The organism is Stenotrophomonas sp. 3(2025) (assembly GCF_052665395.1).
On the sequence record NZ_JBQOIF010000003.1, the window covers coordinates 171,707 to 229,256 of the forward strand.

Sequence of the window (57,550 nt, forward strand, 5' to 3'; positions counted from 1 at the left end):
ACCAGCTTCTTGATCGTTGCTTCGTCGGCGGTCTTGCCGGTGAATGCGTCCAGCGCCTCGGGGCGGCACTCGTGCGGACCATCGGACACCTTGGCCGGCAGGCTGCCGGCATCGGCAGTGGTGTTGCCACCGGCATGGCTGCAGGCGGCCAGCGGCAGGACGGCTGCAAGCAGCAACAGGGGGGATCGACGCATGGCAGTACTCCTGGGGGGTGTTCAGTAGCGGCAGTGTCGCCGAGCCCTGTGTCAGTGATGTCAACGCGGCCTGGATCCGCCCTCTCCGTTCATCCGCTTACCAGCGCCAGGGTCTCCCGTTCGCGCTGCTCTTCCCGCACCAGCCGCTGCAGCAGCAGGGCCAGGGTCACCACGTCCTGGTGGTTGTGGTCGGCCACCCGGCACAGATTCACCGCATCACCGCCACGCAGGTAACGCAGCCATGCGGCGGGGGCTTCCGAGCCGGGCAGGTCATCTTCGCGCACCACGCGCAGCAGTTGCCGCTCGATGGTGGACAGCTTGCAGTTCTCCCACGTACCGCGGTAACGGCGGCGGGTGGGATACAGCAGGTCGACATGGTCCAGCGCGGTGATGGGATCGGCCTGACGGGCCAGCCGATAGCGTGTCTTCAGCAGTGGGGCATCGTAGCTGCGGCCGTTGTAGCTGCAGAACACGGTATGCGGCTGCAGCCAGCTGGCGAAGGCGGCCAGCATCGCTTCCTCGGCAGCCATCGTCGACATCAGCAGCTGGCGGATGCGCAGCCCTTCACCACGCTGCGGGCACACATGCCAGTCGGCCGCGCCGATCATGAAGGCGCGGGTGCCGGTGCCGCCGGCCAGGCCGGTGGTCTCGGTATCGAAGAACAGCAGGTCGCGCGCAGCCACGTGCTCACCCTCGCGCTTGGCGAAGGCCAGCGACAGCGGCATGGCGGGAATCGGCTGCGGCAGCAGTGACTCGATCAGGAACAGGCCGGGCGCAATCTCGTTGCCGGGCAGTTGACGATCCTGCGCGCTGGCGCGTGCCGGCGCAGGGCCACCCCGCGAGCGCATGCCGAGCAGGCGATGCAGGCTGCCGACCTCGGGCCGTCGCAGTGTCGCCGGCGCAGGCGTGGCCATGCCGGTCGGCTTGTGGCGGATCTCCTGTTCCACCCAGGCAAACACCGAACGCTCGGCCGGTGGCTGCCGCGCATCGTTGGCGGCCATCAGTGCCGGCGGCGTCTGCTGCGTCGGCGCGGCAGGCGTGGCTGCTTTCGGGTCACCCGCCTGCTTGCGAAGCAGCCGCAGCTTGTCCAGGCTCAGGCTCACGGGGCGATCAGCTCCATCGGGTCGCGTGTGCTCACCACCACATCGGCCACCTGCTGGCAGGCCTGCGCATCGAACAGGTCGAGCACGCGCAGCGCCAGCGCACGCGGCGAGGTTTCATCCTGTTCCTGCGCGGCCAGCACCGGACCGACGCAGGCCGGGCAACCCGCCTTGCAGTCGCAGCGCTGTACCAGTTCGCGCGCGCGCTGCACCAGCTCGGCCTGGCGCTGCCACAGCGGCTCGCTCAGGCCGACGCCACCGGGGAAGTTGTCGTACAGGTATACGGTCGGCACGAATTCCTGCAGCAGTTCCACCGCGCCAGGCTCGCCATCGCTGCCCCGCAGCTGGCCGCGCCCGCTCTGGTCGGCAATCGCGATCCAGGTGCCATCGCCGTTGCCCACCGACTTCTGCAGGTCGCGCGCATCGGCCATCACCGCCACCGTGGCTACGATGTGCAGTGCATAGGCGGCGCCGAGGAACCCATCCAGCGCATCCTGCTTGCTGGCGAAGGCGCGCAGCAGCAGCGCCTGCGGCAGCTGCCACCACACTGCGGTGGTGTGCAGTTCCTGGTCGGGCAGGTTGACCGGGCCGTAGCCGATGTTCTCGTGGGTGTAGTAGCGGATCTTCTTGTAACCGGCCACGCGGCGCACCACGTGCACTTCGCCATGGTGCGAATCACCACGGCCGGCCACGCCGCCATCGAAACGGTCCAGCACCTTGAGCTTGGTGAAGTCGATGCTGTCGGTGTAGTAGTCCACGTGGGTGCGGGTGACGTAGGCCTTGCGGCCTTCCCAGTCCAGCGTTTCCACCTGGTAGGGCGTGGACTGCACCATGTGGATGGCGCCCTCGTACAGGGTCAGCGCGGCAGCGGAGTAGTCCACTTCGGCGATGATCTGCTGGCGGCCATCGCTGCGGTCGACCACCACGAAGTTGCCGTCGGCCACCGCGCGCAGGCTGACCGCGTTGGCCGGATAGCTGTCGGCGATCCACTCCCAGCGTTCGCCTTCGCGGTGGATGACCTCGGTTTCGGCCAGTGCTTCCAGGAACACTTCAGGATCGATCGGGCCGAAGCCATCGCCGACCCGGAACGGCAGTTCGAACGCCGCGCAGCGGATGTGATCGAACAGGATCAACGGCTGGTCGGGTGCGATGCGTGCGTGTTCCGGCGACGCCTCGGCGAAGAAGTCCGGATGGCGCACCACGTACTGGTCTAGCGGCTGCGAACTGGCCACCATCACCCCGAGTGCGGGCTGCTGGCGGCGTCCGGCGCGGCCGAAGCGCTGCCAGGTGGCAGCCACGCTGCCGGGGTAACCGTTGAGGATCACCACGTCCAGGCTGCCGATATCCACGCCCAGTTCCAACGCCGAGGTGCTGACGATGCCGTCGATGTTGCCGGCACGCATCGCACGCTCGGTCTCGCGGCGCTCGGTGGGCAGGTAGCCACCACGGTACGCGCGGATGCGCGGTGGCTTGCGCGGATCGTGATCGAAGATGTCCTTCAGGTACTTGGTCAGCACCTCCACCATCAGCCGGGTCTGCGCGAACACCAGCGTCTTCAGGCCGGACTTGATCGCGATGCGGGCGATGCGGTTGCTCTGCGAGCGCGCCGAGGCACGCAGGCCCAGGTCGGGGTTGATCACCGGCGGATTCCACAGCAGCACCTGCTTGGGCCCGCTGGGTGCACCGGATTCGGTGATGGCGGTGACCGGTGCTTCGATCAGCGCCTCGGCATGCGCCTGCGGGTTGCCGATGGTGGCCGAGCACAGGATGAACTGCGGTTGCACCCCGTAGAACGCGCAGATGCGCTTGAGCCGGCGCAGCACGTTGGTGACATGGCTGCCGAACACGCCGCGATAGGTGTGTACTTCGTCGATGACGATGTAGCGCAGGTTCTCGAAGAACTGCGCCCACTTGGTGTGATGCGGCAGGATCGCCTGGTGCAGCATGTCCGGGTTGGAGACCACGATGTCGCCATGCAGGCGGATCGCCTGCCGCGCGTCGCCGGGGGTGTCGCCGTCGAAGGTGAAGGCCTTCACCCCGAGGTCGCCGGCGCGGTTGAGCTCCAGCAGTTCGGCCACCTGGTCCTGTGCCAGTGCCTTGGTGGGGAACAGGTACAGCGCCTTGGCCTTGTCCTGCATGGCGGCGCTGACCACCGGCAGGGTGTAGCACAGCGACTTGCCGCTGGCGGTGGGGGTAACGATGGCGACGTGGTCGCCACGCTGGCTGGCCTCCCATGCCTCGGCCTGGTGGCTGTAGAGCTGCTCGATGCCGCGTGCCTTCAGCGCGGCGGCCAGCGCCGGTGGCACCGACGCGGGAATCGGCGCATAGCGGCCTTCGCGGCCGGGAATGGCGAAGCTGCCGGTGATGCGATCCTGGTAGCGGCGCTGCAGGCGTGCACTGAGCAGTGCGCCATCGCGCGCGGGCAGGCCATCGCGGGTGGCGAGCTGCTGCTCCGCATCGGCGGTGCGCTTGGCGAGTTCGTAGGCCATGGAAGATGGAGCCGGGACGTTTTTCGAGGGATCACATGGCACCACATCCACGTCTCAGGATGTGAGACATCGCGCGCGAAGGGCGTGAACCGTTCATTGCCACGGGTCGGGACGCCGCGCGATTTCCGCGCCGAGCGCCTTGCTGCGGCGGACGGACTGCACGATGCAGACCACAAGCCGTACCGTGTGCCAGCCCACCGCCAGCACTGCCAGCGGCTGCCAGGCAGATGCAACCGGCCAGCCCAGGTCCAGGCGCTGTGACAGCGGCACCGAGGCGGCGCCGAACATCAGCACGCACAGCAGCAGGCCCAGCCAAGCCAGATGCCAGAACCCTCCCGTTGGCGGATAGCGTCGTCGGTCGCTGGCCAGGCACCATGCCGTGCCCGCGCCCAGCACCCACCCATCGCAGGTGCGCACATCCAGCAACATCGAGCGCCCGCGGGAGAATGCCTCGGCGTGCTCCCATTCCTCCGGAAGCTGCACGCGCCGGTCATTGCCCAAGAGCCACACCTGTGATGCCTGGGCAGTGCGCCGGTACACGAGTAGACGGCCGCGGACCCGCAGGACGCGCTGCGCGGTCGCAGGGCCGTTGCGGCGTGGGCGGCCCAGCCAGGCCGCAAGACCGGCGATGGCAAGCAATGGCGTGGCGAGCAGGCCCGGGACGCCGGCGGCGGCCCATAGCGCCAGTGCGGCAATCACCAGCGGGGAAGGGCGCAGGCCGGGACCCCGTCGCATCGAAACTTCTTCCGGTGTCTCCATGCGCTCGCCACAGACCCGGCTGGTGGCTGCATCCGGCCGTGCAGCAGCGATATTGAAGCCATTGAGACGCACCACCACCGCCACGCGTTCGTCCAGCACCACGTCGGCTTGGTTGTCTTCCGAGAGGTATGGCCATGCCCGCCTTGGAACCAGCACGCGAACTCCACCCAGCAGGCCATCGCCAACCGGGAAGTTGTTCCAGCACGCCCCCCCGGTGAACGCCCCGTGCAGCCGCTTCACCTGGTCGTCGTGGACACAACCGGTCAGCGCGCGCAGCGGTGCCAGTGCGGAGTGTTCTTGAGCATCGAGCGTCCGCAGGGTGCTGCTCCGGCGCAGCGAGGCCAAGCCTGTGCGGACGCGTGATGCCCATTCGGCAACGGCCGCGAGGACCATCACCAACAGGACTGCCAGACCGATCAGCACGGCTGCGCGTGACATCATCAGGCAACCGGCTGCAGCGGTGGGACTGTGGAGGAAGCTGTCATGGCTGGCTGCCGTACACGGAATGACTCAGGATGCAGGCCCCGCCCTGGCGGGGGGAATGAAGTTCGTTGCAAACTCCGGCGCCCTGGCCGCGCATCGGTGATGCGGCACACTCCCTGAACGCCCTCGCCGTTTCCAACGAAATCTGAAGCCTGGATCCGTATCCTTGGTTGCTGGACGCAACCAACACGGTGGATGGCTGTGGCAAAACGGGCAACGCAGGGAGCACTTCTGGCCGGCATGCTGCTGGCGGGCATCGCGCACGCGCAGCAGACGACGCCGGCGGCCGTGCCCACGCCTGGTCCCGTACCGGCGCCCGCCGTGCCGCCCACCGTTGATGACACGCCCGTGGTCACCCCGCCTGCGCAGGGGAACGTCACCACGCTGGGCGAAGTGCGCGCGCTCAAGCCCGAAGACGACCAGCCGCTGGACCTGTACCGCTTCAAGAACCCGATGCGCGCGGAGAACAACCGCTTCAGCCGCGACTGGAGTGAGCCGCCGTCGCCCGAGCAGGTCAGCATGGGCGGTGGTTACATCATGATGGGCGTGGTCAAGGGCGTGATGGCCGCAGCCAAGGGCCTGAACAAGATCACCGGCGGCCCGGACCAGATCCAGTCGGCCATCGCCCGGCCGCCACCGGAACTGAGCGCCGAGCAGCAACGGCGCGCGCTGCAGTTCTGCGCGCAGCAGGACGGTTGCGGCGCGCCGCCGGAGAAGTAGGCGGTATCCTGCGGGCCTTCCCTTCGAGGCTGCCTGGATGCTGCTGCGTACCCTGTTCCTGCTTGCAACGCTGAGCCCGCTTGCCGCGTCCGCCAGCGACCTGACCGATGGCGGTTCGTGCCGCAATGGCGCGTTCCCTTCGGAACAATCGGGCTTTGCCCTGGCCAAGGTGGTGGGCACGCCGCGCCTGTACCTGCTGGGCGACATGGACGGCTGCCCGGCCAAGGGCGAACCCGCCTGCCGCCAGCGCAGCTACGTGGTGAGTGGCGACACGGTGGTGACCGGGCGTGATCTTGGCCGCTACCGCTGCGCGTTCTTCCCGAACAAGGTGGGTGGCAGCGCAGGCTGGGTGGATCGCAGCAAGCTGCAGGTGGTGCCGGTACCCGCGCCGACGCTGCAGGCCTGGTCGGGAGACTGGAAGGACAGTGACAACGGCCTGCGCATCCGCGTGCGTGACGGCCAGCTGCACGTGGAAGGCGATGCCTACTGGCCCTCGGCCAACCCGACGCCGGCAGAGCGCCCGGGCGGCCCGAACATCGGCGCGGTAAGCGCGCAGGCGGTGCCGCGTGGTGCCCAGGTCGACTTCGTGGAGGATACCTGCACGGTACGCGCGCAGCTGCTGGGCGACGTGCTGATCGTGGCCGACAACAGCGAGTGCGGCGGCATGAACGTGCGCTTCAACGGTGTGTATCGGCGCAAGTAAATCCACGCCATGCGTGGATGAAACGCGCGGACGGCCCGGCGCCAACCAAGGTGGGCATCTACCCTGCACGGCGTCAGTAGATCCACGCCATGCGTGGATCGTGTTCGCGAGCCAATCGGTGGGGACAGAGCCCTTTCGCACGCGAAAGGGATCCGACCCCGGGATCAGCGTCGGCGCTCCAGCCACCACAGCAGCGATGCGCACAGCACGAACGCCAGCCACCACGGCCAGCGCGGCCCCGGCACACGCTCGCTCGCCTGCGCGGTTGCCGGCGCCGCAGTGGCCAGCCGCTGCGTGGTCGCATCAGTCATCGCCTGCCGGTGCAGGGCAGGGGCCTGCTTCGGATCGAACACGTAGCGCCACTGCGTGCGGTCGCCGTGCTGCAGGCGCTGCCAACCGGCCTGGCGCGGCCACCAGCCCGCGCATCGTGCTGTGCCGGTGGTGCTGTCGACGATCAGCAGCACGTCATCGCCGCGTGCGTCGAAGGCCCTCAGCGGTGCCTGCACGCCGCACAGCGACTGCCGTTCGCCGGCCCAGGCCAGTGCCTGTGTCGACCATGGACCTTCGGACCCGGCCTGCGCGCGCGCGAGGGCGGCGAACACCGTGCTCCACAACTCGCCGTGGCGATCCTCGCGACCGGCCAGTACCCAGCGCCAGCTGTCCGTGATCGGCAGCAGCCCGATGCGCCCCTTGCCCACGGCGCGCCACCCACCGATGGGCTTGCCGTCGCGATCCTGCAGCAGGGGGCGGCTGTCGGCTGCCTGCAGCGCCAGGTATTCCAGCGCCGGCAGCGCCGCGGCGTGCGAGGCGCGGTCGGCGTCTTCGCCATCGGCGGTGGGCAGGGTGCCGGCGGCAAGCGGCCCCCGACGTGCCTGCAGCATCGTTGCGTCACCCTCGCCGGGCATCGCCGCAACCTGGCTGCCGGCATCGCCCTGCACGGGCAGGCCGAGATCGCGCAGGCGTTGCCGTGCGCTGGCTGATGGCGCGCCGGTACTGCGCACCAGCAGGCCCAGGCCATCGCGCAGGGCCTGACGCACGGTCGCCAGCTGAGCGGCACCGAGCGCGGCCAGGCTGCGTTCGTCGAGCAGCAGCAGATCGCTGCGCGCCAGCGTGGACGCGTCCAACGCCACGTTGCCGTCGCCCAGGCTGAGGCCTGCGCCGGTCTCGGCCTGCACCTGCACGCGGATGCCAGCATCGGTGGCCCAGCGGCGCAGGTACTTCAGTTCGGCGCCGGGGGCAGCCGAGCGCACCAGCAGGCGCAGCGGAGCGGCGGCCAGTGTCTGCTGCGGCACCGGCACGCTGTCGGCCACATGGCCCTGCGCATCCAGCAGGCGCAGCTGGAACACGCTGCGGCCTTCGGCGCGGGCGATGCCGCTGAGCTGTACACGGCCGTCCGCCGCCAGCGGTGCACGATCAACCACCGCACCGGCCGGGTCCAGCAGTTCGGCCTGCGCGCGGTCTACGCCGCGTGCCTGTGCGTGTACGTCGAAGCGCGCACCGGGAGCGGTGTCCACGGGCGGCTGCAGGGCGATCCACCCGTCGGCTGCAGGGGGTGCCTGCCAGCGCGTGTCGGCGGGCAGCACGGCATCGCGGTCACGCGCGGCCAGGCCGGCACCGACCAGTGTCACCGTGGAGGACGGATAGCGGCGCAGTGCGGTGGCCAGGTCCGGCACGCGCGCTGCACCGGCCATATCGGTTGCTTCCGGCAACAGTACCCGGGTGCCGCCGGTCGGCAGTGCAACGGTCTTTTCGGCCTCGGCGCCGATCACCACCAGGCCGGCCAGGGAACCGCGCTGTGAGGGCGGCAGCAGGCAGACGTACAGCAGCGCAGCAGTAGCCGCCTGCAGCGTGAGCACGGCGATCAGATGGCCGCGCCTCTGCGTGGGCGAATGCAGCTGGCGCGCACTGGCGACGAGCACGATCAGCGCCAGCGCCACTGCGATCCACACGTGCAATGCCGATGTGCTCATGGCTGTGCTTCCAGCGCGTCGAGGTAGCGCTGCCCCATGGCATCGGCCGCACGGCGTCGCATCACCTGCGGCAGTGGCCGCTGCAGTGCGCGCCACAGCTGCGCGCGCAGGCGCTGCCGGCACTCGGTGCAGCCGGGGTCGATGCGTAGTTGTTCGATGGCCGCAGCCAGGTCCAGTGCATCGGGCAGGAAGGCGTTGTTGCGCTGCTGCCAGGTGGCGAGCATGTCCAGATCGGGCGTGCCGTCCTCGTCGCCCAATCGCTGCCAGGCCTCGACGACGGCCGGATCGGGCGGCGTGCGCGCGGCCAGCGGCAGGTCGCGGCTGGCCAGCCCGGCACGGTCGCCGCTCAGGCGCCGGCTCTCGTCGATCGGCGGCAGCTCCGGGCCGACGCGGGCCAGGTAGATGCGCTCGGCCTGCTGCACCTGCTTGATGAACGCCAGCGCTTTGTAGGCAAACGGCAGGGCCTGCTCGGGGCGGCCCTGGCGCAGCTCGCCTTCGGCCGACCACATCTGGTCCAGCGCGGCCTTCAGGGTGGCGCGTGTCTGCGGGTCAAGCAGCGTCGCCGCCTCGGCGTGGTCGTGGGTATGCCCGTACTCGGACAGCACGTCGGTGGCGCTGCCGAACACCGGGGGCGTGTCATTGCCGCTGGCGGCGCCACCGTGGTCATGGCCGTGCTCGTCGTGTGCGCCTGCCTGCGCCTCGTGATCGTGGTCATGCTCGTCATCGTGTGCGTCCACCGTGGGCGTATCGCTGGTGGGCAGGTCGCTGGTCGGCGGTGGCTTCGGCGCGCCCTCGCTTTCCTCGCCCAGGAACTGGCCGTAGCGCAGGCGCAGGATGCGCTGGTCGACGCCGATCGCGTCGCTGCGCTTGACGAAGGCATCGGCGGCTACGCTCCGGCGTTCGCGGATCAACGCCTCGGCGTCGATGATGATCTGCCGCTGGCTGCGGAAGTACGCGGGCAGGGTCTTCTTGATGCGGCCTTCCAGCTCGGCACCGAGCACGGCCTCGGCGCTGGGCAGGCGCAGGATCACGCTGCTGCTGCGGCCGACCTGTGCTGCCGGCGCGTGGTTGTCGCGCACTTCCAGCTGGGCGATCACATCGTTGCCGGGCTGTGCGCCCAGCGCGGCCAGATCAAGGGTGTGGGCAAAGCGCCGTGCTTTCGCGTCGCCGCTGCCGCTGAGCGGCACGCTGCGGCGTACGAAGGTGATGTTCTCGCCGCTGCCCTGGGTGATGGTGATCGACAGCGTCGCCTGCGCGGAGACGCCATGATCGTCGCTGGCCTCGAAGCGCAGCGTCCACTGCCGTTGCCTGGGGGTGCCCAGCACCAGGCTGGTGGCAGGCTCGATCACGCGTACCGTCGGCGCACGGTCGGCGACCACGTCGAGCCGATGCAGGCGGGTTTCGGCCAGCGCCGGCTCGCTGACCACGCGATACAGCAGCGGGGTACGCGCCACGTCCTGCGCCTGCCATTCACCATTGCGCTCGCGCAACCGCAGGCGTCGACCATCGTGGAACTGCAGCCAGGCGCTGCTGGGTGCGCGGTCGAAGCGCAGTGACCAGGACAGGCGACTGTCGGCGGCGACCTTGGCGTCGAGTGCGTTCTGCGTACGCGTGGGTTGGCCGGTGTAGGCCGGTGCGTCGATGCGCAGTCGAGTGGACTGCAGGCGCAATGGACCGGCCTTGGCGCTGCTTTGCGGTGAGGCAGGCGCCGTGGGGCGCGGTGCGCCGCGGTGCGGCCAGCCCAGTGCCAGCACAGCGACGGCGAGACCGCCGATCCAGCACAGCGCCACTGCCCTGCGTGGCCAGCGTGGTCGCAGCTCGGGGAGGTTGCGTTCAAGCGCAGCCAGCACGTGCGTGCGCTGGCGCTGCTGCAATGGGTTGAGCGCAGCGCCATCGGCAAACAGCAGATCGGCGCTGTCTTCGCTGGCGCCACTGGCATCGAGCCTGCGCTGCACCCAGCGTCGGTCCAGCTGCCGGGCGCGCATCGTCGCGGCGGCCGCAATGATCAGCAGGGCCACGGTCGCCACGACGCAGGCGATATCGAAACCGGACACGCGCAGCGCGAGTGCCGCTGACGCCAGCGCCCACGGCAGGCCCAGCAGCAGAGTGATCGCCGCGCGGCGCCGACGTGCGCGCTGCCATGCTTGTTGCAGCGCCTTCATGGTGCAGCCCTGCGTCGCGCGCTGCTCGCCATCCAGCGCTCAAGCGCGAACAGCAGCACGATCACCAGCAGCAGCCACGCGGTGGGTTCGCGCAGGGGCGGCGTTGCGGCGGGCAGGGCCGCCTGGCGTGGTGCCTGATCCTGCGCATCACCCAGCTGCGGCGTTGATGGCGGTTGCAGGGCCTGCAGCAGGTCGCGCGGCAGGCCGTCATCGCGCAATGCACTGTTGCGGGCCACGTTCCATTCGCCGGGCAGATGCAGCAGGCGGCCCTGGCCGATGCGCTGCTGCCACAGCAGCGGTGCATTGTCTGCATCGCGTAGCAGTACGGGTGCACCCGCTGGCGGTTTCGCAGCGGTCAGCACCGTGCCGCCCTGCTGCAGCCAGCGCTGCCAGTTGCCAGGCAGCGCATCGGTGGCGGTCCAGACGCCGATCTCGCCGCGGGCAGGCAAGGCGTCGTCGGCCAGGGGGGCCGCCAATGGTTGCGTGCTCCACGCGCGCTGCAACGCGCCCAGCCATTGCAGCGCAGCGGCCGGTGCATCGCTGCGCGTACGCAGGCGTGGTGCCGGGGAAGCGTGTGGCGGCGCGGTGACGGCCAGCGCGTGTGGCTGCCACTGCACCTCGCGCGACAGCTGCAGGCGGGCACCATCAAGGCCGGGCAAGGGATCGGGTACGTGTACGGTCAGCGCGGTGCCGGCCGGCAACTGCGCGTCCAGCTCGCGCAGCAGGCTGGGCAGGGCAGCAGCGTCTGCCGGCGCGGGCTGGTCGATGGTGGGAAAGCCCGGCGCCAGCCAATGCCAGTTGCGCGCATTGGTGCTGCCGCGCAGCGCGGTCGCATCCAGGCCCGGTGCCACCACCGTCCACGCTGCTGGCACGGGCGCAGGACCGGTCAGCGCCGGGCGCGCCAGCAGCAGGGCCAGTGCGGCCAGCAACAGCAAGCGCACCAGCAACAGCGGCCAATCATCGAAGCGGATGCGCTGGCGCGGTCGCACCTGCGCGCGCAGCCAGCGCAGCGCAGCGAAATCCAGTGGCGTGTAGGGATGACGGCGGGCGAGGTGGATCAGCAGTGGCAGCAGCCATGCGGCCAGCGCCGCCAGGCCCAGCGGGAACAGCAGGCTCATGCGCCGCCCCTGCGGCCGAACAGCGCCTGCAGCGGCTGGTCCAGCGGCTGATCCAGCCAACCGGTCGCGCAGGCGATGCCACTGGCCTGCAGGCGCGACTGCAGCGCGGCGCGCGCCAGGGCGAAGCGCTGCAGGTAGTCGGCGCGGATCGCGGCGCCATCGCCGAGAAGTTCATCGCCCGTTTCCGGATCGCGGAAACGATGGCCTGCGTCGAAGGGGAAATCGCGCTCGTCGGCCGTCAGCACCTGCAGCAGCATCACCTCGCGGCGGGCGCTGGCCAACTGCTCCAGCAGCACGATGCCCGCGTCGTCGAAGCCATCGCCGATGGCCAGCAGCAGATCGCCGGGGCGCACGCGCTCCCACAGCGGTCGCAGCCGCTCTGCGGCCGGCCATGCGCCGCGCGCCTGCAGGGCATGCAGCTGCAGATGCACGCGGTCGCGCTGGCGCGCACCATGCGCGGCCGGCACCAGCTGCAGGCCGTCGCCGTTGATCGCCAGCAGGCCGAAGCGATCACCCTGCTGCAGCGCCAGCTCGACCACGCAGGCAGCCAGCTGCCGCATGTGATCCAGCCGGCTGCGTCCGGGCGCTGTACGGTCGGACTGGCCCGCCGAGGCCGTGGCATCGAGCAGCAGCCAGGCGGTGATCGGGCTGTCGCGCTCGGATTCGCGCACGAAGAAGCGGTCCGAGCGCGCATACAGCTTCCAGTCGATCTGGCGCAGTTCGTCACCGGGCTCGTAGGCGCGGTACTGGGCGAATTCCAGGCCGGCGCCGCGGCTGCGGCTGGCATGCTGGCCGATGCCGCTCGCACCGCTGGCCAGGCGTGGCCGCAGGCGCAGCGCACGCAGGCGCGCACGCAGGTCGGGTGGCAGCAGCAGCGGCGTGCCTGCGGTCACCAGTGGATCAACCCGGGAAGGGAACGGCCTGCAGCAGTGCGGCGACCACATCGTCGGCCCGCTTCTGCTCGGCTTCGGCGGCAAAGGACAGCAGCAGGCGATGGCGCATCACCGGTGCGGCCAGCGCCTGCACATCCTCGCGCGTGGCGGCAAAGCGTCCCTGCAGCAGGGCGCGCGCCTTGGCGGCCAGCACCAGCGACTGCCCGGCACGCGGACCTGCGCCCCATTTCACCCACTGGTTGATCGCTGCCGGTGCGCCATCGCCGGGGCGGCTGGCGCGGACCAGGCGGGTGATCCAGGCCAGCACATCGGGGCTGACATGCACCTGGCGCACCGCCGCCTGCAGCGCGATCACCGCTTCGGCATCCATCACCTTCGGCACGCTTTCCGTGGCACCGCCGGTGGTCTGTTCAAGGATCTGCCGCTCTTCTTCCTCGCTGGGGTAATCGACCAGCACATGCAGCAGGAAGCGGTCCAGCTGTGCTTCGGGCAAGGGGTAGGTACCGGCCTGTTCGATCGGATTCTGCGTGGCCAGCACGAAGAACGGCGCCGGCAACGTGTAGGTCGTGCCGGCGTAGCTGACCGTACGCTCCTGCATCGCTTCCAGCAGCGCCGCCTGGGTCTTGGGCGGGGTGCGGTTGAGCTCGTCGGCCAGCAGCAGGTTGGTGAAGATCGGGCCCTGCTGGAAGCGGAAATGGCGATGACCGGTGCCGTGGTCTTCTTCCAGCAGTTCGGTGCCCAGGATGTCGCTGGGCATCAGGTCCGGGGTGAACTGCACGCGCCGGAACTGCAGTTCCAGTGCCTGCCCCAGCGAGCGCACCAGCAGGGTCTTGCCCAGCCCCGGCGCGCCTTCCAGCAGGCAGTGGCCACCGGCCAGCAGGCCGATCAGCAGCTGCTCGACCACGGTGTGCTGGCCGACCACGGCGTGGGCCAGGGCGCTGCGCAGCGCGTGCAGGCGCGGCAGCAGGGAATCGAGGTCGGGGGAGGTCATGGGCGTGGTCCGTTCAATTGTTCAATGCGTACATCACGATGTTGACGCCGAAGCGGGTGTTGTCTTCGGCCAGGAAACGCTTGTTGCGCCAGTCGTAGTCCCACTCGCAGCCGTAGTCCTTGTTGCTGTAGAGCAGACCCAGCCGGCCATCGACCTCGATGCCTTTCAGGTAGTCGTGCACCAGGTCATCGCCCCAGCCGTTGAGCTCGAAGCTGGTCGCAGGCGGGCCGTCGGGGAAGCGGAAGAAGCTGCGGTACAGCGCGTGGCTGTTGGGCAGTTTCTGCAGCGCCTTCGGCCCGAACAGCCGGCCCATCTGCGCTTCGAACGAGGTGGCGAACAGGCCGTCGATATCGTGGTTGCAGTCGTCGACGAAGACGAAGCCACCATTGCGCACGTAGCGCACGAAGTTCTGCCGTTCGGCCGCGTTGAACTCGACCAGGGTGTGCCCGGCCAGGTAGCAGAACGGCGCTTCCAGCATGCGCGGGTCGGCCAACGCCACCACGCGTTCCTGCGGGTCCACCCGCAGGGAGGTGTAGTCGATCAGCGAGGTGATCAGGTTGGACGGCATGCGCGCGTCCACGTCCCAGTCGCCGGAGTCGTACTGCAGGCGGGTGAACCAGAAGTCGTAGCGCGAACTGCGCGGGCCTGCCTGCGCCCATGCCGGCAGCGCCGCCGCCGAAGCGGCAGCGGCCAACCAGCGCAGGCAGGCCCGCCGATCCATCAGACCGCGTCGGACAACGAGGTAAAGGTGAAATCGCGCAGCTTCATCGGCGGAATCATCATCACGAAGCTGGATTCGTCACCGGCCACGCGCACCGGCTTGCCCAGCTCTTCGATGTTGTTGAGCATGATCACCGGCGATTCGTTGAAGCGGAAGTTCTTCACCGGGTACTTGATCTGCCCGTTCTCGATGTAGAAGGTGCCATCGCGGGTCAGGCCGGTCAGCAGCACGGTCTGCGGATCGACCATGCGGATGTACCAGGTACGGGTGACCAGGATGCCCTTCTGGGTGCCGCGCACCAGTTCGGCGGTGCTCTTCTCGCCACCGCTCATCAGCAGGTTGCCGGGCGTGGCCTTGGCGGTCTTGCCCTGCTTCTGTGCCCAGAAGCGCGAGTAGTCGAGGTTGGCGACCTTGCCGTTCTCGATGATGGCGATGCGCTCACGCGGCATGCCCTCGTTGTCCCACGGCAGCACCGGCGCGTCCGGGTGCCACGGGTCGGCATGCATGTTCACGCGCGGATCGTAGACCTGCTCGCCCAGCTTGTTGCCACCGCCCTTCTTCGACAGGAAGCTGCGCCCTTCATCGGCCGAGCGTGCGCTGAAGAAGTTCATCATGAAGCTGATCAGGCCGGCGGCTGCTGCCGGCTCCAGGATCACCGTGTACTTGCCGGGTTCCAGTGCCTTGGCTTCCTGCGACTCGGTCGCCTTGCGCATGGCGATGCGGATGTCCTGGTCGGCCTTGAAGTCGGCAGCGTCCTTCAGGTTGCGACCCACCCAGCCCGAACCACGGCCGTCTTCGGTGCGCACGGTGCAGGTGTAGTCGAAGTTGGTGGTGCGCTGGTAGCCGAAGTTGCCGTTGCTGTTGGCCGTGGCGTAGAAACCCTGGCCGTCTTCGAGGAAGCCTGCAGCGATCAGCCCGTTGCCACGGCACGGCGCGATCGAATCGGCGGCGACCTTGGCGCGGAAGGCCGGATCGATGGCGGCGGTGGATTCGCTGAAGGTCGGGCTGGGGCGGTAGGTCTGCTTGCCGATGGCCGGCATGAACTCCGGGTTTTCCGGGGCCAGGCGGGCCAGGTCTTCGGCGCGACGCACCACGCGCTGCAGCGCCGCGTCGTCGAACTCGTTGATCGAGGCGGTACCCACGCGCTTGCCGAAGGCCACGGTGACGGCCAGTTCGGTGTTGTCGACGATGCCGCTGGTGGACACGTTGTTCAGGGCGAAACGGATGTTGCCGTTGATGGAACCGGCCAGTACGGCCGTGCACTCATCGGCCTTGGACAGGGCGATGACCTTGTCGAGGATGGCCTTGGCCTGGGCTTCGGTGAAGATACTCATGGTGTAAGGGCTCCTGACCGGTCAGCCGAGGCTGCGTGCGGTGTTGATGACGTTGATGCCGTTAAAGCGCGCGGTGGACGAACCGTGCGAGACCGCCGAGACCTGGCCGGGCTGGCCCTTGCCATCGAAGAACGAACCGCCCAGGCGGTAGTCGCGTTCATCGGCCACGGCGCTGCAGGCATTCCAGAATTCCGGCGTGCGGATCTGGTAGGCCACGTCTTCGAGCATGCGGGTGATCTTTCCGTTCTTGATCTCGTAGAACAGCTGGCCGCCGAACTGCGCGTTGTAGCGCTGCTGGTCGATCGAGAACGAACCATCCCCGATGATGTAGATGCCGTTCTCCACGTCCTTGATCATGTCCGACACGCTCAGCGGCGACTTGCCCGGCGCCATCGACACGTTGGCCATGCGCTGGAACTGCACGCTGGACCACGAGTCGGCATAGCAGCAGCCATCGGATTCGGTCTTGCCGAGGATGTGGGCCTGGTCGCGGATGGTCTGGTAGTCGACCAGCTTGCCGTTGCTGATCAGGTCCCAGCGCTTGCACTTCACGCCTTCATCGTCGTACGCCACGGCGCCGAGGCTGCCCGGCTGGGTCTTGTCGGCAAAGATGTTCACGTGCTCGCTGCCGTACTGGAAATGCTGCTCGCGCTTGTCCAGGGTGGCGAAGCTGGTGCCGGCGTAGTTGGCTTCGTAGCCGAGCACGCGGTCCAGTTCCAGCGGGTGGCCGATCGACTCGTGGATGGTCAGCCAGGTGTGCGACGGATCCAGGATCAGGTCGTACTTGCCGGGCTTCACCGACGGCGCCTTCAGCTTCTCCTGCGCCTGCTTGGCCGCCGCGATGGCATCTTCCTTCATGTCGTAGGACGAGCTGTAGTTGACCACGCCATTGGGCGTGAGCACCTTGCCGGCAGCTGCGCCATCGAGGTACTCGTAGCCCAGGCCCATCGGTGCGGACAGGCCTTCGCGGGTGCGGAACTTGCCGCTGGCCTTGTCGATGGCGGTGATCGTCATCGGTGCCCAGATGCGGTGCACGTCCTGGTCGATGTAGGAACCGTCGGTGGAGGCGAAGTACTTCTGCTCGTTCACCAGGAACAGCATCGAGTTGACGAAGCTGGCACCGGCGCCCATCGCCGCGGCGTTGACGTCCAGCAGCAGGTCGACCTTCTCTTTGATCGGCACCTCCATCGCGTTCTTGCGGATCGGCGTCTTCCAGCTGACCTCGCCCACGCCCGGCGCCTTGGCCAGCTGCACCGGCGCGGTCTGCACGCCCGCGTTGGCTTTGGCGATCGCTGCGGCCTGCTGCGCGGCACGGGCCACGTCGGCGGTGCTGAGCGCATTGGTGGCGGCAAAGCCCCAGGCGCCGTTGACGATCACGCGGATGCCCACACCGGTGGACTCGGTGTTGACCACGTTCTGCACCTTGTCTTCGCGGGTGATCACGAACTGCCGCAGGTAGCGGCCGATGCGCACGTCGCAGTAGGTGGCGCCGGCGCTGCGCGCGGCCTGCAGGGCGGCGTCGGCCAGGCGCTTCTTCAGCGCAGGGTCGAGGCTGGACTGCAGTTGCTCGGCGGCGATCGCCTTGCCGAAGAATGACGGCACGATCAGGCCGCCAGCGGTAAGCCCGGTCAGGGCCAGGAAGTCACGTCTGTGCAAGGCTGCTCTCCATGAAGGACGGGTGGCTCAAGCGCCGAGACTGCGCGCGGTGTTGATGATGTTGATGCCGTTGAAACGGGTGGTGGACGAACCGTGCGAGACCGCCGACACCTGGCCGGGCTGGCCCTTGCCGTCGAAGAACGAGCCGCCGAGGCGGAAGTCGCGTTCATCGCAGATGGCGGTGCAGGCGTTCCAGAACTCCGGCGTGCGGATCTGGTAGGCCGCATCCTCGACCATGCCGGTGATCTTTCCGTTCCTGATCTGGTAGTACAGCTGGCCGCCGAACTGCGCGTTGTAGCGCTGCTGGTCGATGGAATAGGAGCCACGGCCGTGGATGTAGATGCCGTTCTCCACGTCCTTGATCATGTCCTCCACGCTGAGCGGCGTCCTGCCCGGCGCCAGCGAGACGTTGGCCATGCGCTGGAACTGCACGCTGGACCACGAGTCGGCATAGCTGCAGCCATGCGAGGCATCGCGGCCGAGGATGTGCGCCTCATCGCGCGTCGCCTGGTAGTCGACCAGGATGCCGTCGCGCACCAGGTCCCAGCGCTGGGTCTTCACCCCTTCGTCGTCGTAGCCGACCGCGCCGAGGCTGCCCGGCTGGGTCTTGTCGGCGAAGAAGGTGACGATGTCGCTACCCCAGCGGAAACCGGCATCGCGCTTGTCCAGCGTGGCGAAGCTGGTGCCGGCGTAGTTGGCCTCGTAGCCGAGCACGCGGTCCAGTTCCAGCGGGTGGCCGACGTTCTCGTGGATGGTGAGGAACAGGTTGGACGGATCCAGCACCAGGTCGTACTTGCCGGGCTTCACCGAGGGCGCCTTCAGCTTCTCGCGCGCCTGGCGGGCGGCGGCGATGGCGTCCTCGACCGGGTCATAGGAATCACGGTACGCAGTGATGCCACCGGGCAGCTGCACCTTGCCGCGTGCATCGCCATCAAGGAACTCGTAGCCCATGCCCATCGGCGAGGACAGGCCGGCACGGGTGCGGAACTTGCCGCTGGCCTTGTCGATGGCAGTGGCGGTGAAAGGCAGCCAGATGCGATGGATGTCCTGGTCGATGAAAGAACCGTCGCTGGAGGCGAAGTACTTCTGCTCGTTGACCAGGAACAGGGTGGAATTGATGTAGTCGGCGCCCGCATTCAGCGCGGCGGCGTTGAGCGCCAGCAGCAGCTCGACCTTGTCCTGGATCGGCACTTCCATCGCATTGCGGCGGATGGGTGTCTGCCAACGCACCTCGCCGACCGCCGGGGTGGGCGCCAGCTGCACCGGGCGGGACTGGATGCTGGCATTAGCGCGGGCGATGGCGGTGGCCTGTTCGACCGCGGTGCGCACCGCCGCGTCGGTCTGCTGGTGGGTGGCGGCGAAACCCCAGGCCCCGTTGACGATCACCCGCACGCCCACACCGGACGATTCGCGGTTGGTCACGTTGCCGACCTGATGCTCGCGGGTGATCACCGACTGGTTGAGGTAGCGCCCGATGCGCACGTCGCAGTAGCTGGCCTTGGCCGAACGCGCGGCAGCGAGAGCGACCTCGGCCAGGCGCCGGCGCTTGACCGGGTCGACCGGGGCCAGCAACTGCTCGGCGGCGATCAGCCGCGAATGCGGCAGGGCCAGGCCCGCCAGGCCCAGAGCGGAAAATGCCAGGAACTCACGTCGTTGCACAGCGTCTCTCTCTTACTTCCGTGCGGCCGGCAAAGGACCGATCCGATCACGTCAACTCCTCGACTTTCGCCAGCGGCGGGCATTCGGGCAAGTGACTGCAGTCATGGTCGGGGAGGGTTTCGGCCGGGCTTGCAGCCCTGCACCTGCTGTAGTGCCGGCCGCTGGCCGGCAACCTCAGCAGCAACGTCAACAGCAACAGCGGGCTATCCGTGGGGGGCGGGGCGGTGTGGGGTGGCAGGACACGCCGTAAACCCGTCCATGGGGGCTCGATGGCGCCATCCATGGCGCCAACGGTCCTGCCACCCCACACCGCCCCACCTCTGACAGATCTCCGCGGCTGTTGGTAGGTGTCGACCTTGGTCGACACATCTGTCAGGTATCGAAATAAATCTGGGGTCAGATCCGTTTTCCGCAGGAAAACGGATCTGACCCCAAGAGCCGTTCCAGCAGATCGCGGAAAACTGTCGAAGGCGGGGTGGATCCGGTTGCGGGGGCGTGAGCGCCATGGATGGCGCGACCGAGCCTCCATGGACGGATTCACGGCGTCCCCCGCAACCGGATCCACCCCGCCGACCCACGGAATGCCGCCTTTTGACGTTGCTCTGGCTCCGGCCTCTGCAGGTGCAGGGCGCAGCCCTGCCGAGCAACACCCCCCTCGTGCACAATGAAGCCGACCCCGCCTGGACGCCGTCTCGATGTCGAGCAAGCCGTATTCAGAAGCCTGCGAACGCAACCGCGAACCGATCGCCGCTGCGCTCGACCCGTGGATGGGTGATCGCCACCGGGTGCTGGAGATCGGTAGCGGCACCGGCCAGCATGCCGCCTTCTTCGCCGAGCGCTGGCCATGGCTACGCTGGCAGCCCAGCGACCATCCGGATCATCTGCCCGGCATCGAGGCCTGGCGCGCGGAGGCGGCACTGCTGAACCTGCTGCCGCCGGTGGCGCTGCAGGTGGAACTGCCGCCAGCGCCCGGCCTGAGCCTGCCGCAGGGCAGCCTGTTCGACGCCGCATTCAGTGCCAACACGCTGCACATCATGGGCTGGGAGCATGTGCAGGCGCTGTTCACCGCGCTGCCACCGGTGCTGCGTCATGGCGCGCTGCTGGCGGTGTATGGACCGTTCAATTACGGAGGTCGCTACACCAGCGACAGCAATGCGCAGTTCGATGCGTGGCTGAAGGCACGTGATCCGCGCAGCGGCATCCGCGATAGCGAAGCGGTGCAGGCGCTGGCCGCCGACCACGGCTTTACCCGCCTGGGGGATGTGGCAATGCCGGCCAACAACCGCTTGCTGCTGTGGCGGCTGGGCTGAAGCATCGGTAGTGCCGGCCGCTGGCCGGCAACACATTGTCCGGGAAGGGCAGATGCCGGCCATCGGCCGGCACTACCGATTACGCCACCTGCACGATATGCAGCGCCTTCGGATTCCGCCACTGCGCCAGCAGCACCGCTTCGCGGGCCTTGGCCTTCTCGAAGTGCGCTTCCTTGACGTGGCCGAAGCCGCGGATGTGCTCGGGCACGCTGGCAATCTCCACCGCCAGTGCCAGGCGGTCGTCATCCAGACCGTCGATCAGCTGCTGCACGGTCGCTTCGTAATCGGTGATCAGCTGGCGCTCCATGCGACGCTCTTCGGTGCGGCCGAACACATCCAGGCGACCACCACGCAGGAACTTCAACTTGGCCAGCAGGCCGAAGGCCTTGAACATCCAAGGGCCGTATTCCTTTTTCAGCAGCCGGCCCTGCTCGTCCTTCTTCGCGAACAGTGGCGGGGCCAGATGGAAACGCAGCTGGTAGTCGCCCTCGAACTGCTGCTGCAGGCGCCGCTGGAAGTCGCCGCTGGTGTACAGGCGCGCCACTTCGTACTCGTCCTTGTACGCCATCAGCTTGAACAGGTAGCGGGCCACGGTTTCGGTCAACGCGGTGGAGCCGCCGATGCGCTCGGCTTCGGCCGCGCGTACGCGCTCGACCAGCGTGCGGTAGCGGTTGGCGTAGGCGGCATCCTGGTAGTCGGTCAGGAAGGCCGAGCGGCGCTCGATCATCTCGTCCAGCGAGCGCGACAGGCGCGCATCGTCCAGCGGCAGGAAGGCGACATCGCCACCGTGCGTCGGCAGCCCGCGCAGCTCGCGCTCGTCACCGGTGTTGCGCGGTGCGGTGGTAGCGCCCCACTCGTTGCCTTCCCATTCGCCCGGCGGCAGCGCATGCAGCGGGCCCGGCGTGTTCTCGGTGTCGGTGTGGCGGTTGCGCACCAGGCCGGCGGCCTGCTGCACGGCCTGCGGATCGACTGCGGCCAGGCGGCCCCAGGCGAAGGCCTGCTGGTTCATCGCCACGGCCGCGCCGTTGAGTTCGATGGCGCGCATCAGCGACTCGAACGACAGCGGCACCAGGCCCTGCTGCCAGGCGTAGCCGAGGATGAACAGGTTGGCGGCGATCGCATCGCCGAGCAGGGCGGTGGCCAGCTGGGTTGCGTCCAGCAGCAGCGGCTCCTCGCCACCCAGGGCCACGCGCACGCCGGCGACGATGTCGGCGGCGGGGAACTGCATGTCCGGGCGGGTGGTGAAGGTGCCCGGCATCGCTTCGTAGGTATTGAGCACCACCTGCGAACGGCCGGCGCGCACCTTCGACAGCGCCCAGTAGTCGTTGACCACCACCATGTCGCAGCCCAGCACCAGATCGGCTTCACCCGCGGCGATGCGCACCGCATGGATATCGTCCGGGCGGCGGGCGATGCGGATGTGCGTGGTCACCGCGCCACCCTTCTGCGCCAGGCCGGTCTGGTCGAGCACCGAGGCGCCCTTGCCTTCAAGGTGACCGGCCATGCCCAGCAGGGCGCCGATGGTCACCACGCCGGTACCGCCAACGCCGGTGATCAGGATGTTCCAGGGTTGCTCCAGGGTGCCGCGCACCACCGGTGCCGGCAGGTTGTCCAGCAGCGTGGAGGCATCGCGCTTGCTGCCCTTGCGCGGTTGCCCACCGTGCACGGTGACGAAGCTCGGGCAGAAGCCGTTGACGCAGGAATAGTCCTTGTTGCAGTTGGACTGGTCGATGTCGCGCTTGCGACCGAACTCGGTCTCCTTCGGCAGCACCGACACGCAGAAACTCTTCTTGCCGCAGTCGCCGCAGCCTTCGCAGACCAGCGAATTGATCATCACCCGCTTGGCCGGGTCTTCCAGCTTGCCGCGCTTGCGGCGGCGGCGCTTCTCGGTGGCGCAGGTCTGTTCGTAGATCAGGATCGAAACACCCTTCACTTCGCGCAGGCGCTTCTGCACCGCATCCAGCTCGCTGCGGTCGTGGAACTCTACGTCGCTGGGGAAATGCTCGCGCTGGCGCGTCCACTTGGCGATGTTGTCCGACAACACCATGATGGTGTGGATGCCCTCGGCACGCATCTGCTTTGCGATGTCCGGCACGCTCAACGGGCCGTCCACCGGCTGCCCGCCGGTCATCGCCACCGCGTCGTTGTAGAGGATCTTGTAGGTGATGTTGACGCCGGCGGCGATCGCCTGGCGGATGGCCAGCGAACCGCTATGGAAATAGGTGCCGTCGCCCAGGTTCTGGAACACATGCTGGGTGTCGGTGAAGGCGGCCTGCCCGGCCCACGTCACGCCTTCGCCACCCATGTGGGTGAAGGTGTCGGTGCTGCGGTCCATCCAGGTCACCATGTAATGGCAACCGATGCCGGCCAGCGCACGCGAACCGTCCGGCACGGTGGTGGAGGTGTTGTGCGGGCAGCCGGAGCAATAGTGCGGCACGCGCGGGAAGCTGGCGCGCGGCAGGGCAAGCTCGGCTTCCTTCTCCTGCATCCACTGCAGGCGCTGCTCGATGGAGTCGTTGTTGAAGAACTTCTGGATGCGGCGACCGATCACGCCGGCGATGGTGGCCGGGGTCAGTTCGCCGGTGGACGGCAGGATCCACTCGCCGGCCTCATCGTACTTGCCGACGATGGACGGTCGCTGGCCCCAGCTGGCCGGCCAGTTGAAGAACTGCTCCTTCATCTGGCGCTCGATGAAGGCTCGCTTCTCCTCCACCACGATGATGTCTTCCAGGCCCTGCGCAAAGCGCGCGATGCCTTCCGGTTCCAGCGGCCAGGTCATGCCGACCTTGTACACGCGGATGCCGATGTCGACGCAGGCCTGCTCGTCCAGGCCCAGGTATTCCAGGGCCTGCAGCACGTCCAGGTAGCTCTTGCCGGTGGTGACGATGCCCAGCCGCGCACGCGGCGCGTCCATCACCACCTTGTCGATGCCGTTGGCACGCGCGAAGGCCTGCGCGGCTTTCACCGCATAGCGGTGCAGGCGCATCTCCTGGTCCAGCGGCGGATCGGGCCAGCGGATGTTGAGGCCGCCGGCGGGCATGTCGAAGTCCTCCGGCAGCACGATGCGCCGGGCCAGCGGATCAACCTCGACCGAGGCCGACGATTCCACCGTCTCGGCGATCGTCTTGAAGCCGACCCAACGCCCGGTGTAACGGCTCATCGCCCAGCCGAGCAGGCCCATGTCGAGGATGTCCTGCACGCCGGCCGGGTTCAGCACCGGCATCATCGCGCTGACGAATTCGTCCTCGCTGCCATGCGGCAGCGTCGAGCTGCGGCAGGCATGGTCATCGGCGGCCAGTGCCAGCACACCGCCATGGCGCGACGTGCCGGCGGCGTTGGCGTGCTTGAACACGTCGCCGCAGCGGTCCACGCCCGGGCCCTTGCCGTACCACATGCCGAACACGCCCTGCACGTTGGCACCGGGGAACAGGTTGGTCTGCTGGGTACCCCACACCATGGTGGCGCCCAGGTCCTCGTTGAGGCCCGGGGTGAACTTCACCTTTGCCGTTTCCAGGTGCTTGCGCGCGCGCCACAGTTCCAGGTCGAAGCCGCCCAGCGGGCTGCCGCGATAGCCACTGATGAAGCCAGCGCTGTCGATGCCCGCAGCCTCGTCCCGCAGGCGCTGCATCAGCGGCAGCCGCACCAGCGCCTGCACGCCACTCAGGTAGATCCGCCCTTCGTTGCGGGTGTACTTGTGGTCGAGCGTGTAATCACGGTCGAGCAGGTCGGCGGAAGCGGGCGAGGTGAGTTGCGCGGTACTGGTCATGGCTGGCCTGTCAGGATCGGCTGGCACCGGCCGCGCAGGTGCACGCGGCGGGAAAGGCGCGAATTGTAACAGTGGGGGGCCAGGGCCCCCGGCACTCGCGCCGGGGCCGTGCTGGGGTTAGGATCGGGGAGAGAGAGGGAGGGTTGGTGTTTCAACCTTGGGGGAATTGGGATGTCAGTTGCAGGACAGTTCCTGGCCGGCATGTTGCTGGTTTCGGGAGCGGCCACTGTGTGGGCCGCGCCGGCATTGCCGGCACCGCAGGAGTTCTATTTCGACAGCGACGCCGCTGCCGCGCCGATCACGGTGGTGCAGGGTGAAGGCGAAGACCTGGTGGCACAGCTGCTGAAGCATCGTGAGCGTGGCCGCAAGGGGCTGGAAGCCACGGCGCAGCTGGCGTCGGTGGCCATCGCGCAGGGGCGCGCGGAACTGGGCGACAAGCTCTATCGCGAGGCACTGGCCGAGGCGCCGGTGCAGAGCGCGCTTGGCCGCAGCGTACGCTGGAACTATGGCTGGGACCTGTTGCGGCAGGGCCAGGCGCTGGCCGCGCTGGAACAGTGGCAGGCCGCTGCCAGCACCCTGCGCAGCAATCCGGGCTGGGTACCGCCGAGCTATGCGTTGGCGCTGTGGCGGGCCGGCCAGCAGCAGGAGGCGGTGAAGTGGTATGCCGCCGCCGTACGGACCGAGCCGGGGCAATGGCGCGACAGCAGTCATTACGCGCAGCTGTTGCCGCAATGGCGCGATGACGAACGCGCGACCTTGGCCGAAGTACAGCAGGCCTGGGCGGCCGCACCTCCAGCCTGGCCCTGACAGCGGCCGGCCGCTGGCGGCGTGCAAGGGGGCCTACAATGGTTGGCCCTTCGCTGCCATGAGCTCCGGATGCGCCAACGCGCTACCTTGCTGTTGTTCCTGTCGCTGCTGCTGCCAGGGGGACTGAATGCTCAGGACCGGTCCGTGCCGGACTGGCTGCAGCCGGTCGTCACCCGCATCGCCGCCCTGCAGGCCAGCGATGTCCCGGCCGAGCGCTGGCAGGGGGCCGAGTTGTCGCTGGCATTGGGCGTACAGGCCGACGGCCAGCGTCTGACCGATGCCGATGCACTCACGCCGGTTTTCCTGGACGCCTGGCAGGCCGCGCCAGCCCACCGCTTCCACCGCCACCGCCTGTTGCGGCTGTGCCAGGGCACGCTCACCTGCGGTGACCCCGTCGGTCGCAATCTTGGCTTGCCCACGGCTGCGCCCACAGGTGCCGGGCTGTTGCCGGCACTGCTGGAGGCGCAGCGTGCGGACGATCAGGACAACGGCGAGGGCGCGTGGCAGGCGGTGCAGGTGGCCTGGCGGTTGGAAGAAGTCGGCATGGCGACACAGCAGCTGCGGGCCGCCTCGGCACGGCAACCGTTCGGTGATGGGACGCGGCGGCTGCTGGCGATGCAGCTGCAGGCGCTGGCAGGGGTGTCGTTGTCCGACACGCCGCTGGAGGAGGCGGGCCGCAGCCCGCGGCAGATCGTCGAAGACGCCCTGCTGGGGTCGCTGGAGGAACGCACCTTGTGGGACTTCGCCGGCATTGCGCTGTGCGGGCGGGCACAGCACAGCGCAACGTGCAGGAGTCTGGCCACGCAGATGACAGCCAGTGGCGATCTGGGCCTGCAGGAACTGGCGCTGCGGCTGGCGCCCGCCGATCCTGATGCCCAGCGCGCACTTGACTGGCTGCAGTGGCAACAGCTGAGTGCGCGGCGGCGGGGGCTGCCCGCCGGCTACCTGCAGCGCGCCGCGCGCGAAGGCACGACGGCAGCCATCAGCCGCCTGTTGCAGGAAAACGGTCTGCCGCTGACCCCGCCCGCTGACTGGAGCCCAGACACCGCACCCTGACCGACAGGGAATCCACGCCCTGCGTGGATGGACGCGGTAGCGGCGACCCTTAGTCGTCCGCAGACACCGTGCGCCCCGACGCCCACTCCCGCAACGCCGCCACCTGCTCGGCCATCAGCACCGACAACGGCCGTGTCGTGCGGATCTCGCCCATCAGCAGCTCGGTATCCAGTGGCCGGCCTTCGGCATGCGCCGAATACAGCCCGGCCACGATCGCCTGCTCGATTTCCGCACCGGAAAACCCGTTGGCCGCTGCGGCCAGTGCCGGCAGCGCGAAGTCGTCGGCATTGAGCTGGCGCCGTCCCAGGTGCAGCCGCAGCAGTTCCACGCGCACATCGGCCGAGGGCAGGTCGACGAAGAAGATCTCGTCGAAGCGGCCCTTGCGCAGCAGCTCGGCCGGCAGCTCGTGCACCTGGTTGGCGGTGGCCACGATGAACACCGGCGCCCTGCGCTCGGCCATCCAGGTCAGCAGGTAGCCGAGCACGCGGCGCGACACGCCGCCATCCTCGGTGCCGGTGGCCAGGCCTTTTTCGATCTCATCCATCCACAGCACGCACGGCGCCAGCTGCTCGGCCGAGGCCAGCGCCTGGCGCAGGTTGGCTTCGGTCTCGCCGTGGTACTTGTTGTACAGCGCGCCCACGTCCAGGCGCAGCAGCGGCACGCCGAAGCCGGCGGCGGTGGCCTTGGCCAGCATCGACTTGCCGCAGCCCTGCACGCCCAGCAGCAGCATGCCGCGCGGCGGGTCCAGCCCGGCCGGTGCCGAGCCGGCAATGAAGGCGACGCGACGCTGGTTGATCCAGCGCTTGAGCCGGTTGGCGCCGGCCACATCGCCGAAGCGCGCGCTGTCATGCTCGAAGAACAGGTGGCCGCTGCGGTTGAGCAGCTCGAACTTCAGCCGTGCCAACTGTGGCAGGTCGTCGTCGCGCAGCGCGCCATCGGCATAGATCAGCTGCCGCGCGATGCGCCGCGCATCGACCAGGCTCAGGCCCTGCAGGTTCTTCAGGATCTTCTTGACCGCCTCGCTGTCCACTTCCACCCGGCGCCCGCCGTGTTCGCGTGCATAGGCGTCGGCTTCCTCGCGCAGCATCTTCAACAGTGCATTGGCGTCGGGCAGGCGCGGGTTGAAGCGCACCGCCAGCGCTTCCAGTTCGGCCGGCAGCTCCACCTTGGCGCCGATCAGCACCAGCACGTGCGGTTCACTGTGGCGGCGCTGGATCAGGTCGCGCAGGGCACGCTGGTGGCTGGCGTAGCCCAGGTAGGGGTGGAAATCGAGCAGCAGGTACACGCCGCGCTGGTCGGCCTGGCGGATCATCTGCAATGCGGCGCTGGCATCGGGCGGGCCGACCGGCTCGTCCTCGCGCTCCAGGTCGATGCGGCGCAGGCCTTCGGTGATCGACCAGCGGTGCAGGGCCCGCCAGACATGCATCAGCGTCTGCCGGAACAGCTCGACGATGCGACCCTCATCCTGGGTCTCGACCACGATCAACGGCGTGTTGGCGCGGATCAGTGCGCTCAGGTCCTGCAGTTCGCTCATGGCGGTTCGATCCTTCGGGGGCGCCACGATAGCAAAGGCCGGGGGCACTGGTTCAGCACGGCTCTACCTTCCGTCACCATCGGCGGTGTACGCTCGGGGCACGTACCCGGAAGCGAGGCTGGCATGAAGACGATCCTGGTGGCCGGTTCCAAGGGCGGGGTGGGCAAGACCACCATCGCCACCCACCTGGCCGCGTACGCGGCATTGCAAGGCAAGGCCACGGTGATCGCCGATGCCGACCCGCAGGGCTCCAGCACCCGCTGGGCACAGCGCCGGGCCGGGCTGGAAAGCGCGGTGCTGCCGATCGACGTGTACCGCAAGAAGCAATGGGCGCAGAAGCTGCCCGACGGTACCGATACCGTGGTGATCGATGCACCGGCCGGCGCGCTGGCCGACGATATCCCGCATTTCCTCGACGCTGCCGATGCCGTGGTGGTGCCGGTGCTGCCCTCGGCACTGGACATCGAAGCCATCGTCGGCTTCCTCAACAGCCTGGCCCAGGTACCGCGCGTGCACAGCCGCAAGCTGCCGGTCGGGCTGGTGCTGAACCGCACCAAGCCCTGGACCCAGACCTCGCAGCAGGCCCTGCAGATGCTGGCTGACTGGCCCTATCCGGTGGTCGCCCAGCTGCGCGACAGCCAGAGCTATGTGGTCATGACCGGCCTGGGCCGCAGTCTTTTCGATTACCGCTCCGCCCAGGTGCGCGAGCACCAGGCCGACTGGGAACCCCTGTTGTCCTGGCTGAAGCTGTAACAGCCGTAGGTCTCCATCCCTTCATTGGAATCCCGCAATGCGCGAACTGATCCTGCTCCGCCACGCCCATGCCGAACCGGCCACCACCGGCCAGGCCGACCTCGACCGGCCGTTGTCGCCGGTGGGGCTCGCTGAAGCCGAAGCCGCCGGCAAGTGGCTGAAGGAGAACAACCTGCTGCCGGACTGCGTGCTGTGTTCACCTTCGCGGCGGACCCGCGAAACCCTGGAAGCGGTGATGGCAGCCATCGGCTATGTCGAAAAGCGCCTGGAAGACCGCATCTACGAGGCCACCCCCGGCACCCTGGCCGCGCTGGTGGACGAGCGCCGTGACCTGGACCGGGTGCTGATCGTCGGCCACAACCCCGGGCTGGAGCAGCTGGTGGCGCTGATGACCGATGGCACCAGCAGTGATTACCGTGGCATGCCGCCGGGCGGCGTGGCCGTGCTCGGGTTCGCCCGCGAGGCGACGATCGAGCCGGGCGTGGCCAGCCTGAACGCCTTCTGGTGGCCGTGAGCCGATGAGGTTGGCGTTGCCGGGCCGCTGTCTGCTGCCAGTCGTTCTGGCGATCGGCCCGGCCTGGGCTGCCGCACCGCCACCGACCGCGCTGCCGGCGGTCGTGGCCGAACCGCCGCGTACGCTGCAGCTGGATGTGGTGCGCTCGCAGATCGGTTTCGAAGTCCGCACCCGCTTCGGCCAGCGCATCGAGGGCGTGTTCCCCCGTTTCGAGGGGCGTATCGAGGTGCTGTCCGATGGCCGCCACCAGGTCCATCTGAAGATGTTCACCCGCACCGTGGAGATTCCCGGCAAGGACCGCTATACCGGCTGGATGCGCGGCCCCGAGTTCTTCGATGCCGGCCGTTACCCGTTCGTGGAGTTCGACTCGCTGCCGTACTGGCCGGAGACGGTTGCCGAGGGCGGCGGTATCGACGGCCGGTTGACCCTGCGCGGGGTCAGCCATCCGGAGACGCTCAAGGTCGAGAAAGCGGAATGTGCCCGACCCGGCTATGATTGCGACGTCGTCAGCCGCGGTACCGTGCAACGAGGTCGGTATGGCATGGACAGCTGGCAGCTTGCCTTGAGTGACCGAGTGACTTTCGTATTGCGTGCGCGCCTCAGCGAGGCGCCGAAACCGTGAATCCCTTGCTGCGCGTATTGGCGCTGGCAACCGTGTTGCTGGGCAGCGGCTGCGCGTCGCTGTCGCATGCCCAGCGTGATCGCGCCGAGGCGATTGCCGTGCAGGCGCGCTCGACCCAGGTCGATTGCCAGCAGGCCGACCGCTGCGCGCTGGATTCGCCCCTGCGGGCACTGGCCGGCCGGGCGTTCAGCGAATCGACCCCGGACCAGCCGCGGCACTACGCCACCCTGCTGGACGAGGGCGAAGGTGCGCTGGTCGCGCGCCTGAACCTGCTGCGCAGCGCCACCCGCAGCATCGACCTGCAGACCTACATCTTCGACAAGGACGACAGCGCCCGCCTGGTCATCGACGAGCTGCTGGCGGCGTCGCGGCGCGGGGTGAAGGTGCGGCTGCTGATCGACCAGCTTTCGGCGATCTCCGATCTGCAGATCCTCGGCGCACTGGCCGGTGCCCACGAGAACTTCCAGCTGCGGGTCTACAACCCGACCTTCGGCAAGGCCCGTCTGAACTACTTCGACTATGCCGGCAGCGTGCTGTGCTGCTTCCGCCGCTTCAACCAGCGCATGCACAACAAGCTGCTGGTGGTTGACGATGCGATCGGCGTGGTCGGTGGGCGCAACTACCAGGACGACTATTACGACTGGGACCGCGAATACAACTTCCGCGACCGTGACGTGCTGATCGCCGGCCCCGAAGCACGCGCGATGGCGGCCAACTTCGATGCCTTCTGGCGCGCGCAGCGCAGCGTGCCGGCCGAGCGCCTGAACGATGTCGGCCGTACCCTGCTCAAGCAGGGCGTGCCGCTGCTGCCGCCGGCGCAGTTCCGCAGGCCCGAGCGGGTGGAGCGGGTCAGCGAGGAAGCCAACGACGTCGCCTTCGTCACCCGTTCGTTCGTGGATACCGCCCTGCCGGTCGCCTCGGTGCGCTATGTCGCCGATCTGCCGCGCAAGCACCGGCGTGAGCGCGCCGACGCCCCACTGGCCGGGCAGCATGTCACCGAGCCGCAGCTGGATGCACTGATCTCCAGTGCGCAGCACGAAGTGATCCTGCAGACGCCCTACCTGGTGCTGTCCAAGCCGGCACAGAAACTGTTCCGCGAGCTGCGCAAGCGCCAGCAGCCGCCGCGCGTGGTGGTATCCAGCAACAGCCTGGCCGCCACCGACAACCCGATCGTGTATGCGCTGTCCTACAAGTACAAGCGGCGCAACATGCGCGAGCTGGGCTTCAACATCTTCGAATTCAAGCCGTTCCCGCTGGATGCCCCGGTCGATTACCGCAACCTGCTGCCCGACCCGATCGCAGCGCCGGGCAGCGATACCGGCCGCAATCCGCTGCTCGGTGGCAGCGCGGCGGGCAGCAATGCCGGTGGCGGTAGTGGTGGTGATGATGCGGTGGCCGCTGCGGATGTGGACGACCGGCCGGCGCGGGTGATCCATCCGCGTACCGGCAGTGCGTATGAGAATGCCCGTGCGCGCCGGCGTGCTGCCGGCAGCGAAGTCGAGACCCGCCTGCTGCGTACCGAAACGCGCCCCTCGTTCCTGGGCAGCAAGGCGGTCAACAAGCCGCTGCCGGTCACCCGCAAGGGCGCGCGCATGGGCCTGCATGCCAAGTCGCTGGTGGTCGACCGGCGCATCGGCGTGGTCGGCACCCACAACTTCGATCCGCGCAGCGAGAACTACAACACCGAAGGCGCGGTGATCATCGACGATCCGGCCTTCGCCGAGCAGCTGGCCCAGAGCATCCTGCGCGATACCCACCCGCAGAACTCCTGGACGGTGGCGCCGCGTGCCAAGCCGCCGGTCCTGTCCGGCCTGAACTACAGCGTCGGCAAGGCCTCCGAGGCGCTGCCGATCCTCGACTTCTGGCCGTGGCGCTATGCCACCGACTACGAGTTCAAGCCCGGCCCGGACTGCCCGCAGCCACTGCCGCGGCAAAGCGCCGATTTCCACCGCTGCTATGTCGCGGTGGGCGACTTCCCCGAGGTCAATGTCGGGCCGAAGTGGCTGCTGGTGCGCATGCTGACCGCATTCGGCGCCGGCCTCGTTCCCATCCTCTGAAGGTAGCCGCATGACCCAGGTATTCCGCGAAGCCGTTTCCATCGAGCAGCTCAACGCACTCAGCCGCAATACCGCCATCGATACCCTCGGCATCGTCTTCAGCGCCGCTGGCGAGGACTGGCTGCAGGCGACCATGCCGGTGGATGAGCGCACCCGCCAGCCGTACGGCATCCTGCACGGTGGCGCCTCGGTGGTGCTGGCCGAAACCCTGGGCAGCAGCGCCGGCAACCTCTGCGTGGACACTGCCAAGCAGGTCTGCGTGGGCCTGGAGATCAACGCCAACCACGTCCGCGCCGTGCGTTCGGGTACGGTCACCGGCACCGCGCGCGCGGTGCACGTTGGCCGCAGCACCCAGCTGTGGGAAATCCGCATCGAGGACGAGCAGGGCCGGCTGGTCTGCATCTCGCGGCTGACCCTGGCCGTGGTGGCGGCTGGGCACGGTTGAGCCGTCGCGGCATGGGTGACGGCGGCGGAACCCAGCGTTCCCCGCCGATGGCCGCCGTCAATGAGACTTATGGCCGAATTCGGCTGGCAGCGATGGCAGCCCTCCGGTATCGTGCGCGGATGACTTCCCCCACTCCGGCCCCCCGCGGCGGCGTGGCGCGTGTGTGCCGTTACCTGTACCGCGTACCGCTGCTGTTGGTCCACATCACCGTGTTCCTGCCGCTGATCCTGATCGGCATGCTTCCGCCATGGGGCGAGCTGCGCGTGGGCGACGCTACCTTCGGCGCCAAGGTAGTGAACTGGTGGCAGGGCGGCTTGATGTGGATCTTCGGCTTCCGCCTGTCGCGCGTCGGCCAGCCGCTGCCGGGCGCAGTGCTGTTCGTGGCCAACCATGTCAGCTGGGTCGATATCTCCATCCTGCACAGCCAGCGCATGATGGGCTTTGTCGCCAAGCGCGAGATCGCCAGCTGGCCGGTGGTCGGTTGGCTTGCCGCGCGCGGCCAGACCATTTTCCACCAGCGTGGCAACACCGAATCGCTCGGTGGGGTGATGCAGGTGATGGCCGACCGCCTGCGCGCCGGCAAGGCGGTGGGCGTGTTCCCGGAAGGGCGTACCCGCGGCGGCCACGACGTTGGCCCGTTCCATGCGCGCATCTTCCAGGCCGCCGTCGAGACCGGCGTGCCGGTGCAGCCGGTGGCGCTGATCTACGGCGTGCGCGGGGATGCACAGACCATCGTGGCCTTCGGCCCGGGCGAGAGTTTCTTCGCCAATTTCCTGCGCCTGCTCGGTGAGCCGGCGCGGCATACCGAAGTGCATTTCCTGGAGCCGATCGGCACCCAGGACCTGGAAGGCCGTCGGCGCATCGCGGAAACTTCTCGCGCGCGCATCGTGGCGGCCATGAGCGGGGATTGAGGCGAGGGTGGCCGTGTCTCCGCCACCGACCCTCGACGCTGATGCGCCGATGCTCACCGCGTCCGACTATCAGCCGCCGCGCTGGCTGCGCAATCCGCACCTGCAGTCGATGCTCAGCTCCAGCCGCATGCGCCTGCAGCGCGGCCTGCTGCTGCTGGCCGCCACCGGCGCGGTCAGCGAGGAGCTGATCCTCGATGGTGGCGAAGGTGTGCGGCTGCAGGGTTGGCACAGCCATGTCGAAGGGCGCGAACCGCGCGGCATCGCCCTGCTGCTGCACGGCTGGGAAGGCAGCGCCGAATCCAGCTACATGCGCATGGCCGCTGCCCGCATGCTGGAGCAGGGGTTCGACGTGGTGCGGCTGAATTTCCGCGACCACGGCAACACCCATCACCTCAATCCCGGCATCTTCCACTCCAACCTCATCGACGAAGTGGTGCACGCCGCAGGCGATGTCGCCCAGCGCTGGCCCGATCTGCCGCTGGTTGCAGCCGGCTATTCGCTGGGTGGCAACTTCGTGCTGCGGCTGGCCCTGCGCGCGCCGGCCGCCGGTGTACCGCTGCAGCACGTGGCCGCGGTCTGCCCGGTGCTCGACCCCGGGCTGACCATGGAGAACATCGAGAACGGCCCGGCGATGTACGACTGGTATTTCCGCCGCAAGTGGGCCGGCTCGCTGCGGCGCAAGCGCGATCTGTTCCCCGAACTGAGCGACTGCGACGACCGTGTGCTGAACATGGACATCCGTTCGCTGACCGCCTGGCTGGTCGAGCGGCACACCACGTTCGGTTCGTTGCAGGCCTATTTCGATGGCTACTCCATCGCCGGCGACCGCCTGTCCACGCTGCAGGTACCTGCTGACATCCTGATGGCGCAGGACGATCCGGTGATCCCCTACGCGACCTTCCGCGACTGGCAGCTGCCGCAGCAGGCGCGGCTGGAAACCGCCTGCTGGGGTGGCCACTGCGGCTTCCTGGAAAACTGGCGCGGCGATGGGTTCTCCGAGCGCTGGGTCGCACAGCGCCTGCGGCGGGTCCTGCCGGGCTGAACCGGCACCGGCGCGCGGCCCGCTACAATGCGGGTTTGACCTTGAACCGGACGGCCATGCAAGACCAGATCCTCCAAGCGTTGCGCCAGAACGATGCCGGCCAGGCCGTGCAGCTGGCCCAGGCGTGGACCCGTGACGAACCCGGCAAGGCCGAGGCCCACCGCTGGCTGGCGCTTGCGCTGCAGCAGCAGGGCCAGGCCGAGGCCGCGATGGAGGCGTTGCAGCAGGCGCTGCAGCTGGCCCCCGATGATGCGCAGCTGCACCTGCAGCACGCCGGCCTGCTGCTGGCACTGCGCCAGTTCGACGGTGCCGATGAAGCCCTGTTGCGCACCACCGGGCTGGACCCCAACGCCTTCCCGGCTTACCTGATGCAGGCGCACCTGGCGGTGGGCCGCAATGATTTCGACGAGGCCCAGCGGCTGTCGACCCTGGCCTCGCGGCTGGAGCCGGACCATCCGGAACTGCTGACCATCGATGGCATGGTCGCGCTGCGCCGCGGCGACGCCGACCGTGCGCTGGCCCTGCTGTCGGCGGCCAGCCAGGCGCTGCCGGACGATACCCGCGTGCTGTACGCGCTGGGCTTTGCCTATCTGGGCAAGGACATGCTGGCGTTTGCCGAGCAGGCGTTCCGTCGCGTGCTGGCGTTGAACCCGAAGATGTCCTCGCTGCACGGCATGGTGGTGCAGCTGGCCTTGCGCCAGGGCAACGTGGAGGCCGCCGCCGAGGCAATGCAGCAGGCGCTGCAGGAGCCGGAGCTGGACGTGCCGCCGATGCGCCGCCTGGCCGGCGAACTGGCACTGCGCAGTGGCCAGCCGCTGCAGGCGCTGGAGCACCTGCTGCCGCTGCTGCAATCGCTGCAGGGTGATCGCCAGGTGCTGCAGCTGCTGCTGATGTCCTGGCAGCGCCTGGGCCGCGAAGATGAAGCCCGCACACGCCTGGATGACGCTCTGGAAAGCAATGACCAGCTGCATGACCTGTGGCTGGCACGACTGGCCGTGGAAGAGGTCGGCAGTGCCGGCGCCGTAGCCGTCGTGGAGCGCTGGATGGCAGCGATGCCCGGCCACCTGCCGGCGCTGGAAGCGCGCATGCGCCTGCATGACATGGCCGGCGAGCATGAGCAGGGCGAAGCCATCGCCGAGCGCATCACCACCCTGGAACCGGGCCGCGTCAGCGGTGAAAGCCGTCGCGTCGAGGGGCTGCTGCAGCGTGACCCGGCCGCCGCAGTGGAGCGCGTGCAGGCCCTGATTGCACAGGCACCGGAGGGGCATCGCGCTGATCTGCGGACCTGGCTGGGCGAGATCCAGGATCGCGCCGGACTGCCGGAAGAAGCGCTGCGCACGTGGATGGCGCTGCAGACCGACCAGGCTTCGCAGCGGCTGCCGTTGCCGCCGCAGGCCAAGGCACCGCCGAGCTGGCCGGAGATGGCCAGCATCGACGAAGCGACGCGCGACAGCGGCTCGGCGCCGATCTTCCTGTGGGGCGCCCCGGGTTCGGGCGTGGAACGGGTGGCAACCGGCCTGGCCGCTGCCAGCCCGGTGCTGCGCAGTGATCGCTACACCGCCACGCCACCGGACGATGCCTTCCAGAACTACAACACGCTGCAGGACCTGGCGTCGGGCGTGCTGAGCCCGGAACGGCTGGTCGAGCGTTGGCGCGAGCACCTGCCCGCCCGCGGCCTGGAAAGTGACACCGTGATCGACTGGCTGCTGTGGTGGGACAACGCGCTGTTGTGGGCATTGCGTCCGCAGCTGCCGCAGGGCCGCCTGCTGCTGGTGCTGCGCGATCCGCGCGACATGCTGCTGGACTGGATCGCCTATGGTGCCGCCGCTCCGCTGGCGATGACCTCGATGGCCGAAGCCAGCCAGTGGCTGGTGCGTTCGCTGACCCAGATCGCCGCGCTGCACGAGGAAGACCTTTATCCGCACGTGCTGCTGCGCATTGACGACATCGGCAACGATGCGCATGCGATGGCCGACCTGCTGGGCCGCGTGTTCGGGCGTCCGATGCCGCCGGCTGCACAGCTGGGTGCACCGCGCCTGCCTGCCGGCCACTGGCGCAGGTATCGCGACGTGATGGGCGCCGCGTTCGCCCAGCTCACCCCGGTCGCGGTGCGCTTGGGTTACCCGGAAGAGTGAGGAGCATCTGATGCAACTGAGCAGTCACAGCCTGGTCAACGGTGCGCCGATCGACCGTGAGTTCGCCGCCGGCGATGCCGCCGGCTTTGCCCCCGACCGCAACCCGCACCTGGCCTGGAGCGGCGTGCCCGATGGCACCCGCTCGTTCCTGCTGGTGTGCGTGGACCCGGACGTGCCAACGGTGCCGGAAACGGTCGGCCGCGATGACATGAGCGTGCCGCGCGATCAGCCGCGCGGCGATTTCGTGCACTGGGTGATGGCCGACATTCCGGCCTCGGTGCAGGAGATCGCCGCTGGCAGCTGCAGCGATGGTTTCGTGGTGAAGGGCAAGACCGCGCCGGCCGGCCCGGCCGGCAGCCGCCAGGGCCTGAATGATTTCACCGGCTGGTTCGCCGGCAATCCGGACATGGCCGGTGATTACCTCGGCTACGACGGCCCGTACCCGCCGTTCAACGACGAGCGCGTGCATCGCTATTTCTTCCGCGTGTTTGCGCTGGATGTGGCCACGCTGTCGTTGCCGGAACGCTTCACCGCCGCCGATGCGTACCGTGCCATGCACGGCCACGTACTGGCCGAAGCGGCGCTGCACGGCACCTACACGCTGAACCCGGCGTTGGCCTGATAGCAGCCTTCGGGTAGTGCCGGCCGCTGGCCGGCATCCGCTGTACGTGGCAGCCGGCCAGCGGCCGGCTCTACCCACCAGCGAAGAAGGGCGGCCAGTGGCCGCCCTCTTCATTTCGCTGGCAGCGGCGCGGGTTTGAACACCAGCACTTCGCCCTTGGCATTGCGCACGACCAATGCACCGGTGTCGTCCAACGCGAGGGTGGGTGCGGTATCGCGACCGTAAAACAGCGTTTCGGCTCGCCGTTCCTGCGCATCCGCCTTGGGATTGATGCACAGCGCGGTGGTCCGGATGCCGCTCTCCAGGATCAGCCGGTCGTCCTGCAGGTGGTAATGACTGCTGGCCTGGTTGCACAGGTTCAACTCGCTCATGTAGCCGGGCTGGAAGCGCAGCGTGTACGGCGCCCGGCCCCTGACGAACAACGCGTCGATACGCTTGCCCTGCGCGTCGGTGGCGCGCGTGAGCTGCCACGGATGGGCTTCAAGCTGGTCGGTGGTGGGTGTGCTGGCGGCAGATGCCGTGCTGCCAATGCTGATGGCCAGCCAGGCCAGTGTGAGCATGTACGTCCGTTTCATGCCGATCTCCCTGATGCATGTGGGTAGTGCCGGCCGCTGGCCGGCATGTTCCGCAGGTCGCCTGAGCTGTGTGCAGCCGCCGGCCAGCGGCCGGCCCTACCCACAACGAAGAAGGGCGACCTCGCGGTCGCCCTTCTGCATTACTTCTTCTCGATGGCCGACTCGACCACCATGTCCAGCACGTACGCCTGCGACGGCGCATCGGCCGGCGGGTTCTTCACTTCGTAGCGCTTCACGCGCACCACGTTGCGCACGCCGTCTTCGTGGGTGTAACCCTCGATGTTGCCGTAGAAGTTCTCGAACTTGCCCGGCTCGCCCTGCTTCAGGCCCTTGTCGTCGAACTTCACTTCGCGCACCTGCAGGCACTGGTAATCCGGGATCAGCGGGTGCGAGCACTTCTCGGTCTTCGCAGCCACTTCCAGGAACACGGTTTCGCCGGCGCCGCCATAGCGCGTTTCAGCGGTCGGTTCCGGGTTGAACACCAGCACCTCGCCCTTGGCGGTGGTCAGGGTCAGCACGCCGTTGGCGTCCTGTTCGGCCTTCAGTTCGCCCTGCAGACGGCTGGAGACGGCTTCGTCCAGCGCCATCAGCGCCTTGTCGGTGCAGGCCATCATGGTCGAGGCCATCGCGCTCACGCTCAGCTTGCCATCGGCCAGGGTGTAACCGCCGCCCATGCGGTTGCAGGTGTTGCTGACCGACAGGCGGCCATCAACGAAGTCCAGGGTGACCGGCTTGTCTTCGCGGGCGAACAGCGCATCGATGCGCTTGCCATCGGCCGCGGTGGCCTGCTGCAGCAGCCAGTGCTGGCTCTGCAGGCGCTGCGCATCCAGGTGTGCCAGCGCCTTCTGGTCGCCGGCCTTGGCCGCAGCCGGGGCCAGGTCGTCACCGCCGGTACCGGCCGGGGCAGGGGTCTGGCTGCAGGCGGCCAGCAGGGCCAGCGGGAGGAGCAGGGTGAGCTTGCGGTTCATGGTGATTCTCCTTGGGGAACCGAGGGGGAAACGGACCGGGACCGGCAACGGGGTTGCCGTGCCCCGGCGCTGTTCAGCTGCCGGATGGCAACCACAGCAGCAATGCAGCGCCCAGGGCGATGCGGTAAATCGCGAACGCCGTGAAGCGATGCGACTTGATGTAGCCCATCAACCACTTCACTACGACGAAGCCGGTGATGGCTGCGGCAAGGAAGGCGACGCCAACGTCGGTCCAGTTCTCGCTGCCCAGGTTCCCTTCCTTGGCCAGTTCCAGGAAGGTGTAGGCGCTGGCGGCGAACATGGTGGGAATGCCGACCAGGAACACGAACTCGGCAGCGGCCGCGCGGCGGCTCAGGCCCAGCAGCATGGCCAGGAAGATCGCCGAGGCTGAGCGCGAGGTACCGGGGAACACGCCGGCCACCACCTGCGCCAGGCCAACACCGATGGCCACCGTCCAGGTCACCTGGTCGCGATCGGGCAGGCGCGCGGTATAGGCCTCCACCAGCAGCATCCAGATGCCGCCGATGATCAACGCCCAAGCCACCGGGCTGACGGTTTCCGGCAGCGACCAGCCGGCCTTGCGCACCACCAGGCCGACTACTGCGGTTACCAGAAAGGCCGCGCCGAGCTTGAACACGTACTCGCGGTTCTCGCGCTGGCCGAAGCCGGTGGCCAGCTGCAGCAGGCGCTGGCGGAACACCAGCACCACGGCCAGGATCGCACCGGCCTGGATGATGATGTTGAAGAAGTCCGATCGCGCGCCCAGCCAGTGCTGGGCGATCAGCAGGTGGCCGGTGCTGGAGATCGGCAGGAATTCGGTCAAGCCTTCGAGGATGCCCAGCAGCAGGGCGGAGAGCAGGTCGGACATGGACGGTGCGGGCGCTGGCGGCGGAAGAAGCCCGAGAGAATAGACGATCCATGCCGCACCAAACGGGTGCGTGCGGTAATCCGCGCACCCATTTGGTGCATGTCCTTCCGCACCGCGCTGGGGCAGGTGCTTTGAAATCAACAACTTGTGAAGGCCGAAAAGTTGGCACGGTCGTTGCTGTACCTCAGCAGGCATTCATTCCCATCCGAGGTCGTACCGATGTCCGTGGAAAACGTTGAGAAGCTGATCAAGGACAACCAGATCGAGTTCGTCGATCTGCGTTTCGTCGACATGCGTGGCGTCGAGCAGCACGTCACCTTCCCGGTCAGCATCATCGAGCCGTCGCTGTTCGAAGAAGGCAAGATGTTCGATGGCAGCTCGATCGCCGGCTGGAAGGGCATCAACGAGTCGGACATGGTGCTGCTGCCCGATACCGCCAGCGCCTACGTCGACCCGTTCTATGCCGATCCGACCATCGTGATCAGCTGCGACATCCTCGACCCGGCCACCATGCAGCCGTACGGCCGCTGCCCGCGCGGCATCGCCAAGCGCGCCGAGGCCTACCTGAAGTCCTCGGGCATCGCCGAAACCGCGTTCTTCGGCCCGGAGCCGGAATTCTTCATCTTCGATTCGGTCCGTTTCGCCAATGAAATGGGCAACACCTTCTTCAAGGTCGATTCGGAAGAAGCGGCCTGGAACAGCGGCGCCAAGTACGACGGCGCCAACAGCGGCTACCGTCCGGGCGTGAAGGGCGGTTACTTCCCCGTGCCGCCGACCGACACCCTGCACGACCTGCGTGCGGAGATGTGCAAGACCCTGGAACAGGTCGGCATCGAAGTGGAAGTGCAGCACCACGAAGTGGCCACCGCCGGCCAGTGCGAGATCGGCACCAAGTTCAGCACCCTGGTGCAGAAGGCCGACGAACTGCTGCGGATGAAGTACGTCATCAAGAACGTCGCCCACCGCAACGGCAAGACCGTCACCTTCATGCCCAAGCCGATCGTCGGCGACAACGGCAGCGGCATGCACGTGCACCAGTCGCTGTCCAAGGGCGGCACCAACCTGTTCTCCGGCGACGGCTACGGCGGCCTGAGCCAGCTGGCGCTGTGGTACATCGGCGGCATCTTCAAGCATGCCAAGGCGATCAACGCCTTCGCCAACTCGGGCACCAACAGCTACAAGCGCCTGGTGCCGGGCTTTGAAGCTCCGGTGATGCTGGCCTACTCGGCGCGCAACCGTTCGGCCTCGTGCCGCATTCCGTGGGTGTCCAACCCGAAGGCGCGCCGCATCGAAATGCGCTTCCCCGATCCGATCCAGTCGGGCTACCTGACCTTCACCGCGCTGATGATGGCCGGCCTGGACGGCATCAAGAACCAGATCGACCCGGGCGCACCGAGCGACAAGGATCTGTACGACCTGCCGCCGGAAGAAGAGAAGCTGATCCCGCAGGTCTGCTCCTCGCTGGACCAGGCGCTGGAAGCGCTGGACAAGGACCGCGAGTTCCTCAAGGCCGGTGGCGTGATGAGCGATGACTTCATCGACGGCTACATCGCGCTGAAGATGCAGGAAGTGACCAAGTTCCGCGCGGCGACCCACCCGCTGGAATACCAGCTGTACTACGCCAGCTGACCGGCTGCGATGGCGGTGGGTAACCCCTCCCACCCGCCGCCATCGCATCCGTCTTTGCGGCTGGGGAGCCGCAGGGCGGGCTCCGGCCCGCCGTGGTAGAGCGGACCGTTGGTCCGCTGCATTGGAAACGCGGGTCCTTGGCCCGCAGATCCAGGGGCAAGAGAGAGACCGGACACGCGACATGGGCCGCCCTCCCTCCCGCGTCGGCCGTGCAAGGAGAGAGGCACGGCTGTCCCGGCCCGTTTCGTGTCCGGTGCAACAGCCACGGCCATCACCACGATGGCCCGTGGTTGCCTGATGCCATCGCGCGTTCGCGTGCTGGCCCCATCCACCATCGGGACATGCGCATGAAACTGATCTCCGCCATCATCCGACCGTTCAAGCTCGACGAGGTCCGCGAGGCCCTGTCCGATGCCGGCGTGTCGGGCATCACCGTGACCGAAGTGAAAGGCTTCGGCCGCCAGAAGGGTCACACCGAGCTGTATCGCGGTGCCGAGTACGTTGTCGACTTCCTGCCCAAGATCAAGATCGAAACCGTGGTCACCGACGAACGTGCCGACGCTGTGATCGAAGCGATCCAGTCGTCTGCAGGCACCGGCAAGATCGGCGACGGCAAGATCTTCGTGACCGCTGTCGAGCAGGTCATCCGCATCCGCACCGGCGAAATCGGCGCCGACGCGCTGTAAGCCCCCTTCCGGAGACTCCCCCATGAAGATGCGCCTTCTCACCGGGTGGCAAGCCCGGTTCCATCTGGTGTGCCTGCTGATGCTGTTCAGTGCGCTGGCCGCCGGTGTCTGGCCAGGCAGTGCACATGCCCAGGCCCAGGTCACGCCGCTGCAGAGCGAAGCCGTGGCCGTCGAGCCCTTGCAGGACCCGACGGCCGCTGCGCCTGCGGCTGCCGAAGCAGTGGCCGCGCCCGCCTATGACCACGGCGACGTCGCCTGGATGCTCACCTCCACCCTGCTGGTGCTGCTGATGGTGGTACCGGGCCTGGCCCTGTTCTACGGCGGGCTGGTGCGTTCGAAGAACGTGCTGTCGGTGCTCAGCCAGATCCTGGTGGTGTTCTCGCTGGTGCTGCTGCTGTGGGTGGCCTATGGCTATAGCGCAGTGTTCAGCGCCGGCAATCCGTTCTTCGGCTCGTTCACCGAATTCGCCTTCCTCAAGGGCTTCACCCCGGAGTCGGTGGGCAACACGCCGATCAAGGGCCTGCCGGACTACCTGTTCGTCGCCTTCCAGTCGACCTTCGCCGGCATCACCACCGCGCTGATCGTCGGTGCCTTCGCCGAGCGCATCAAGTTCCGCGCGGTGCTGCTGTTCTCGGCGCTGTGGTTCACCCTCAGCTACATCCCGATGGCGCACATCGTCTGGGGCGGCGGCTACCTCGGCGAACTGGGCGCGATCGATTTCGCCGGTGGCACCGTGGTGCACATCAACGCCGGCGTGGCCGGTCTGATGGCTGCATGGTTCGTCGGCAAGCGGCTGGGCTACGGGCAGACCGCGTTGAAGCCGCACAACGTGCCGTTCACCTATATCGGCGCGATGCTGCTGTGGGTCGGCTGGTTCGGCTTCAATGCCGGTTCCGCCGCTGCCGCCGACACGGTCGCCTCGCTGGCCTTCCTCAACACCGTGCTGGCCACCGCTGCTGCGGTGCTGGGCTGGACCCTGGTGGAAGCGATCAGCAAGGGCAAGCCGTCCGCACTGGGCGCGGCCTCGGGCGCGGTGGCAGGCCTGGTCGGCATCACCCCGGCATGCGGCACCGTCGGCCCGCTCGGCGCGATCGTCATCGGCCTGGTGGCCGGCGTGGTCTGCGTGTGGGGCGTGACCGGCCTCAAGCGCCTGCTGAAGGTGGACGACACCGCCGACGTGTTCGGTGTGCATGGCGTGGGTGGCATCGTCGGTGCGATCCTCACCGGTGTGTTCAGTGCGCAGTCGCTGGGCGGCACCAAGGCCGATCTGGATATTGGCCACCAGGTGTGGGTGCAGGTGGTCAGCGTCGGCCTCACCGTGCTGTGGTCGGCCGTGGTGACCGCAGCCATCCTGCTGCTGGTCAAGGTGGTGGTCGGCCTGCGGGTGACCGAGGAGGCCGAGCGTACCGGCCTGGATGTCACCTCGCATGGTGAATCGGCCTACGAGGCCTGATGCATCTACATGGTGGGTGCCGACCGTTGGTCGGCACTGCACCTGCTCTGGTAGTTGCCAAGCTTGCTTGGCACTGCTCCTGCGCTGGATTGCTCCTGCTCTGGTGGGTGCCGACCGTTGATCGGCACGGTCGGTGGCCCAGCCACGCATGGCGTGGCTCTACTCCCGCTCTGGTGGGTGCCGACCGTTGGTCGGCACGGCCGGTGGCCCAACCACGCATGGCGTGGCTCTACTCCTGCTCTGGTGGGTGCCGACCGTTGGTCGGCATGGTCGGTGGCCCAGCCACGCATGGCGTGGCTCTACTCCTGCTCTGGTGGGTGCCGACCGTTGGTCGGCATGGTCGGTGGCCCAGCCATGCATGGCGTGGCTCTACTCCTGCTCTGGTGGGTGCCGACCGTTGGTCGGCACGGTCGGTGGCACAGCCACGCATGGCGTGGCGCTACTGCATCGTCCGGGCTTATCGCGCACAATCGGGCCATGCACCCGATCCGCACTTCCCTGATGCTCTCGGCCTGCCTGCTGCTGGCCGCCTGTGCCTCCACGCCGCAGGAAACCCGCAACCCGCTTGCCACCTGGGTGCCGTCGCCGAACCAGAACGCGCGCACGCCGGTCATCATCGTCATCCACCACACCGAGCAGAAATCGGTGCAGCAGAGCCTGCACACGCTGCGTACCGCCAACAGCGGCGGGCCGGTCAGTGCGCACTATCTGATCGGCGCCGATGGCCATCGCTACCAGCTGGTGGCCGATGAACGCCGCGCCTGGCATGCCGGTTCCGGGCGCTGGGGCACCATCACCGACCTCAACTCCGCGTCCATCGGCATCGAACTGGACAACGACGGCCGTACGCCTTTCAGCCCCGCGCAGATCGAATCGCTGGTCGTGCTGCTGCGCGACCTCACTGAAAGGCTGAACATTCCGCCGCGGCAGGTGATCGGCCACGCCGACCTGGCACCGACGCGCAAGGAAGATCCCAGCCGCTTCTTCCCGTGGCAGCAGCTGGCGCAGGCCGGTTTCGGCGTGTGGCCGCGCGCTGCCGATGGGGCTGCGCCGGAAGGCTTCGATGCATGGGCCGCGCTGGCGCGCTTTGGTTATCCGCTGGACAACCGCGAGGCCGCCGTCGCCGCGTTCCACCGCCGTTTCCGTGGCAGCGACACCCTGCCGAAAGCCCTCGACGCCGAAGACGCGCGCATCCTGCATTCGCTGTTGCTGCAGACCCCGTAGCCGGCAGCGCCGGGCCATGCCCGGCGAGCGCACCGCGCGGGATCCGCTTCTCGCCGGGCATGGTCCGGCGCTACCCGCCTTCCATGCCCAGCGCTTCGCGAAGCGTGGCCACATGCGCGCGCCCAACCGGCAGCTCGCTGCCGTCACTCAACACCAGCCAGTAGCGACTGCCCGAGGCCGCATGCAGCGTGCGGACCTGGCGCAGGTTGACCAGGTAGGAACGGTGGCAGCGGACGAAATCCGCCGGCAGCACGCTGGCCAGCGCGGCCAGGGATTTGTCATGCAGTTCACTGCGGCCATCGCGCAGACGCACCTGGCTGTAGTCGCCGTCGGCGCGGATCCAGAGCACGTCCGCCAGTTCGACGGTCGCTGTGCCCTGCGCGCGCCAGATACCCAGATAACGCGCGCGACCGGCGCGGACACCCCCGGTGTCGAGCAGCCGTTCCAGCGCCTGGGCGAGGCGCTCGCGTGAGAAGGGCTTGGGCACGAAGTCGAGTACGCCGTGTTCGAATGCCTGCAATGCGCGCTCGCGGTGTGCCGACACCACCACGCACTGGTAGCGCCCGGCCACCGCGCGGCGCAGCAGTTCGAAGCCATCGTCGCCGCCAAGGTTGAGGTCCAGCAGCAGGCCGTCGTAGACACTGCGCTGCAATCGGTCTCCGGCCGCTTCCAGATCGGCCACCGCATCCAAACGCGCCCGTGCGCCGGCCAACTCGCCGCACATGCGCAGCAGGCGCTGTCGCACCAGGGGCTCGTCCTCGACGATCAGGATGCGCATGTCAGCTCGATCCGGCCGCACCAGCAGTCGCCGTCGATGCCCTGCACGAAGCTCCAGCCGTCGGGGCTGGCCGCCGCCAGGCTGGCCTCGATGTAACGGGTACCCGTGCCACGGCCGCGGTGCGGGGCCGAGCCTCGCGCACTGCGCAGTTCCAGTATCCAGCGCGCGTTGTCGCGCTGCACGTGCAGGCGGAAAGGGTGCCGTGCGCAGGCAACAGCGCCGGCATGGGTCAACGCGTTTTCCACCTGCGCATGCAGGATGCCGGGCGGCAGCGAAATCGCCGCATCCTCGCCATCGACCTCCAGCACCATGCGCTGGTCCAGGGCAAGGCCGACGATATCCAGGTGGCTACGGCACAAGGCCAACTCATCCTGCAGGGGAACGCTCTGGCGGCTGCTGCTGTCGCGCAGGCGGTCGAACTGATCGGCCAGCGACTCCACCAGGCGGCTGGCGCGCATCGGCGACTGCTCGATCAGTTCCTGCAGGCAGGTCAGCGTGTTCATCAGCCAGTGCGGCTGGATGCCCCGTTGCAGCAACTGCAACGAAAGTCGCGCGCGTTCTTCGCGCAGCCAGCCGTTGTGCCGGTCCAGCGCCTGCAACTGGGCGGCGTGGCGCAGCAGAAGGAACACCATCAGCACCGCCAGCAGCAGGAAGTAGGGGCCATCCAGGAAGGCACCGCGTGCGACCAGCAGCGCCAGCAGGCCTGCAGACAGCAACGCCAGGATCGGCCATCGGTCTTCCTGGTCGGCAGGCGCCCGCAACAGCACCCAGGTCGAAGCGAGCAGGCTCAACAGCAGCACCCCCGCAGAGCGGGTATCGAAACCGGGCAGCGCGATGGTGGCGACCGCGATCAGCGCCAGATAGCTGAAACAACCGGCTCTGGGCACGGCTACCTCGAAGCGACGCGCAAGATAGGCCGGCAGCAGCAGCGCCGCGATCACATGCAGGGCCAGCAGCGCGACCAGGCGAACGCCATGCCAGGGATAGGAGTAGCCCAGCAATGATCGCCACGCCTCGACCGCGGGCAGTGCCAGCCCCACCACACCCAGTGCCAGCAGCAGGCGCGCGCCGGGCGTGCGTGTCTGCCCACGCAGCACCGCCAGGAAATACAGACAGGCGGCTGCCAGCGCACCGGTGGCGAAGGCCGCGATCAGCCATGGCAGGATGATCTGGCCGTAAAGCACGGGGGCCGGCGCGATCAGCACCATCGCATCGGCGCCATGCAGGGCGAAGTGCTGCTGCTGGCTGGATGCAAGCACCAGCAGCTCATCGGTGGCGTTGCCCGACGCCGGTGGCAGCACGCGCACGACGTCTACGCGCCCCGGCGTCTCCTCTTCCGGCGTGCGACCGACAACGCCATTGCTGATCCATGGCATCCCGTTCCAGTACAACTGGCTGGCAGCGCGCAACGACAGCCTTACTGTACGTCCATGATCGGCGCCGCTTTCCGGCGCTGGCACCTGCCAGCGCAGCCAGTAGGGGCCACGCCACTGCGCCAGCTGTTGCTGGTCCAGCGGCCGCCACGCCAGGTTCTGCGGTGGGTGCGTTGGCAGGCCGCCGGATGCACCGGCAATCGCAGGTGCCATCTGCGCGCCCTGCACAACCCTCATTTCCGGCGGCGGCATCGACACGATCAGCCACGCAGCCACTGCCGCAAGCAGCGCAGCAAGGACAGCCAGGGTTCGTGTGATCTGCATGGCGGCCATCGTATCGGTTGTGTGGAGACATTGGACCGGCGTCTGGAGACGTTCGGCGGATGGACGCGTCCGCAGCACTGCGAGGGAGCAGATGCTGGCGGCGCACATCCTTCCATCGGAGTTCAACATGACCCGCAGCCCCTGTACGTCTTCCGGTAGTTTCCAGGCTCGTCGCCCTGTCGTGGCCGTCACCCTCGCCGCGCTCTGCCTGGCCCTCGCCACCGCCCTTCCCGCGCAGGCCGGTCCGGCAGCGCTGGCCTTCGAACCCTACACGCTGCAGACCAGGAACCATGGCGATATTGCCGCCGAGATCGCCACGCTGCAGGTGCCGCGACGGCACAGCGAGCCGGATGGTCCGCGCCTGCACCTGAAGGTGGTGCGCCTGCGTGCAACGGCCGGCAATGGCCGCGCCGCACCGGTGGTCTACCTGGCCGGTGGTCCGGGTGGTTCTGGCATCGATACCGCACGTGGTCCGCGCTGGCCGGTGTTCGACCAGGTGCGGCGCGAATCCGACGTGCTCCTGCTCGACCAGCGCGGCGCCGGCTTGTCCGAGCCGCCGCCGGAATGTCCGCATGAAACACGTTTCGACGACGCCCAACCGCTGCAGCGCGATACGGCCCTGGCCGCAGTGCAGGCCACGGCGGCCAAGTGCGTAGCGTTCTGGCGCCAGGCCGGTGTCGATCTCGGCGCTTACACCACGGCCGAGAGTGCCGGCGACCTTGACGACCTGCGGCGCGCGCTGGACGTGCCGAAGATCAGCCTGTGGGGCATGAGCTATGGCACCCATCTGGCCTTGGCCACGGTGCGCCTGCACGGCGCCGGTCTTGAGCGCGTGGTGCTGATGGGATCCGAAGGTCCCGACGATACGCTGAAACTGCCCCTGAGCAGCGACGCGCTGCTGCAGGAGCTGACAGTGCTTGCGCGCAAAGACGGCTTCGACGATCTCGCCGGATCGGTCACCCGCGTGCTGCAGGCACTGCGTGAGCAGCCGCGACAGGGCCACAGCCACATGCACGAGGGTCGCCAGGTCACCATCGGCCTGTACGACGCGCAGATCGTCATCGCCAACATGCTCGGGCAACGCATCACCCAGCAGTGGCTGCCGTTGGTGCTGCGCGAGGCTGATAGGGGCAACTACGACCCGCTGGCCGATCTGGTGCTGATCGGGCGTGCCCAGTTCGCACAGTTCCCGGCCATGGGCCTGGCAATGGACGTCGCCTCCGGGCAGAGCCCGCAGCGCCGGGCGCTGGCCGAAGCACAAGCACGCCAGAGCCAGTTCGGCGACGGGCTGAACTTCCCGTTCCCGGCCATCGGCGAGAGTCTCGGCCTGGCCGATCTGGGTGATGGCTTCCGCGGCCCGCTGTACAGTGAAGTGCCGGTTCTGTTCATCAGCGGCACGCTGGATGGGCGTACGCCCCCGGCCAATGCCGATGCGCTGCGGCCGGGCTTCAGCAACGGTCACTCGCTGCTGGTGCGCAATGCCAGCCATCACAACGAGTTGTGGACAGGCAACCCGGCCATCGCCCGCAACATCGTCGACTTCCTCGCCGGCCGCGTCGTGAGCGATACCGTGTTGGACGTGCCGCCGCCGGTGTTCGCCACCCGCAGCAGTGAGCTGCTGGGCGGCAAGCGATAAGGCCCGTCGTGTGGTGCAGGATGCGATCCCGGTCCTGCGCCACGCCCGATTGCACTACATTGGGGTCATGACTGACCTCATCGCCCCCTTCAACCGCACGTGCTGGAGCCTTCTCGCGCTTGCCGTGCTTGCTGGCTGTTCCAGCACCGGCCCCCGTCCCGAAGCGCCTGCCGCAGCAACGCCTGCCGCCACCTACGCCAAGGTCGACTGGAGCACGTTGCCGGCCGTATCCGATACCGACCTGCAGGCCGGCTTCGCCGCTTGGCGCAGCAGCTGCACCCGCCTGAAGAATGATGCGACCTGGGCCAGGCCCTGCGCGACCGCCAGCACCGTGTCCGACAAGGACGCCGCTGCGATCCGCGCATTCCTGCAGCGCGATCTCGATGTCTATTCCCTGCGCGCCGGTGGCCATCGTGCCGACGGCCTGATCACCGGCTATTACGAGCCCATCTATCCGGGCAGCCTCACCCGCACCGACACCGCCAGCGTACCGGTGTACGGCACCCCCGATGATCTGGTGGTGGTGCAGTTGGACAGTGTCTATCCCGAACTGAAGGGCAAGCGCCTGCGCGGTCGCGTGGAGGGCAAGGTGCTCAAGCCCTACGACGATGCCGGCAGCATCGCCAGCAAGGGCGCCAAGGCACCGGTGCTGGCCTGGCTGACCGATCCGATGGACCTGCAGCTGCTGCAGATCCAGGGCTCGGGCCGCGTGCGCCTGGCCGATGGCAAGCAGGTGCGGTTGGCCTATGCCGAACAGAACGGCCACCCCTATCGCGCGATCGGCCGCTGGCTGGTGGAGCAGGGCGAGCTGAAGAAGGAAGACGTCACCATGGACGCGATCCGCGCGTGGGCGAAGGCACATCCGGCACGCGTACCGGAACTGCTGCGCAGCAATCCCAGCTACGTGTTCTTCGTGCGCAGCCCAGACAGCCCGGAAGGTCCGCGCGGTTCGTTGAACGTGCCGCTGACCGCCGGCTACAGCGTGGCGGTGGATCGCACCGTGGTGCCGCTGGGCAGCCTGCTGTGGTTGTCGACCACGCGCCCGGACGGCACGCCGGTGGTACGCCCGGTGGCCGCGCAGGACACCGGTGGCGCCATTGCCGGCGAGGTACGTGCCGATCTGTACTGGGGCAGCGGCGATGCCGCCGGCAAGCTGGCCGGCGACATGAAGCAGCAGGGCAACCTGTGGTTGCTGTGGCCGAAGGGTGTGACGTTGCCGCAGTAGGTCAGCAGGGGTCAGATCCCCCTCTGCAGGACAGGGATCTGACCCCCATATGCCTGATAATGGCGCCATTCCGAACTTTCCGGTCGCGCATGCGGCCAGGACCCATGCAATGAAATACGCAAAGAACAACGCAAAATCCAACACGAAGAAGTACTACAAGCACTGGGCCGAATCGGGCCTGGGCAAGGGCAACGTGCTGATGGAAGCCCGTGGCGAGAAGATCGTGCGCCAGGTGGAAATCTACGGGACCAAGGTCGTGTGGGCCGATGAAACCGGCCAGAGCGATGACCGCTTCGTGCTGGCCGACCAGCCGGTGTCGTTCATGGATTTCGACGAAGACGACGAGATCAGCGCGCGCGAGTTTGAAATTGCCTGGAAGAAGGCCCGGGAAGCCACCGGCTACCCCGTCTAAGGTCGAGGGCGCTGCAGTCATCGGATGGCTGGTGTAATCGAAATGTTATAAAGTTTCATTTTCAGCCTCCCGCCCGCCCCCTGATGAAGACTCCCACGCTGGTGGCCGCGCTCGCGGCCGCCCCGTTCGCCCCTGAAGCATTCGCCCAGTCCGCCGACGCCGCGCTCACCCTGGGCAAGGTCGATGTGCACCAGCACAGCGAGGGGCAGCTGAGCGCACACCAGGTGCTGACCTCGGTGGACGTGCTGGGCGCGGACCAGATCGAAAACCGCAACGTGTCGCACAGCTGGGAACTGCTCGGGCAGATGCCCGGCATCCAGCTGACCGAAACCCGGCAGGGCGCCGAGTCGGGCAAGGTCAGCTTCCGCGCCTTCAACGGCGAGGGCTACCTCAATGCCATCAAGACGCTGATCGACGGCATCCCCAGCAACGTCAACAGCGGCAACCAGCGCTTCATCGACATGCTGTTCCCGCTGGAAATCAGCTACATCGAAGTGGTGCGCGGTACCAACGATCCGCGCTACGGCCTGCACAACATCGGCGGCAACGTGAACTTCGGCACGCGCCAAGGCGGCACCTACACCGACGGGCGACTGGCCTATGGCAGCTACAACACCCGCGATGTGCAGCTGGCGGTGGGCCGCGAAGCCGACGGCTTCGCGCAGAACTACTTCGTCGGTACCCAGGCCAGCGATGGTTACCGCGACCACGACAGCTCGAAGAAATACGCGCTGGGCGGCAAGTGGTTCTTCGGCTCGCTGGACGAAGGGATGCGCGTAGGCCTGACGGCGCGCGCTTATCACCATGAAGCCGACGAACCCGGTTTCATGACCGCGGAAGAGCTGCATGCGGGCCGCCGCCGCAGCGACCTGCGCAACGCCAATGACGGCGATGACCGCGACATGCGCCAGTTCGCCGCGCACCTGGACGTGAAGCTGTCCGACGCGGTGACCTTCGGCACGCGGCTGTACTACAACCGCTATGAAGACGACCGTCGTGTCACCTTCAGTGACCTGCCCAGCGGTAACCTGCCGCGCCAGCGTCGCGTCTGGGACGAGCGCCAGGCAGGCCTGCTCGGCACGCTCACCTGGCAGGCCAGCCCCACGCTTACCGTGGAAGGCGGGCTGAACTACGAGCAGCAGGACAACGGCTACCGTCGCGAGCGCTACGCCTACGCCGAGCCCACCGATTTCAGCCAGGCACCGGCACGCGTGCAGAACAACGACCGCCACAGCTTCGACAACTGGGGCGCTTACGTGCAGGCGATCTACCAGCCAGCAGACGCATGGAAGATCGTGCCGGCCTACCGCGTGGACCGTTTCAGCGGCCACACCCGGCTGATGAGCGGCGCCACCGGCCGCCTGCAGGACTACGGCAGCATCGGCCAGCCCAAGCTGAGTGTCATCCACAGTCTGGGTGAGCACACCCACGTCTACGCCAACTGGGGCCGTACCTTCCAGGTGCTGACCGGTTCCACCGCGCCGGCCTACCTCACCCCGGGGCAGGCACCGATGCCGCCTTCCACCAACACCGGCATGGAGCTGGGCCTGAAATTCCAGCCCTTCGCCGGCAGCCAGGCCCGGCTGGCGGTATGGCAGCAGGACGCGGAAAACGAAGTGTCCAACATGCCGGCCACCGGCACCACGGTCACGCTGGGCAAGACCCGCCGCCGCGGCGTGGATGCGCAGATCAGCGCGCAGCTCGGTGACGCGTGGACGCTGTGGGCTTCGCATGCCTATCAGGAGGCGAAGATCACCCGCGACGACCGCGCCGCCGGCGTGACCCTGCAGGGACGCGAAGTGGCCGCCACCCCGCGCCACATCAGCAACCTCGGCCTGGACTACCAGGCCAGCGATGCCCTGCAGCTGGGCCTGCAGGCACGCGCGCAGGGCGATTACTACCTGGAAGAGCGCAACGTCACCGGCAAGTTCGGCGGCTTCGCCGTGCTCGACCTCAGCGCGAAGTACCAGATCACCCCGGCCTGGAGCGTGGACCTGCAGCTGAAGAACGTGACCGGCCGCGAGTATGCCTACGCGTGGTACGACAGCTTCTTCTGGGACAGCGCCCGCCCGATGTTCTCGCCCGCCCCGGGCCGCGCGGTCTTCGTTGGGCTCAACATGAAGCTGTAACCGCAAAGCCGGTAGTGGTCGAGCTTGCTCGACCTGCAAGGGGTCAGAGCCCTTTCCTGACGGAAAGGGATCCGACCCCGGACCCCGCAGCGCAAGGGGTCAGATCCCTTTGCGCGAGGAAAGGGCTCTGACCCCACACCCACGTTTTGCACTACATTGGTGCAATGTCCGACCCCGCGCCCCCGCCGTCCCTCGATGCCCTCGGCACGCCGCTGGCCTGGGCCGGGCCCGATGGCCGCATCGCCGGCTGCAACCCGGCCTTCGCGCGCTGGCTGGGCGTCAGCGGCCGGCGCCTGCTCGGCCAGCCGTTGGCCGCGCTGGAAGTGCAGGGCGAGGCGCTGGCCCATTTCCTGGCCCGCGACGAGCGCGACAGCCTGCGCCTGAACCGGCTGGCGTTGGCGCTGCCGGGCGAAGCCGCGCGGTTTGCCGAAGGCTGGATGAGCCGCCGCGACGATGGCGGCTGGCTGCTGGAGGCGCACCCGGTCGATGAGTTCCCCGGGCTCGACCCGACCCAGGCCCTGCCCAGCGCGCTCAGCGCAGCGCTGAAGGGCCTGGCGCACGAACTGCGCAATCCGCTGGCCGGGTTGAAGGGCGCCGCACAGCTGCTGGCCCGCCGCGCGGCGCAGCGCGATGCCAGCGAACGCGAACTGATCGACCTGATCGGCTCGGAGATCGAGCGGCTCAATGGCCTGCTGGAGCAGCTGCTGTCGCCGGCACCCGCCGCGCCACATGCGGCGCTGAACATCCACGCCGCGTTGGAGCGGGTGCTGCGCCTGGCCGAGAACGAGGCCGGCTGGGCGGTGCGCCTGCAGCGCGACTACGACCCCAGCATCCCCGAATTCGATGGCGACGCCGACCGCCTCACCCAGGCGGTATGGAACCTGGTGCGCAATGCCATCCAGGCCGGTGCCGGCAACATCACCCTGCGCACCCGCGTTGAACACGGCGTGCGCATCGCCGAGCTGCTGCACACCTTGGCGTTGCGGCTGGAAATCGCCGACGACGGCCGCGGCGTGCCCGAAGAACTGGCCGAACACCTGTTCCTGCCCCTGGTCAGTGGTCGCGCCGAAGGCACCGGCCTGGGCCTGGCGCTGGCACAGCAGGTCGCGCGCGAGCATCGCGGCACGCTGACCTACCGGTCGCGTCCGGGCCATACCGTATTCACCCTGCTGCTGCCGATCGGCAACGGCACCGCCGCCGCCGAGGAGGCCCCGCACGATGTCTGAGTCTTCCGCGTCCCCGCCATGCATCTGGGTGGTCGACGATGACCGCGCCGTGCGCTTCGTGCTGTGTACCGCGCTGCGCGAGGCCGGCTACCAGGTGGTCGACTTCGACAGCGCCGCCCCCGCACTGCAGGCGCTGGCTGACAGCCCGCCGCCTGCGCTGCTGTTCACCGACGTGCGCATGCCCGGCGACGATGGCCTGGTGCTGCTGGACAAGCTGAAGGCCGCGCTGCCGCAGCTGCCGGTGGTCGTGATGTCGGCCTACACCGACGTCGCCAGTACCGCCGGTGCGTTCCGCGGCGGTGCGCACGAGTTCCTGTCCAAGCCGTTCGATCTGGACGACGCGGTGGCACTGGCCCAGCGCGTACTGCCTGCGGTGGCGCCGGCCATGGCCGCGCCGACGCCCGCCGCAGAAGCCGCCAGCGACCAGCCGCCGCAACTGGTGGGCGATACGCCACCGATGCGCGCGCTGTTCCGTGCCATCGGCCGCCTCGCGCAGGCGCCATTGGCGGTGCTGATCATCGGCGAAACCGGTACCGGCAAGGAGCTGGTGGCCAACGCGCTGCACCGCGAATCGCCGCGTGCGCAGCATCCGTTCGTCGCGCTGAACACCGCCGCCATTCCCGCCGAGCTGCTGGAAAGCGAGCTGTTCGGCCACGAGGCCGGTGCGTTCACCGGCGCGCAGCGGCGCCACATCGGCCGCTTCGAGCAGGCCAATGGCGGCACCCTGTTCCTCGATGAAATCGGTGACATGCCGTTGCCGTTGCAGACGCGCCTGCTGCGCGTGCTCGCCCAGGGCGAATTCTTCCGCGTGGGCGGACGCGAACTGATCCGCGTCGATGTGCGCGTGGTCGCCGCCACCCACCAGGATCTGGAAGGGCTGGTCGCGCAGGGAAAATTCCGAGCCGACCTGCTGCACCGCCTGGACGTGGTGCGCCTGCAGCTGCCGCCGCTGCGCGAGCGCCGCGAGGACATCGCGCAACTGGCCACCACCTTCCTGGCGGCTGCCGCGCGCAGGCTCGATACGCCGCCCAAGCGGCTGACCGCCGCCGCCCTGCAGGCGCTGCGCGAGCACGACTGGCCGGGCAACGTCCGCGAACTGGAAAACGTGTGCTGGCGCATGGCCGCACTGGCCGCCGCCGACACCATTGGCGTGGCCGATGTCGATACCGCGCTCAACCGCGCCCGCAGCCGGCGCAGCAGCACGGCCGCCGGTGACCCGGGCCAATGGGAAGCGCTGCTGTCCGAATGGGCACGCCGGCAGCTGGCCGAGGGCACCGAGGGCCTGCACGCGCAGGTGCGCGAACGGGTCGACCACGCCCTGTTGGAGGCCGCCCTGCAGATCACCCACGGTCGTCGCGCCGAAGCCGCCGCGCGCTTGGGCCTCGGCCGCAATACGCTTACCCGCAAGCTGGGCGCCGGTCGCCGCCGCGGCGGCCATTGAACGATGCCTGCACGCGATCCTCGCACCCGCTTGCCGAACTGTTGATCCTCCATGGACGATGCCGTCCGTAGTGTTACCTGCAAGGAGTCCTCGATGCGTTTGTCCTTCGCCCTTCTGCCGCTGTCCGCTGCCGTGCTCCTGTCTGCCTGTGGCAGCGCACCGAAGAAGCCGCAGCCCACACCGCCGCCGGTGGTCACCACGCCCGTGGCCCAGCTGGCCGAAGCCAACCTGGCGCCAGCCTCGGCCAGCATCGTCAGCGGCCGCCTAGTGCTGAAGACCGAAAGCGGCGGGGTGCACTTGACCGGCCTGGTCGGCGGCCTGCAGCCGATGCAGCAGGCCGGCTTCCACATCCACGAGCGCGGTGACTGCAGCGCGGTGGACGCCAGCAGCGCCGGCAACCACTTCAATCCCGCCGGCGTCGCCCACGGTCGTGCAGGCAGCGGCAAGCACCACCTCGGTGACATCGACAACCTGCAGGCCGACGCGCAGGGCCGTGCCAACATCGATGTGCATCTGAAGGGCGTTACCCTGGGCGGAGGCGCCGCCACGGATATCGCCGGGCGTGCACTGGTCGTGCATGCCCGGGCCGACGACTATCGCAGCCAGCCCGCCGGCAATGCCGGCGTCCGCATCGCCTGCGGCGTGATCCGGGTAACCCGCTGATCACACCACCGGCATTACCCAAGGAGAGTTTCCATGCGTCTGATCCACACCTCGCTGTTCGCGGCCATCGCTGCACTGGGCCTTGCCGCCTGCAACCAGCAGCCGGCAGCACCGGCAGCTGAAGCCCCGGCCACCACCCCGGCCGAAGGCTCTGCAGCACCGGCCGATCCGGCCACTGCACCGGCTACCGCAGCGGTCCCGGCAGCCGATGCCTCGGCCACTGCCGAACTGGCACCGACCCAGGGCAATGAAACCAAGGGCTCGATCACCTTCAAGCTGGTCGACGGCAAGGTGCACGCGTCCGGCCAGATCAGTGGCCTGAAGCCGGGCAGCGAGCACGGCTTCCACATCCACGAGAAGGGTGATTGCAGCGCGCCGGACGGCATGAGCGCCGGCGGCCACTTCAATCCGGGCAAGCAGGACCACGGCAACGTGGCCACCGATCCGCACCACGGTGGCGACATGCCCAACATCAAGGCCGACGACAAGGGCGTAGCCACCATCGACGGCCCGGTGTCGAGCAACGTCAACATCGGCAAGGGTGATGATTTCGACATCATCGGCCGCGGCCTGATCGTCCACGCCGACGCGGACGACTACAAGACCCAGCCGACCGGCAACGCCGGTGCGCGACTGGCGTGCGCGGTAATCAAGAAGGCCCCGTAAGATAACGAAAACGCCGGCGCAAGCCGGCGTTTTTCGGTTGCTCCGCCGGGCATGGCCCGGCGCTACCGTATTGCGTGGGTAGCGCCGGGCCATGCCCGGCGGCATTACCTGGACGTCAGCGCGCCAGCAGCTCGCGTGCGTCCTGGCCGGCTTCGCAATGCACGAACAGCACCGGCACACCGTGCGCTTCCAGCACCGCGGCCATCTGCCGCTGGCGCATCAGGAACTGCTCGTAGATGCCCTGCAGTCGCTCGCAGTCGCCCTTGCCGTGGTTGTAATGCGCGCACCAGCCGGCCGGGTCGAACAGCGCCATGCGCGCTTCGCCCTGGGTATAGCGCAGCAACGGCTCGGGTGCGTCACTCAGCCACTCGTCCTGGCCCGGGGCCATGATCGCGGTTTCAATCAGCGGCCACAGCGCGGCCAGGCCCTGGTTGTCGTACTGCATCGACATCATCGCGGCCAGGTCGTTCACGGTGAAATAGCGTGCGTGCTCGACGCGTGCACCGAACGTGTTCTGCGCCATCAGCGCGGTATCGGCATGGGCCATGCCATTGGCCAGCAGCACCTCTTCCAGCGCATCGGCCACGGCTGTCGTGGTGGCCACGTCGGTACCGGTCAGCAGGAACGGCACCACCCGCAGGCCACCGCCTACCAGGGTAGCGTCGGCCTGGAACGGCAGCGGCACATCACCGCTGGCGTCGGCGCCGAAGGCCAGCACGCGCGGGCCCTGGTTGCCACCGGGCGCGCGCATCTGCAGTTCTTCCAGGCGGCGATGGATCGGCCAGCCCGGGCGAAGCACTTCGGCCGGATCGAAATGGGCGGCGGCGAACACCAGGTCCAGCTCGGCCACCTGTGGCACCAGCTTGGACAGGTCGCGGCCGACGCGTTCGGCCAGTTCACCGGCCTGTTCAGCGCTGAGCACCGCCTGGCGGGGGATTTCGCCGCCGGCCAGTTCCAGGGCCAGCACGCCAAGGGCATTCATCGCAGGGTCGGGTTTGCTCATGGTTCCACGGTTGGCCCATCACAGGGCGGCAGCTACACTTGGCCCCATTATGCCTGCTCTGTCGTGCAGGCCATGTTGCAGACACCCTCATCCATGCCAGGTATCTCCATGCCCAACGCTCGTCCCGTCGCCATCCTCGGTGGCGTCCGCATTCCGTTCTGCCGGCAGAACACCGCGTATTCGGATGTCGGCAACCTCGGCATGTCGGTGCGTACGCTGGGAGCGCTGGTCGAGCGCTTCGGCCTGCACGGCCAGCAGCTGGGCGAAGTGGCGATGGGTGCGGTCATCAAGCACTCCAGCGACTGGAACCTGGGCCGCGAAGCCACGCTGTCCTCGGGCCTGTCGCCGTTGACCCCCGGCATCACCCTGCAGCGCGCCTGCGGCACCTCGCTGGACAGCATCATCACCGTTGCCAACAAGATCGCCCTGGGCCAGATCGAGTCCGGTATCGGCGGTGGTTCGGACACCACCTCCGACGTGCCGATCGTGTACGGCAAGAAGCTGCGTGCGCGTCTGCTGGCGGCCAATCGTGCCAAGAGCACCGGCGACAAGATCCGCGCACTGACCTCCGGCTTCAAGTTGGCCGAGCTCAAGCCGGAGTTTCCCGGCGTGGCCGAGCCACGTACCGGCAAGAGCATGGGCGACCACTGCGAGGACATGGCCAAGGAGTGGAACATCTCGCGCGACTCGCAGGACGCGTGGGCGGTGTCCTCGCACAAGAAGCTGGCCGCAGCCTATGAGCGCG

At 68.1% G+C, this 57,550-nt stretch carries 48 protein-coding genes (2 of these 48 cut by a window edge); 27 read left to right on the plus strand and 21 right to left on the minus strand.

Annotated elements, in window-relative coordinates:
• The 4 genes from ACUXVE_RS03660 to ACUXVE_RS03675 all read right to left on the minus strand — a co-directional run.
• Positions 1-194, minus strand: partial view of an I78 family peptidase inhibitor gene (locus ACUXVE_RS03660; protein WP_445513850.1) — the 5' portion only. The gene continues 130 nt to the left of window position 1, outside the view; 194 of the gene's 324 nt are visible here — the first part of the coding sequence; the start codon lies at positions 192-194; its stop codon lies beyond the left edge, outside the window.
• Between the two features lie 89 nt (positions 195-283).
• Positions 284-1,297, minus strand: coding sequence for a ribonuclease H-like domain-containing protein (locus ACUXVE_RS03665; RefSeq protein WP_445513851.1), 1,014 nt, complete (start codon positions 1,295-1,297; stop codon positions 284-286).
• Entirely contained in the window at positions 1,294-3,783 is a 2,490-nt protein-coding gene (locus tag ACUXVE_RS03670; protein WP_093820249.1) for a DEAD/DEAH box helicase, read from the minus strand. Before ACUXVE_RS03670 ends, ACUXVE_RS03665 begins: the two co-directional genes overlap by 4 nt.
• Positions 3,784-3,876: 93 nt before the next feature.
• Positions 3,877-4,965 (minus strand): hypothetical protein, encoded by a 1,089-nt coding sequence (locus tag ACUXVE_RS03675; RefSeq protein WP_445513852.1) that lies wholly within the window; start codon positions 4,963-4,965, stop codon positions 3,877-3,879.
• A gap of 255 nt (positions 4,966-5,220) precedes the next feature.
• Here ACUXVE_RS03675 and ACUXVE_RS03680 point away from each other — a divergent pair, with 255 nt between their 5' ends.
• The gene (locus ACUXVE_RS03680) at positions 5,221-5,745 is read left to right on the plus strand and encodes a hypothetical protein (protein WP_445513853.1); all 525 of its coding nucleotides are present in this window, start codon (positions 5,221-5,223) and stop codon (positions 5,743-5,745) included.
• A gap of 37 nt (positions 5,746-5,782) precedes the next feature.
• Positions 5,783-6,448, plus strand: a complete 666-nt coding sequence (locus ACUXVE_RS03685; RefSeq protein WP_445513854.1) for a hypothetical protein — start codon at positions 5,783-5,785, stop codon at positions 6,446-6,448.
• 164 nt (positions 6,449-6,612) lie between these two features.
• Here ACUXVE_RS03685 and ACUXVE_RS03690 read toward each other — a convergent pair whose 3' ends face one another.
• The 9 genes from ACUXVE_RS03690 to ACUXVE_RS03730 are packed head-to-tail and all read right to left on the minus strand — an operon-like array spanning position 6,613 to position 18,952.
• Positions 6,613-8,418, minus strand: coding sequence for a hypothetical protein (locus ACUXVE_RS03690; RefSeq protein WP_445513855.1), 1,806 nt, complete (start codon positions 8,416-8,418; stop codon positions 6,613-6,615).
• A complete protein-coding gene (locus tag ACUXVE_RS03695; protein WP_445513856.1) occupies positions 8,415-10,580 on the minus strand; it encodes a hypothetical protein in 2,166 nt (721 codons plus the stop codon). The genes ACUXVE_RS03690 and ACUXVE_RS03695 overlap by 4 nt, the downstream gene beginning before the upstream one ends.
• Positions 10,577-11,698 carry a BatA domain-containing protein gene (locus ACUXVE_RS03700; RefSeq protein WP_445513857.1) on the minus strand — a complete coding sequence of 374 codons (1,122 nt, stop codon included), beginning with the start codon at positions 11,696-11,698 and terminating at the stop codon, positions 10,577-10,579. The genes ACUXVE_RS03695 and ACUXVE_RS03700 overlap by 4 nt, the downstream gene beginning before the upstream one ends.
• On the minus strand, positions 11,695-12,591 hold the full coding sequence (locus ACUXVE_RS03705) for a DUF58 domain-containing protein (RefSeq protein WP_445513858.1): 897 nt from the start codon (positions 12,589-12,591) through the stop codon (positions 11,695-11,697). Before ACUXVE_RS03705 ends, ACUXVE_RS03700 begins: the two co-directional genes overlap by 4 nt.
• Before the next feature lie 7 nt (positions 12,592-12,598).
• Positions 12,599-13,582, minus strand: a complete 984-nt coding sequence (locus tag ACUXVE_RS03710; protein ID WP_025876016.1) for an AAA family ATPase — start codon at positions 13,580-13,582, stop codon at positions 12,599-12,601.
• 13 nt (positions 13,583-13,595) lie between these two features.
• The gene (locus tag ACUXVE_RS03715) at positions 13,596-14,303 is read right to left on the minus strand and encodes a DUF4159 domain-containing protein (protein WP_025876014.1); all 708 of its coding nucleotides are present in this window, start codon (positions 14,301-14,303) and stop codon (positions 13,596-13,598) included.
• Positions 14,303-15,637 carry a TldD/PmbA family protein gene (locus ACUXVE_RS03720; RefSeq protein WP_033832693.1) on the minus strand — a complete coding sequence of 445 codons (1,335 nt, stop codon included), beginning with the start codon at positions 15,635-15,637 and terminating at the stop codon, positions 14,303-14,305. The genes ACUXVE_RS03715 and ACUXVE_RS03720 overlap by 1 nt, the downstream gene beginning before the upstream one ends.
• 21 nt (positions 15,638-15,658) lie before the next feature.
• Complete coding sequence (locus ACUXVE_RS03725; RefSeq protein WP_093820231.1) at positions 15,659-17,293, minus strand: TldD/PmbA family protein; 1,635 nt, start codon at positions 17,291-17,293, stop codon at positions 15,659-15,661.
• Between the two features lie 27 nt (positions 17,294-17,320).
• The gene (locus ACUXVE_RS03730) at positions 17,321-18,952 is read right to left on the minus strand and encodes a TldD/PmbA family protein (protein WP_301909990.1); all 1,632 of its coding nucleotides are present in this window, start codon (positions 18,950-18,952) and stop codon (positions 17,321-17,323) included.
• A 695-nt stretch (positions 18,953-19,647) separates the two neighbouring features.
• Here ACUXVE_RS03730 and ACUXVE_RS03735 point away from each other — a divergent pair.
• A complete protein-coding gene (locus ACUXVE_RS03735; protein WP_445513859.1) occupies positions 19,648-20,262 on the plus strand; it encodes a DUF938 domain-containing protein in 615 nt (204 codons plus the stop codon).
• 79 nt (positions 20,263-20,341) lie between these two features.
• On the opposite strand, the gene ACUXVE_RS03740 is transcribed toward ACUXVE_RS03735, so the two are convergent.
• Positions 20,342-24,028: an indolepyruvate ferredoxin oxidoreductase family protein gene (locus tag ACUXVE_RS03740; protein WP_445513860.1), complete on the minus strand. Its 3,687-nt coding sequence runs from the start codon at positions 24,026-24,028 to the stop codon at positions 20,342-20,344.
• A 171-nt stretch (positions 24,029-24,199) separates the two neighbouring features.
• Here ACUXVE_RS03740 and ACUXVE_RS03745 point away from each other — a divergent pair, with 171 nt between their 5' ends.
• Together ACUXVE_RS03745 and ACUXVE_RS03750 are read left to right on the plus strand one after the other, a co-directional pair.
• Entirely contained in the window at positions 24,200-24,835 is a 636-nt protein-coding gene (locus ACUXVE_RS03745; protein ID WP_222388008.1) for a tetratricopeptide repeat protein, read from the plus strand.
• A 69-nt stretch (positions 24,836-24,904) separates the two neighbouring features.
• Positions 24,905-25,891, plus strand: coding sequence for a hypothetical protein (locus ACUXVE_RS03750; RefSeq protein WP_445513861.1), 987 nt, complete (start codon positions 24,905-24,907; stop codon positions 25,889-25,891).
• Between the two features lie 49 nt (positions 25,892-25,940).
• Here ACUXVE_RS03750 and ACUXVE_RS03755 read toward each other — a convergent pair whose 3' ends face one another.
• Positions 25,941-27,425, minus strand: coding sequence for an AAA family ATPase (locus ACUXVE_RS03755; RefSeq protein WP_093820224.1), 1,485 nt, complete (start codon positions 27,423-27,425; stop codon positions 25,941-25,943).
• A 123-nt stretch (positions 27,426-27,548) separates the two neighbouring features.
• Here ACUXVE_RS03755 and ACUXVE_RS03760 point away from each other — a divergent pair, with 123 nt between their 5' ends.
• From ACUXVE_RS03760 to ACUXVE_RS03800, 9 genes are all read left to right on the plus strand, one after another.
• Entirely contained in the window at positions 27,549-28,178 is a 630-nt protein-coding gene (locus ACUXVE_RS03760) for a ParA family protein (RefSeq protein WP_025875994.1), read from the plus strand.
• 37 nt (positions 28,179-28,215) lie between these two features.
• Positions 28,216-28,692, plus strand: a complete 477-nt coding sequence (locus ACUXVE_RS03765) for a SixA phosphatase family protein (RefSeq protein ID WP_032977995.1) — start codon at positions 28,216-28,218, stop codon at positions 28,690-28,692.
• 4 nt (positions 28,693-28,696) lie between these two features.
• Positions 28,697-29,314: a YceI family protein gene (locus ACUXVE_RS03770; RefSeq protein WP_025875990.1), complete on the plus strand. Its 618-nt coding sequence runs from the start codon at positions 28,697-28,699 to the stop codon at positions 29,312-29,314.
• Complete coding sequence (locus tag ACUXVE_RS03775) at positions 29,311-31,371, plus strand: phospholipase D family protein (protein ID WP_445513862.1); 2,061 nt, start codon at positions 29,311-29,313, stop codon at positions 31,369-31,371. The genes ACUXVE_RS03770 and ACUXVE_RS03775 overlap by 4 nt, the downstream gene beginning before the upstream one ends.
• 10 nt (positions 31,372-31,381) lie before the next feature.
• Positions 31,382-31,816, plus strand: a complete 435-nt coding sequence (locus ACUXVE_RS03780) for a hotdog fold thioesterase (RefSeq protein WP_025875986.1) — start codon at positions 31,382-31,384, stop codon at positions 31,814-31,816.
• Positions 31,817-31,935: 119 nt separating this feature from the next.
• Entirely contained in the window at positions 31,936-32,727 is a 792-nt protein-coding gene (locus tag ACUXVE_RS03785) for a lysophospholipid acyltransferase family protein (protein ID WP_093820216.1), read from the plus strand.
• A gap of 7 nt (positions 32,728-32,734) precedes the next feature.
• Positions 32,735-33,769, plus strand: a complete 1,035-nt coding sequence (locus ACUXVE_RS03790) for a YheT family hydrolase (protein WP_025875982.1) — start codon at positions 32,735-32,737, stop codon at positions 33,767-33,769.
• Positions 33,770-33,825: 56 nt separating this feature from the next.
• Positions 33,826-35,904 carry a tetratricopeptide repeat protein gene (locus ACUXVE_RS03795; protein WP_222388004.1) on the plus strand — a complete coding sequence of 693 codons (2,079 nt, stop codon included), beginning with the start codon at positions 33,826-33,828 and terminating at the stop codon, positions 35,902-35,904.
• Positions 35,905-35,914: 10 nt separating this feature from the next.
• Entirely contained in the window at positions 35,915-36,526 is a 612-nt protein-coding gene (locus ACUXVE_RS03800) for a YbhB/YbcL family Raf kinase inhibitor-like protein (protein ID WP_059063140.1), read from the plus strand.
• A 110-nt stretch (positions 36,527-36,636) separates the two neighbouring features.
• Here the strand turns inward: ACUXVE_RS03800 and ACUXVE_RS03805 are convergent, their stop codons facing one another.
• The 3 genes from ACUXVE_RS03805 to ACUXVE_RS03815 all read right to left on the minus strand — a co-directional run bounded on the left by ACUXVE_RS03805 (position 36,637) and on the right by ACUXVE_RS03815 (position 38,937).
• Entirely contained in the window at positions 36,637-37,101 is a 465-nt protein-coding gene (locus tag ACUXVE_RS03805) for an META domain-containing protein (RefSeq protein ID WP_222388002.1), read from the minus strand.
• A 140-nt stretch (positions 37,102-37,241) separates the two neighbouring features.
• Entirely contained in the window at positions 37,242-38,069 is an 828-nt protein-coding gene (locus ACUXVE_RS03810) for an META and DUF4377 domain-containing protein (protein ID WP_093820206.1), read from the minus strand.
• A 73-nt stretch (positions 38,070-38,142) separates the two neighbouring features.
• Positions 38,143-38,937: an undecaprenyl-diphosphate phosphatase gene (locus tag ACUXVE_RS03815; RefSeq protein ID WP_032978010.1), complete on the minus strand. Its 795-nt coding sequence runs from the start codon at positions 38,935-38,937 to the stop codon at positions 38,143-38,145.
• Between the two features lie 219 nt (positions 38,938-39,156).
• Here ACUXVE_RS03815 and glnA point away from each other — a divergent pair, with 219 nt between their 5' ends.
• From glnA to ACUXVE_RS03835, 4 genes are all read left to right on the plus strand, one after another.
• Positions 39,157-40,566: a type I glutamate--ammonia ligase gene (gene glnA, locus ACUXVE_RS03820; protein ID WP_010487206.1), complete on the plus strand. Its 1,410-nt coding sequence runs from the start codon at positions 39,157-39,159 to the stop codon at positions 40,564-40,566.
• Positions 40,567-40,913: 347 nt separating this feature from the next.
• Complete coding sequence (locus ACUXVE_RS03825) at positions 40,914-41,252, plus strand: P-II family nitrogen regulator (protein WP_004134334.1); 339 nt, start codon at positions 40,914-40,916, stop codon at positions 41,250-41,252.
• Between the two features lie 22 nt (positions 41,253-41,274).
• Positions 41,275-42,705 (plus strand): ammonium transporter, encoded by a 1,431-nt coding sequence (locus tag ACUXVE_RS03830; protein ID WP_445513863.1) that lies wholly within the window; start codon positions 41,275-41,277, stop codon positions 42,703-42,705.
• Between the two features lie 477 nt (positions 42,706-43,182).
• Entirely contained in the window at positions 43,183-43,929 is a 747-nt protein-coding gene (locus ACUXVE_RS03835) for an N-acetylmuramoyl-L-alanine amidase (RefSeq protein ID WP_093820897.1), read from the plus strand.
• A 70-nt stretch (positions 43,930-43,999) separates the two neighbouring features.
• Here the strand turns inward: ACUXVE_RS03835 and ACUXVE_RS03840 are convergent, their stop codons facing one another.
• Both ACUXVE_RS03840 and ACUXVE_RS03845 read right to left on the minus strand, forming a co-directional pair.
• Positions 44,000-44,707 (minus strand): LytR/AlgR family response regulator transcription factor, encoded by a 708-nt coding sequence (locus tag ACUXVE_RS03840; RefSeq protein WP_093820895.1) that lies wholly within the window; start codon positions 44,705-44,707, stop codon positions 44,000-44,002.
• Positions 44,695-46,404 carry a histidine kinase gene (locus tag ACUXVE_RS03845; RefSeq protein ID WP_445513864.1) on the minus strand — a complete coding sequence of 570 codons (1,710 nt, stop codon included), beginning with the start codon at positions 46,402-46,404 and terminating at the stop codon, positions 44,695-44,697. The genes ACUXVE_RS03840 and ACUXVE_RS03845 overlap by 13 nt, the downstream gene beginning before the upstream one ends.
• 127 nt (positions 46,405-46,531) lie before the next feature.
• Here ACUXVE_RS03845 and ACUXVE_RS03850 point away from each other — a divergent pair, with 127 nt between their 5' ends.
• The 8 genes from ACUXVE_RS03850 (at position 46,532) to ACUXVE_RS03885 (ending at position 55,802) form a co-directional block, all read left to right on the plus strand.
• Positions 46,532-48,040, plus strand: coding sequence for an alpha/beta hydrolase (locus tag ACUXVE_RS03850; protein ID WP_445513865.1), 1,509 nt, complete (start codon positions 46,532-46,534; stop codon positions 48,038-48,040).
• A gap of 67 nt (positions 48,041-48,107) precedes the next feature.
• Complete coding sequence (gene mltA / locus ACUXVE_RS03855; protein WP_445513866.1) at positions 48,108-49,265, plus strand: murein transglycosylase A; 1,158 nt, start codon at positions 48,108-48,110, stop codon at positions 49,263-49,265.
• A gap of 109 nt (positions 49,266-49,374) precedes the next feature.
• Entirely contained in the window at positions 49,375-49,677 is a 303-nt protein-coding gene (locus ACUXVE_RS03860; protein WP_093820891.1) for a hypothetical protein, read from the plus strand.
• An 83-nt stretch (positions 49,678-49,760) separates the two neighbouring features.
• Positions 49,761-51,806 (plus strand): TonB-dependent receptor, encoded by a 2,046-nt coding sequence (locus ACUXVE_RS03865; RefSeq protein ID WP_445513867.1) that lies wholly within the window; start codon positions 49,761-49,763, stop codon positions 51,804-51,806.
• 164 nt (positions 51,807-51,970) lie between these two features.
• A complete protein-coding gene (locus ACUXVE_RS03870) occupies positions 51,971-53,032 on the plus strand; it encodes a two-component system sensor histidine kinase NtrB (RefSeq protein ID WP_445513868.1) in 1,062 nt (353 codons plus the stop codon).
• Positions 53,025-54,473: a nitrogen regulation protein NR(I) gene (gene ntrC / locus ACUXVE_RS03875; protein WP_117309195.1), complete on the plus strand. Its 1,449-nt coding sequence runs from the start codon at positions 53,025-53,027 to the stop codon at positions 54,471-54,473. Before ACUXVE_RS03870 ends, ntrC begins: the two co-directional genes overlap by 8 nt.
• Before the next feature lie 93 nt (positions 54,474-54,566).
• The gene (locus ACUXVE_RS03880) at positions 54,567-55,136 is read left to right on the plus strand and encodes a superoxide dismutase family protein (protein ID WP_025875951.1); all 570 of its coding nucleotides are present in this window, start codon (positions 54,567-54,569) and stop codon (positions 55,134-55,136) included.
• A gap of 33 nt (positions 55,137-55,169) precedes the next feature.
• Positions 55,170-55,802 (plus strand): superoxide dismutase family protein, encoded by a 633-nt coding sequence (locus tag ACUXVE_RS03885; protein ID WP_445513869.1) that lies wholly within the window; start codon positions 55,170-55,172, stop codon positions 55,800-55,802.
• A gap of 115 nt (positions 55,803-55,917) precedes the next feature.
• On the opposite strand, the gene ACUXVE_RS03890 is transcribed toward ACUXVE_RS03885, so the two are convergent.
• Positions 55,918-56,805 (minus strand): hypothetical protein, encoded by an 888-nt coding sequence (locus tag ACUXVE_RS03890; RefSeq protein ID WP_445513870.1) that lies wholly within the window; start codon positions 56,803-56,805, stop codon positions 55,918-55,920.
• 93 nt (positions 56,806-56,898) lie between these two features.
• On the opposite strand from ACUXVE_RS03890, the gene ACUXVE_RS03895 reads away from it, so the two are divergent.
• Positions 56,899-57,550: the 5' portion of an acetyl-CoA C-acetyltransferase gene (locus tag ACUXVE_RS03895; RefSeq protein ID WP_222387994.1), read on the plus strand. The gene runs 644 nt beyond the window's last position; the window shows 652 of its 1,296 coding nt (coding positions 1-652); its start codon is at positions 56,899-56,901; its stop codon lies off the right edge, out of view.

Bases quoted from the DNA above. Each gene is read 5' to 3' on its own strand.
- ACUXVE_RS03670 (WP_093820249.1), bottom strand. From the start codon at position 3,783: ATGGCCTACGAACTCGCCAAGCGCACCGCCGATGCGGAGCAGCAGCTC.
- ACUXVE_RS03680 (WP_445513853.1), top strand. From the start codon at position 5,221: ATGGCTGTGGCAAAACGGGCAACGCAGGGAGCACTTCTGGCCGGCATG.
- ACUXVE_RS03685 (WP_445513854.1), top strand. From the start codon at position 5,783: ATGCTGCTGCGTACCCTGTTCCTGCTTGCAACGCTGAGCCCGCTTGCC.
- ACUXVE_RS03690 (WP_445513855.1), bottom strand. From the start codon at position 8,418: ATGAGCACATCGGCATTGCACGTGTGGATCGCAGTGGCGCTGGCGCTG.
- ACUXVE_RS03695 (WP_445513856.1), bottom strand. From the start codon at position 10,580: ATGAAGGCGCTGCAACAAGCATGGCAGCGCGCACGTCGGCGCCGCGCG.
- ACUXVE_RS03700 (WP_445513857.1), bottom strand. From the start codon at position 11,698: ATGAGCCTGCTGTTCCCGCTGGGCCTGGCGGCGCTGGCCGCATGGCTG.
- ACUXVE_RS03710 (WP_025876016.1), bottom strand. From the start codon at position 13,582: ATGACCTCCCCCGACCTCGATTCCCTGCTGCCGCGCCTGCACGCGCTG.
- ACUXVE_RS03715 (WP_025876014.1), bottom strand. From the start codon at position 14,303: ATGGATCGGCGGGCCTGCCTGCGCTGGTTGGCCGCTGCCGCTTCGGCG.
- ACUXVE_RS03720 (WP_033832693.1), bottom strand. From the start codon at position 15,637: ATGAGTATCTTCACCGAAGCCCAGGCCAAGGCCATCCTCGACAAGGTC.
- ACUXVE_RS03735 (WP_445513859.1), top strand. From the start codon at position 19,648: ATGTCGAGCAAGCCGTATTCAGAAGCCTGCGAACGCAACCGCGAACCG.
- ACUXVE_RS03740 (WP_445513860.1), bottom strand. From the start codon at position 24,028: ATGACCAGTACCGCGCAACTCACCTCGCCCGCTTCCGCCGACCTGCTC.
- ACUXVE_RS03745 (WP_222388008.1), top strand. From the start codon at position 24,200: ATGTCAGTTGCAGGACAGTTCCTGGCCGGCATGTTGCTGGTTTCGGGA.
- ACUXVE_RS03750 (WP_445513861.1), top strand. From the start codon at position 24,905: ATGCGCCAACGCGCTACCTTGCTGTTGTTCCTGTCGCTGCTGCTGCCA.
- ACUXVE_RS03755 (WP_093820224.1), bottom strand. From the start codon at position 27,425: ATGAGCGAACTGCAGGACCTGAGCGCACTGATCCGCGCCAACACGCCG.
- ACUXVE_RS03760 (WP_025875994.1), top strand. From the start codon at position 27,549: ATGAAGACGATCCTGGTGGCCGGTTCCAAGGGCGGGGTGGGCAAGACC.
- ACUXVE_RS03765 (WP_032977995.1), top strand. From the start codon at position 28,216: ATGCGCGAACTGATCCTGCTCCGCCACGCCCATGCCGAACCGGCCACC.
- ACUXVE_RS03770 (WP_025875990.1), top strand. From the start codon at position 28,697: ATGAGGTTGGCGTTGCCGGGCCGCTGTCTGCTGCCAGTCGTTCTGGCG.
- ACUXVE_RS03780 (WP_025875986.1), top strand. From the start codon at position 31,382: ATGACCCAGGTATTCCGCGAAGCCGTTTCCATCGAGCAGCTCAACGCA.
- ACUXVE_RS03785 (WP_093820216.1), top strand. From the start codon at position 31,936: ATGACTTCCCCCACTCCGGCCCCCCGCGGCGGCGTGGCGCGTGTGTGC.
- ACUXVE_RS03795 (WP_222388004.1), top strand. From the start codon at position 33,826: ATGCAAGACCAGATCCTCCAAGCGTTGCGCCAGAACGATGCCGGCCAG.
- ACUXVE_RS03800 (WP_059063140.1), top strand. From the start codon at position 35,915: ATGCAACTGAGCAGTCACAGCCTGGTCAACGGTGCGCCGATCGACCGT.
- ACUXVE_RS03805 (WP_222388002.1), bottom strand. From the start codon at position 37,101: ATGAAACGGACGTACATGCTCACACTGGCCTGGCTGGCCATCAGCATT.
- ACUXVE_RS03810 (WP_093820206.1), bottom strand. From the start codon at position 38,069: ATGAACCGCAAGCTCACCCTGCTCCTCCCGCTGGCCCTGCTGGCCGCC.
- ACUXVE_RS03815 (WP_032978010.1), bottom strand. From the start codon at position 38,937: ATGTCCGACCTGCTCTCCGCCCTGCTGCTGGGCATCCTCGAAGGCTTG.
- glnA (WP_010487206.1), top strand. From the start codon at position 39,157: ATGTCCGTGGAAAACGTTGAGAAGCTGATCAAGGACAACCAGATCGAG.
- ACUXVE_RS03825 (WP_004134334.1), top strand. From the start codon at position 40,914: ATGAAACTGATCTCCGCCATCATCCGACCGTTCAAGCTCGACGAGGTC.
- ACUXVE_RS03830 (WP_445513863.1), top strand. From the start codon at position 41,275: ATGAAGATGCGCCTTCTCACCGGGTGGCAAGCCCGGTTCCATCTGGTG.
- ACUXVE_RS03835 (WP_093820897.1), top strand. From the start codon at position 43,183: ATGCACCCGATCCGCACTTCCCTGATGCTCTCGGCCTGCCTGCTGCTG.
- ACUXVE_RS03840 (WP_093820895.1), bottom strand. From the start codon at position 44,707: ATGCGCATCCTGATCGTCGAGGACGAGCCCCTGGTGCGACAGCGCCTG.
- ACUXVE_RS03845 (WP_445513864.1), bottom strand. From the start codon at position 46,404: ATGCAGATCACACGAACCCTGGCTGTCCTTGCTGCGCTGCTTGCGGCA.
- ACUXVE_RS03850 (WP_445513865.1), top strand. From the start codon at position 46,532: ATGACCCGCAGCCCCTGTACGTCTTCCGGTAGTTTCCAGGCTCGTCGC.
- mltA (WP_445513866.1), top strand. From the start codon at position 48,108: ATGACTGACCTCATCGCCCCCTTCAACCGCACGTGCTGGAGCCTTCTC.
- ACUXVE_RS03860 (WP_093820891.1), top strand. From the start codon at position 49,375: ATGAAATACGCAAAGAACAACGCAAAATCCAACACGAAGAAGTACTAC.
- ACUXVE_RS03865 (WP_445513867.1), top strand. From the start codon at position 49,761: ATGAAGACTCCCACGCTGGTGGCCGCGCTCGCGGCCGCCCCGTTCGCC.
- ACUXVE_RS03870 (WP_445513868.1), top strand. From the start codon at position 51,971: ATGTCCGACCCCGCGCCCCCGCCGTCCCTCGATGCCCTCGGCACGCCG.
- ntrC (WP_117309195.1), top strand. From the start codon at position 53,025: ATGTCTGAGTCTTCCGCGTCCCCGCCATGCATCTGGGTGGTCGACGAT.
- ACUXVE_RS03880 (WP_025875951.1), top strand. From the start codon at position 54,567: ATGCGTTTGTCCTTCGCCCTTCTGCCGCTGTCCGCTGCCGTGCTCCTG.
- ACUXVE_RS03885 (WP_445513869.1), top strand. From the start codon at position 55,170: ATGCGTCTGATCCACACCTCGCTGTTCGCGGCCATCGCTGCACTGGGC.
- ACUXVE_RS03890 (WP_445513870.1), bottom strand. From the start codon at position 56,805: ATGAGCAAACCCGACCCTGCGATGAATGCCCTTGGCGTGCTGGCCCTG.